Origin of the sequence: Clostridium sp. UBA7791, assembly GCF_002480755.1 — a bacterium.
Lineage (GTDB): Bacteria > Bacillota > Clostridia > Clostridiales > Clostridiaceae > Clostridium_J > Clostridium_J sulfidigenes.
Window position 1 is genome coordinate 140,117 of the sequence record NZ_DLCT01000013.1, and the last position, 57,671, is coordinate 197,787.

At 31.2% G+C, this 57,671-nt stretch carries 46 protein-coding genes (1 of these 46 cut by a window edge); 18 read left to right on the forward strand and 28 right to left on the reverse strand.

Annotated features, from left to right (window positions below; all coding sequences use genetic code 11):
* The first annotated feature begins 981 nt into the window (after positions 1 to 981).
* On the forward strand, positions 982 to 1,521 hold the full coding sequence (rbr, locus tag B3Z56_RS16130) for a rubrerythrin (RefSeq protein ID WP_346879191.1): 540 nt from the start codon (positions 982 to 984) through the stop codon (positions 1,519 to 1,521).
* Between the two features lie 84 nt (positions 1,522 to 1,605).
* Here the strand turns inward: rbr and B3Z56_RS16135 are convergent, their stop codons facing one another.
* The 19 genes from B3Z56_RS16135 to ygeW form a co-directional block, all read right to left on the reverse strand.
* Positions 1,606 to 3,924: an ATP-dependent DNA helicase gene (locus B3Z56_RS16135; RefSeq protein WP_346879192.1), complete on the reverse strand. Its 2,319-nt coding sequence runs from the start codon at positions 3,922 to 3,924 to the stop codon at positions 1,606 to 1,608.
* 41 nt (positions 3,925 to 3,965) lie between these two features.
* Positions 3,966 to 5,891 carry an ABC-F family ATP-binding cassette domain-containing protein gene (locus tag B3Z56_RS16140; protein ID WP_346879193.1) on the reverse strand — a complete coding sequence of 642 codons (1,926 nt, stop codon included), beginning with the start codon at positions 5,889 to 5,891 and terminating at the stop codon, positions 3,966 to 3,968.
* Between the two features lie 242 nt (positions 5,892 to 6,133).
* Positions 6,134 to 6,676, reverse strand: a complete 543-nt coding sequence (locus tag B3Z56_RS16145) for an ECF transporter S component (protein WP_346846577.1) — start codon at positions 6,674 to 6,676, stop codon at positions 6,134 to 6,136.
* 107 nt (positions 6,677 to 6,783) lie between these two features.
* A complete protein-coding gene (locus tag B3Z56_RS16150) occupies positions 6,784 to 7,734 on the reverse strand; it encodes a xanthine dehydrogenase family protein molybdopterin-binding subunit (RefSeq protein ID WP_346846576.1) in 951 nt (316 codons plus the stop codon).
* A gap of 19 nt (positions 7,735 to 7,753) precedes the next feature.
* Complete coding sequence (locus B3Z56_RS16155) at positions 7,754 to 9,001, reverse strand: xanthine dehydrogenase family protein molybdopterin-binding subunit (RefSeq protein WP_346846575.1); 1,248 nt, start codon at positions 8,999 to 9,001, stop codon at positions 7,754 to 7,756.
* Positions 9,002 to 9,014: 13 nt separating this feature from the next.
* The gene (locus B3Z56_RS16160; RefSeq protein WP_346846574.1) at positions 9,015 to 9,482 is read right to left on the reverse strand and encodes a (2Fe-2S)-binding protein; all 468 of its coding nucleotides are present in this window, start codon (positions 9,480 to 9,482) and stop codon (positions 9,015 to 9,017) included.
* A gap of 33 nt (positions 9,483 to 9,515) precedes the next feature.
* Entirely contained in the window at positions 9,516 to 10,355 is an 840-nt protein-coding gene (locus B3Z56_RS16165; RefSeq protein WP_346879194.1) for an FAD binding domain-containing protein, read from the reverse strand.
* Positions 10,356 to 10,487: 132 nt separating this feature from the next.
* Positions 10,488 to 11,072, reverse strand: coding sequence for a TetR/AcrR family transcriptional regulator (locus B3Z56_RS16170; protein ID WP_346846572.1), 585 nt, complete (start codon positions 11,070 to 11,072; stop codon positions 10,488 to 10,490).
* A gap of 57 nt (positions 11,073 to 11,129) precedes the next feature.
* The gene (gene guaD / locus B3Z56_RS16175; protein ID WP_346846571.1) at positions 11,130 to 12,410 is read right to left on the reverse strand and encodes a guanine deaminase; all 1,281 of its coding nucleotides are present in this window, start codon (positions 12,408 to 12,410) and stop codon (positions 11,130 to 11,132) included.
* Positions 12,411 to 12,484: 74 nt separating this feature from the next.
* The gene (gene xdh, locus B3Z56_RS16180) at positions 12,485 to 15,124 is read right to left on the reverse strand and encodes a selenium-dependent xanthine dehydrogenase (RefSeq protein ID WP_346879195.1); all 2,640 of its coding nucleotides are present in this window, start codon (positions 15,122 to 15,124) and stop codon (positions 12,485 to 12,487) included.
* A 153-nt stretch (positions 15,125 to 15,277) separates the two neighbouring features.
* Positions 15,278 to 16,756 carry a pyridoxal-phosphate dependent enzyme gene (locus B3Z56_RS16185; protein WP_346879196.1) on the reverse strand — a complete coding sequence of 493 codons (1,479 nt, stop codon included), beginning with the start codon at positions 16,754 to 16,756 and terminating at the stop codon, positions 15,278 to 15,280.
* A gap of 43 nt (positions 16,757 to 16,799) precedes the next feature.
* Positions 16,800 to 18,038 carry a threonine synthase gene (gene thrC, locus B3Z56_RS16190; RefSeq protein WP_346846568.1) on the reverse strand — a complete coding sequence of 413 codons (1,239 nt, stop codon included), beginning with the start codon at positions 18,036 to 18,038 and terminating at the stop codon, positions 16,800 to 16,802.
* Positions 18,039 to 18,115: 77 nt separating this feature from the next.
* Positions 18,116 to 19,378 carry a YgeY family selenium metabolism-linked hydrolase gene (locus B3Z56_RS16195; RefSeq protein WP_346876949.1) on the reverse strand — a complete coding sequence of 421 codons (1,263 nt, stop codon included), beginning with the start codon at positions 19,376 to 19,378 and terminating at the stop codon, positions 18,116 to 18,118.
* A gap of 195 nt (positions 19,379 to 19,573) precedes the next feature.
* Positions 19,574 to 20,395, reverse strand: coding sequence for a selenium-dependent molybdenum cofactor biosynthesis protein YqeB (yqeB, locus tag B3Z56_RS16200; RefSeq protein ID WP_346846566.1), 822 nt, complete (start codon positions 20,393 to 20,395; stop codon positions 19,574 to 19,576).
* Positions 20,396 to 20,411: 16 nt separating this feature from the next.
* Positions 20,412 to 20,993, reverse strand: a complete 582-nt coding sequence (gene mocA / locus B3Z56_RS16205; protein WP_346876950.1) for a molybdenum cofactor cytidylyltransferase — start codon at positions 20,991 to 20,993, stop codon at positions 20,412 to 20,414.
* Positions 20,994 to 21,005: 12 nt separating this feature from the next.
* Positions 21,006 to 21,830, reverse strand: coding sequence for a selenium cofactor biosynthesis protein YqeC (gene yqeC, locus B3Z56_RS16210; protein ID WP_346846564.1), 825 nt, complete (start codon positions 21,828 to 21,830; stop codon positions 21,006 to 21,008).
* A gap of 16 nt (positions 21,831 to 21,846) precedes the next feature.
* Positions 21,847 to 23,175, reverse strand: a complete 1,329-nt coding sequence (gene ssnA / locus B3Z56_RS16215; protein ID WP_346879197.1) for a putative aminohydrolase SsnA — start codon at positions 23,173 to 23,175, stop codon at positions 21,847 to 21,849.
* Positions 23,176 to 23,222: 47 nt separating this feature from the next.
* The gene (gene ygfK / locus B3Z56_RS16220; protein ID WP_346846562.1) at positions 23,223 to 26,255 is read right to left on the reverse strand and encodes a putative selenate reductase subunit YgfK; all 3,033 of its coding nucleotides are present in this window, start codon (positions 26,253 to 26,255) and stop codon (positions 23,223 to 23,225) included.
* An 86-nt stretch (positions 26,256 to 26,341) separates the two neighbouring features.
* Positions 26,342 to 27,538, reverse strand: coding sequence for a knotted carbamoyltransferase YgeW (gene ygeW / locus B3Z56_RS16225; RefSeq protein WP_346846561.1), 1,197 nt, complete (start codon positions 27,536 to 27,538; stop codon positions 26,342 to 26,344).
* Positions 27,539 to 27,953: 415 nt separating this feature from the next.
* Here ygeW and B3Z56_RS16230 point away from each other — a divergent pair, with 415 nt between their 5' ends.
* Complete coding sequence (locus tag B3Z56_RS16230) at positions 27,954 to 29,327, forward strand: nucleobase:cation symporter-2 family protein (protein WP_346846560.1); 1,374 nt, start codon at positions 27,954 to 27,956, stop codon at positions 29,325 to 29,327.
* 121 nt (positions 29,328 to 29,448) lie between these two features.
* On the opposite strand, the gene xdhC is transcribed toward B3Z56_RS16230, so the two are convergent.
* From xdhC to B3Z56_RS16250, 4 genes are all read right to left on the reverse strand, one after another.
* The gene (gene xdhC, locus B3Z56_RS16235; protein ID WP_346879198.1) at positions 29,449 to 29,922 is read right to left on the reverse strand and encodes a xanthine dehydrogenase subunit XdhC; all 474 of its coding nucleotides are present in this window, start codon (positions 29,920 to 29,922) and stop codon (positions 29,449 to 29,451) included.
* 14 nt (positions 29,923 to 29,936) lie between these two features.
* Positions 29,937 to 30,794 carry a xanthine dehydrogenase subunit XdhB gene (gene xdhB, locus B3Z56_RS16240; protein ID WP_346876955.1) on the reverse strand — a complete coding sequence of 286 codons (858 nt, stop codon included), beginning with the start codon at positions 30,792 to 30,794 and terminating at the stop codon, positions 29,937 to 29,939.
* 104 nt (positions 30,795 to 30,898) lie between these two features.
* Complete coding sequence (gene xdhA / locus B3Z56_RS16245) at positions 30,899 to 33,190, reverse strand: xanthine dehydrogenase molybdenum-binding subunit XdhA (RefSeq protein ID WP_346879199.1); 2,292 nt, start codon at positions 33,188 to 33,190, stop codon at positions 30,899 to 30,901.
* A gap of 103 nt (positions 33,191 to 33,293) precedes the next feature.
* Positions 33,294 to 34,610: an amidohydrolase family protein gene (locus tag B3Z56_RS16250; RefSeq protein WP_346879200.1), complete on the reverse strand. Its 1,317-nt coding sequence runs from the start codon at positions 34,608 to 34,610 to the stop codon at positions 33,294 to 33,296.
* A gap of 411 nt (positions 34,611 to 35,021) precedes the next feature.
* On the opposite strand from B3Z56_RS16250, the gene nuoE reads away from it, so the two are divergent.
* The 3 genes from nuoE to B3Z56_RS16265 are packed head-to-tail and all read left to right on the forward strand — an operon-like array spanning position 35,022 to position 39,168.
* Entirely contained in the window at positions 35,022 to 35,498 is a 477-nt protein-coding gene (gene nuoE / locus B3Z56_RS16255; RefSeq protein ID WP_035133630.1) for an NADH-quinone oxidoreductase subunit NuoE, read from the forward strand.
* An 18-nt stretch (positions 35,499 to 35,516) separates the two neighbouring features.
* A complete protein-coding gene (locus B3Z56_RS16260) occupies positions 35,517 to 37,412 on the forward strand; it encodes an NADH-quinone oxidoreductase subunit NuoF (RefSeq protein ID WP_346846555.1) in 1,896 nt (631 codons plus the stop codon).
* Between the two features lie 22 nt (positions 37,413 to 37,434).
* Positions 37,435 to 39,168, forward strand: a complete 1,734-nt coding sequence (locus tag B3Z56_RS16265) for an NADH-dependent [FeFe] hydrogenase, group A6 (RefSeq protein WP_346879201.1) — start codon at positions 37,435 to 37,437, stop codon at positions 39,166 to 39,168.
* A gap of 145 nt (positions 39,169 to 39,313) precedes the next feature.
* Here the strand turns inward: B3Z56_RS16265 and B3Z56_RS16270 are convergent, their stop codons facing one another.
* Positions 39,314 to 39,913, reverse strand: a complete 600-nt coding sequence (locus B3Z56_RS16270; RefSeq protein ID WP_346879202.1) for a lysine exporter LysO family protein — start codon at positions 39,911 to 39,913, stop codon at positions 39,314 to 39,316.
* Position 39,914: 1 nt separating this feature from the next.
* On the reverse strand, positions 39,915 to 40,352 hold the full coding sequence (locus B3Z56_RS16275; RefSeq protein WP_346846553.1) for a LysO family transporter: 438 nt from the start codon (positions 40,350 to 40,352) through the stop codon (positions 39,915 to 39,917).
* Between the two features lie 188 nt (positions 40,353 to 40,540).
* Between B3Z56_RS16275 and B3Z56_RS16280 the strand changes: the two genes are divergently transcribed.
* Both B3Z56_RS16280 and B3Z56_RS16285 read left to right on the forward strand, forming a co-directional pair.
* On the forward strand, positions 40,541 to 41,356 hold the full coding sequence (locus B3Z56_RS16280; protein ID WP_346846552.1) for a hypothetical protein: 816 nt from the start codon (positions 40,541 to 40,543) through the stop codon (positions 41,354 to 41,356).
* Positions 41,357 to 41,433: 77 nt separating this feature from the next.
* The gene (locus tag B3Z56_RS16285; protein ID WP_346846551.1) at positions 41,434 to 42,786 is read left to right on the forward strand and encodes an NCS2 family permease; all 1,353 of its coding nucleotides are present in this window, start codon (positions 41,434 to 41,436) and stop codon (positions 42,784 to 42,786) included.
* Positions 42,787 to 42,859: 73 nt separating this feature from the next.
* Here B3Z56_RS16285 and B3Z56_RS16290 read toward each other — a convergent pair whose 3' ends face one another.
* On the reverse strand, positions 42,860 to 44,752 hold the full coding sequence (locus B3Z56_RS16290; RefSeq protein WP_346846550.1) for a glutamine synthetase: 1,893 nt from the start codon (positions 44,750 to 44,752) through the stop codon (positions 42,860 to 42,862).
* 435 nt (positions 44,753 to 45,187) lie between these two features.
* Between B3Z56_RS16290 and B3Z56_RS16295 the strand changes: the two genes are divergently transcribed.
* The 3 genes from B3Z56_RS16295 (at position 45,188) to B3Z56_RS16305 (ending at position 49,095) form a co-directional block, all read left to right on the forward strand.
* Complete coding sequence (locus B3Z56_RS16295) at positions 45,188 to 45,802, forward strand: 3'-5' exonuclease (protein WP_346846549.1); 615 nt, start codon at positions 45,188 to 45,190, stop codon at positions 45,800 to 45,802.
* Positions 45,803 to 45,840: 38 nt separating this feature from the next.
* Positions 45,841 to 47,007, forward strand: a complete 1,167-nt coding sequence (locus B3Z56_RS16300) for an amidohydrolase (protein WP_346846548.1) — start codon at positions 45,841 to 45,843, stop codon at positions 47,005 to 47,007.
* 336 nt (positions 47,008 to 47,343) lie between these two features.
* On the forward strand, positions 47,344 to 49,095 hold the full coding sequence (locus B3Z56_RS16305) for an ATP-dependent metallopeptidase FtsH/Yme1/Tma family protein (RefSeq protein ID WP_346846901.1): 1,752 nt from the start codon (positions 47,344 to 47,346) through the stop codon (positions 49,093 to 49,095).
* Positions 49,096 to 49,347: 252 nt separating this feature from the next.
* On the opposite strand, the gene B3Z56_RS16310 is transcribed toward B3Z56_RS16305, so the two are convergent.
* Both B3Z56_RS16310 and B3Z56_RS16315 read right to left on the reverse strand, forming a co-directional pair.
* Positions 49,348 to 50,265 carry a pseudouridine-5'-phosphate glycosidase gene (locus tag B3Z56_RS16310; protein ID WP_346876959.1) on the reverse strand — a complete coding sequence of 306 codons (918 nt, stop codon included), beginning with the start codon at positions 50,263 to 50,265 and terminating at the stop codon, positions 49,348 to 49,350.
* The gene (locus B3Z56_RS16315; protein WP_346877188.1) at positions 50,265 to 51,353 is read right to left on the reverse strand and encodes a PfkB family carbohydrate kinase; all 1,089 of its coding nucleotides are present in this window, start codon (positions 51,351 to 51,353) and stop codon (positions 50,265 to 50,267) included. The genes B3Z56_RS16310 and B3Z56_RS16315 overlap by 1 nt, the downstream gene beginning before the upstream one ends.
* 399 nt (positions 51,354 to 51,752) lie before the next feature.
* Here B3Z56_RS16315 and rsxC point away from each other — a divergent pair, with 399 nt between their 5' ends.
* The 8 genes from rsxC to deoC all read left to right on the forward strand — a co-directional run.
* Positions 51,753 to 53,072 carry an electron transport complex subunit RsxC gene (rsxC, locus tag B3Z56_RS16320; RefSeq protein WP_346876960.1) on the forward strand — a complete coding sequence of 440 codons (1,320 nt, stop codon included), beginning with the start codon at positions 51,753 to 51,755 and terminating at the stop codon, positions 53,070 to 53,072.
* Between the two features lie 11 nt (positions 53,073 to 53,083).
* Entirely contained in the window at positions 53,084 to 54,019 is a 936-nt protein-coding gene (locus B3Z56_RS16325) for an RnfABCDGE type electron transport complex subunit D (RefSeq protein WP_346846545.1), read from the forward strand.
* The gene (locus B3Z56_RS16330; protein ID WP_346846544.1) at positions 54,019 to 54,564 is read left to right on the forward strand and encodes an RnfABCDGE type electron transport complex subunit G; all 546 of its coding nucleotides are present in this window, start codon (positions 54,019 to 54,021) and stop codon (positions 54,562 to 54,564) included. Before B3Z56_RS16325 ends, B3Z56_RS16330 begins: the two co-directional genes overlap by 1 nt.
* 1 nt (position 54,565) lies before the next feature.
* Entirely contained in the window at positions 54,566 to 55,183 is a 618-nt protein-coding gene (rsxE, locus tag B3Z56_RS16335; RefSeq protein WP_035133661.1) for an electron transport complex subunit RsxE, read from the forward strand.
* A 15-nt stretch (positions 55,184 to 55,198) separates the two neighbouring features.
* Entirely contained in the window at positions 55,199 to 55,777 is a 579-nt protein-coding gene (locus tag B3Z56_RS16340) for an electron transport complex protein RnfA (RefSeq protein ID WP_035133663.1), read from the forward strand.
* Positions 55,778 to 55,791: 14 nt separating this feature from the next.
* Positions 55,792 to 56,679, forward strand: coding sequence for an RnfABCDGE type electron transport complex subunit B (locus B3Z56_RS16345; RefSeq protein WP_346879203.1), 888 nt, complete (start codon positions 55,792 to 55,794; stop codon positions 56,677 to 56,679).
* Positions 56,680 to 56,747: 68 nt separating this feature from the next.
* Positions 56,748 to 57,164: a SoxR reducing system RseC family protein gene (locus B3Z56_RS16350; RefSeq protein WP_346876961.1), complete on the forward strand. Its 417-nt coding sequence runs from the start codon at positions 56,748 to 56,750 to the stop codon at positions 57,162 to 57,164.
* Between the two features lie 115 nt (positions 57,165 to 57,279).
* Positions 57,280 to 57,671 carry the 5' portion of a deoxyribose-phosphate aldolase gene (gene deoC / locus B3Z56_RS16355; RefSeq protein WP_346879204.1) on the forward strand. Its footprint extends 277 nt past the window's final position, so 392 of the gene's 669 nt are visible here — the first part of the coding sequence; it begins with the start codon at positions 57,280 to 57,282; its stop codon lies beyond the right edge, outside the window.

The following is a 57,671-nucleotide window of genomic DNA, read 5'->3' on the forward strand; positions in this document are numbered from 1 at the left end:
TAACCACGAATCAATATTAAGTTTTATTATTATAAAATCTGATTAAAATTTTTGTTTATATATTAAATCCACTATTTTTGTATAAATAATTAACATATAGTTCTACATTACAATATTACCACTTTTTTACATTTGTTTCATTTAGTTTTCTTCGTCTTTTTATCCTAGGAAATAACAATGCCTTTTTGCATGATACTTTATTTGTATGTATATGCACTTATTTATACATACTTCTACTTTATATAACTAATTATTTTAATAATAAAATTCTTCTTTCACCCTAAAGTTACAATAAAACTTTTATAATATTGAATAAAAGTTTTAGTATATAGTAAAAGAGTGTGCCTAGCATTGCTATGACACACTCTAATAAAATTTATTTGTTGCACTACTCTCTACTTTAGTTTTAGGCTCTATGTTTAATGAAAGTGATAGAATTTGGAGAGAATTTATATTTTCATATAACAAATAGATATATATTAAACTATTTATATATGTTAATAGGAAACTATATAAATAGTTAACTATTTGTTGTGGCCTCAAGGGTTTCAGAGATTTTCTTATTTTGAAAAAGTAAAATTAGCCAATGATATTCTATCACTCTGGAACTAATTCTAATCTTTTATCCACTTTATCAACTAGTATAATGTTAGTAACCTCTACATTTCCTCTATTAATAACTATAAATCATTTTAATCTATAATTTTATTAAGCTATACATATAGATTCTCTGTATAGTATGAGATTTTCATTAGAATTGTACCATTTAACTATTGTTAAAATTCATATATAATTTCATAATGATAATATATAAGTGTAAATATTATGGAAATTATAAATAAATGTTAATATTTGTTTATAATTATTTACATTCCATTTTTTATATGGTACACTATATTTAAATTGTTAGATAATAATAATTATTAAATAATAACTTACTTTTAATGGTAATGTTATAGAATAAGAAAGTGGGGAATAAAGATGGGAAATCTAAAAGGAACTAAAACAGAAGCTAATTTAGCAACAGCATTCGCAGGAGAATCTCAAGCTAGAAATAAATATACTTTTTATGCTTCAAAAGCTAAAAAGGAAGGATATGAGCAAATTGCTGCTCTTTTCACTGAAACTGCAAATAATGAAAAAGAACATGCAAAAATATGGTTCAAGCTTCTTCATGATGGCATAGGTGATACTATGGAAAACCTTAAAGATGCAGCTGCTGGTGAAAACTATGAGTGGACTGATATGTATGCTACTTTTGCAAAAGAAGCTAGAGAAGAAGGCTTTGATAAAATTGCAAACTTATTTGAAGGTGTAGGTAAAATTGAAAAAGAGCATGAAGAAAGATATTTAGCTTTATTAAAAAATATTGAAGACGGAAAAGTATTTGAAAAAGAAGAAAAAGTGATATGGCAATGTGCTAATTGCGGATTCATCTATGAAGGAGAAAAAGCACCAAATGCATGTCCTGTTTGTGCACATCCTCAAAGCTACTTCCAATTATTAGCTAAAAACTATTAATATTAAAATAACAAGGGTATTGAATCAAGAATTAATTCTAGATTCGATACCCTTATTTAATATGTTTTATTCTATATTAAAGTCTTATTCTATAGGCATTAACTTTTGATATATTTCACTTCTATACCTCTTATCTAAAAGCATTATGGTACCCTTATCTTCTTCAGTTCTAATAACCCTTCCCATAGCCTGTATAACTTTGTTCATTCCTGGAAATGTATACGCATAGTGAAATCCCGGTTCCCCTATTTCGTTAAAATATTCTTCTATTAATTTTCTTTCAAAGGATATTTTAGGTAATCCAACTCCCACTATAATCGCTCCCTTAAGTCTATCCCCAATTAAATCTATTCCTTCTGAAAATACTCCTCCTAGAACTACAAAACCTATAGTTCTCTCCTTACTATTTTTATCTACATCCATCAAAGAAAATCTTTCCAAGAATTCTTCTCTTTCTTCCTCTGTCATAACACTTTCTTGTAAGTATATATTATGTTCACTAAAATTCTTACAGTAAACTTCATATACTTTTGTCATATATTCATAGGAAGGAAAAAACACTAAAAAGTTTCCCTCATAATTATTTAGAGTTTCATTGATATATTTACAGATTGGGTAATAACTTTTCTCTCTGTACTTGTATCTAGTATCAATGTCATATTTTAGAATCAAATTTCTATTTTCTGGTGGAAAGGGAGACTGAAGTTTTATGCTATAACTTTTATCATCTCCACCTAGTAGATTTTTAAAATAATTCATTGGAGACAGAGTGGCTGAAAAAAATATATTACTTATATTACCTTTTATACACTGTTTTATCACATTACTTGGGTTTAAACAGAATATTTTTATCCGGATATCCATATCTTCATTATTACAGTATAGTACAAAATCCTCTGAAAATAACTCTCCAATTCTAATAAAATCTAAGAAAGAAAAATATACATTTAAAAATATTTCATCTATGGTTTCACCAATGTGTTCTTTTAAATAATTTTCACCTTCTGTTGCAAAAAGCCTGAAAAGAACTAGCATTTCTCCGGGTCCTTCATCTATTACTATATTACCCTTTTCACCTATTGTATATTCCTTTAGTTTCTTAATTATTTTATTTATTATACCTATTAGTTTTTTATTTTTATATTTAAATTCTTTTTTTAATTCTTTCAAATCACTTTCTTTTATCTCAGCAGAATACATTTCTCTTCCACGGTCTACTAAATTATGTGCCTCATCAATAAGAAATATATATGGTGTATCATCAAATGCCATTCTCTTTATCATAGCTTTAGGATCAAAGAAATAGTTATAATCACCTATTATAAAATCACACCAAGCAATTAAATCTAAGGAAAGTTCAAAAGGGCATACCTTAAATTGCCTGCTGTACTCCTCAATAATCTGTTGATTAAAAACTTCATTGTTTTCTATCATAGCTAATATGGCGTCATTAACTCGATCAAAATGTCCCTTTGCATATTCACAGGCATCGCCATTACATATTCTTTCCTCTAGAAAACAAATCTTATCTTTTGCAGTAATAGTTAATGTTCTAAGCCTCATACCAGAGTCTCTTAATATGCCTAAGGTATTTTCAGCCACTCCTTTAGTAATATTTTTTGCTGTAAGATATATAAGCTTAGCTGAATTATTTATAGTAAAAGACTTTATTGCAGGAAAAATTGTTGAAATAGTTTTTCCTGTCCCCGTAGGTGCTTCAATGTAAATATCTTTTTTCTCTTTAATAGTTCTATATATATTTATAGCTAGTTCCCTTTGACCCTTCCTATAATTTTTAAAAGGAAAATCTAACTTTTCAATAGAGTTATTTCTTAGTTCTATCCAACTACTCTGAAGATGAATCCACCTTGTATACCTGCCCATCACTTCATTGAAAAATTCCTTTAGTTTTTCCCTTAAAAAAGTTTTTGAAAAGGTCTTTGTATGCAAACTTTCTCTGTGACAATATATAAGATCTATATCTATTTCACTTAGGTTTTCTTCTTCACAATAGATATGCCCATATAGTTTTCCTTGGGCCCAGTGAAGAAAGTTTTCATTTTCTTCAAGTGTAAGTAAGTCCTTCATGGTAGTCTTTATCTCTATTATTTTAACTCTAGTGTTACTACCTTTCTGTGAACTAATAATAACACCGTCGGCTCTCCCTTCTAAAATAATATTTATTTCCTTATAGCATAACTCTCTTGATAGATACATCTCATTAATATAGATCTTCTCTTCTGATTCATCACATTGCTCTTTAAGTTCCTTTTGTATGACTTTATGAAGTCTAGTCCCCTCTTGAGCTGATCCAATACCCCCTATTCTATCATCAATATCCCCTTGTCTATAAATAAATTCTATTAAATTTCTAACAGATATTCTCATATTATTTTCTATCATATTCTTCTCCTAAAAGGTATATCCATGATTAAACCTAGTACTTACTTATTTTGTTTCTGGGTTTCCATCTCTTCAAAAATTTCATTTAGATATTCCCATCTTTCTAATAAAAAATTCAATTCATCTTTTAATCTATTTTGATCTTCCAGTAACTGTTGTAACTTTACAAAATCACTTCCACACTGGTTTATCTCTGTCTCTACTGTGGCAATATCTTCCTCTTTTTTTTCAATTTCATCATCTATGGTATCAAATTCTTTTTGCTCTTTAAATGTAAATTTTAATTTAGTTGGCTTTTCTTTACGATTTTTATTTTCATCATATTTCTTTTCTTTGTTAGTACTTGATGTAGCAACTTCTTCTTCAGCCTTTATATCCCTATACTCTTTATAATCACTATAATTTCCTACAAGCTCTAAAATCTTTCCTTGTCCTTCAAAGCTAAAAATCCTATTGGCAATTCTATCTAGGAAGTATCTATCGTGGGATATGGCTATTACCGTACCATTAAATCTATCCAAATAGTCTTCCAGAATTGTTAAAGTCTGAATATCTAAGTCATTGGTTGGCTCATCTAAAAATAATACATTAGGTGCTTCCATTAGTATTCTTAAAAGATATAATCTTCTCTTCTCTCCACCAGACAATTTAGATATAAAACTATGCTGCATGGTTCCATCAAATAAAAAGTTCTCTAACATTTGAGAAGCAGTAATTTTACTTCCATCATTTGTAGTTATATACTCAGCTATTTCTTTAATATACTCGATAACTCTCATAGTTCCATCTAATTCTATATTTTCTTGGGTAAAATATCCTATCTTAACAGTTTCACCTTGTGTAACTTCTCCCTTATCAGGGCTTAATCTTCCACTTATAATATTCAATAAAGTAGATTTACCCATACCATTATTCCCTATAACTCCTACTCTCTCTTCCTTAGTAAAGATATGACTAAAATCCTTTATAATTACCTTGTCTCCAAAGTCCTTGCTTATATTATCAAGCTCTAATATCTTCTTTCCTAACCTTGAACCAGCTGTATTTAATTCCATTCTATCTTCATCTATCTTATAGGATGTTTCTTTTAACTCTTCAAACCTATCAATCCTTGCCTTTTGCTTAGTAGATCTCGCCTTAGCTCCTCTTTTTATCCACGCTAACTCTTTTCTGTAAAGATTTTGTCTTTTACTCTCAAGCGCTTCAAAAAGCTGCATTCTCTCTGCTTTTTTCTCTAAAAATACAGAATAATTTCCTTGATAAGAATAAAGTTCTCCCCTATCTAGTTCAAAGATCCTATTAGTAATTCTATCTAAGAAGTATCTATCGTGGGTTATCATTATAACCCCACCTTTTCTTTTTTGTAATAGCTCCTCCATATAATCAATTATTTCATTATCCATGTGGTTAGTAGGTTCATCCAATATTAAAAGATCACAAGGAGTTATTAGCACATTACAAAGCCCTACTCTCTTTCTTTGCCCTCCAGAAAGCTTTCCCATTTTAGCATCAAAATCCGTTATACCTAACTTTGTTAGTAATGCTTTTGCCTCACTTTCTATTTGCCAACCTCCTAATGCGTCAATTTTACTAGTAAGCTTAAATAACTGTTGTTGCAGCTTTGAATTATCACTATTGGTTTTTAGTTCTTCTAATACATGTTCATACTCTCTTAGTACTTCCATTATTTCCCCGGCACCATTAAAAACATGATCCATAATCCTATCCTCTGGATTAAACTCAATATGTTGAGGTAAATAAGATATGTTCAGTCCATTCATCTTTGTAATTGTACCAGAATCCTCTTGTTCTATTCCTGCAATTATTTTTAATAATGTAGACTTTCCAGCTCCATTTACACCAATTATTCCAACTTTATCTTCTGATGTTATGGTTAGTTTAACATCTGTTAATAATGGTTTTTCACTATAACTCTTATATATATTTTCAAGTGTTATTAAATTCATATGTATCATCCTCTATTCTTAGCTATGTTTAATTATTTATTTTTTTTATAATATCTTCTATTTATAAAACCTTTCCTATGGACATTATACCTAATCGAGAAAGAAATAAAAACCTTTAGATACTATTATTATCTAAAGGTTTTTACTTAATATTTAATATTTATAGGAACTTTATACTATATTTCTAATCAAATTTATCCTAAAAAATATAACTTTCATAAAATAAAACTATAAGAAATGTGTTATACCGCTACATCTTCAGGCTCTTCTTTCTTTTTTTCACCTATAGTAGATAAATTAATTCCTAATCCTTTTTGTATTATTCTAATAATTGGAAGAGAAATTAAACCATCTATAACGTGATGAATTATAGTTCCTATTCCTGTTACAACAATTGATAAAACTATATTGCCTGTAAATATAAGTACTACTAATCCTTCAAAAATTCCATGTATTGGTGCTGTAAAAGCTACAACTTTACCATAAGACATTTTTTTCACAATCATTTTAGCTCCAATGTATCCTACTACTATATGAGATGATGCTCTCATTGCTACAATTGGATCTCCTATAGCAAATAAAAAACCTACCACTGAACCAATTCCAACTACTGCAGCCTCAAAAGGTCCTAAGAACATAGCAATAAACATAGGTACGTGTGATGCCAAAGTTGCAGAGAATGGTGGTATATATACCTTAAGAAAAGGCCCAAATATTACTGGTATTATAATAGACATAGCTATTAATAATGAACTAATTACCATCTTTTTTAGATTTGTTTTCATTTTTATCCTCCTACCTGTACTGTATATACATTAGTATATATCATAAAGTTACAGTTGTAAATAGAAAGTATCCATTATAAAAAAACAATGGATACTTTCTATTTAAATCAGTTATAAATTTGACCTTTTTTTTCTTTTAACGCTAATAATAACTTATCACATATTACAGGTATGCTATACATTCTAACTCCTACTGCATCATATATGGCATTTAATATAGCTGGAGCTGTAGGTATCATTACAGGCTCTCCAATTCCTTTAGCTCCATAAGGACCTGATTCCTCAAATTCCTCCACAAAATAAGTATCTATATGTGGTACATCTTTACTGGTTGGTATTATATAATTTGAAAAATTTCTATTTTTTATAGAACCGTTTTCTATTTCTATTTCTTCCATAAGTGCATAACCTATTCCCATGGCAACTCCGCCTTGTGCCTGACCTTCTGCGGAAGCTGGATTTATTATTTTTCCTGCGTCATTTACAGCTATAACTTCAATTATGTCAACCTTGCCAGTTTCATCATCTACTTCAATAGTAACTTTTTGTGCTCCAAAGGTATAAGGCCAATAAGGATTACCTTCACCAGTTTCCATATCAATTTGTGAAGTTTCTGCTTTAAAATAACCTTCTGTCTTTATCGGAATTCCCTTTTCTTTCATTTGCTTATAAAGGAGCTTTATTTCTTCTTTATGAATACAGTTATCGTTTGATCTACTTAAACCTTTATTTAAATTACTTCTAAGTTTTTTACAAGCATCATATACAGCATTTCCTGTATTGTAAGTTTGTCTACTTGCTGCTGCAGTACCACTATCTTTTACAAAGCTAGTGTTATCATACATTACTTTAATTAGATTTTTATCTGTATTTAGTGTTTCTGTAGCAATTTGCCACATCACACTTATACCACCAGAACCTACATCTGAAACTTCCACATATACTACAATTTCACCATCTTCCCTAAGTTCTGCCGTTGCTCTTGATTCATCAGGAAACCCATTTCCATACCCAGTACCATAAAATATAGTAGCATACCCTACACCACGGTTCTTCATATCAATTTCACACCTTCTTTTAAATTTCTACTCCATCAAGGTCTGCAAGCTTTTCTATACATTTTTTAAGACCTACACTTGATTTTAACACTTGACCTGTAGCAGTTTTATCTCCTACTTTAAAAGCATTTATATATCTAAATTTTAGTGGGTGAATCCCAATCTTTTCAGCTAACATATCCATCTGACTTTCTGTAGCAATAGGACATTGTGTTGCTCCAAATCCTCTCATTGCCCCACTATATGGATTATTGGTATATACAGCCATGGCTCTTATATCTACATTTTGTATATTATATGGACCGGTAGCATGTACTGCGGCCTTTCTTAATACATTTATCCCCCATGAAGCATATGCACCAGTATCTCCATAGATTCTAGCTTTTAACGCACAAAGTTTACCATCTTCTCTCACCCCTGTTTTTAAAAAAATTTTCATAGGGTGTCTTTTACTATGGGATATAGTAGATTCTTCTCTATCATAAACTACCTTAACTGGTTTTTCAGTCAAATAAGCTGCAATTGCCGCGTGACATTGTGGATTAATATCTTCTCTACCTCCAAAGGCTCCACCAATAGTCATATTTCTAATTCTAACCTTTTCTTCCTCAATATTCAAGCACCTAGCTACCTCTTCTCTATCATAATGTGGATATTGAGTTGCAACATATACTTCTACCACTCCCTCTTCATCAACTCTGCTTACAGATGCCTCAGGCTGTAGAAAAGCATGTTCTACCATAGGAGTATTATACCAGTTCTCTACTATATATTTAGCTTCCTCAAATCCATCATCAATATTCCCTTTTTTTATCTTTAAATCATAAAGTAAATTACTTACTTCACCTAAAATTGGAGCATCTTCTTTTAAAGCATCCTCAATATTAAAAATACCCTTAAACTCTTCATACTCTATTTTCACATTATTTAAAGCGTCTTTTAAAGCTTCCTTATTTTTAGCAACTATTATAATTATGGGATCCCCTACTCTTTTAATTATATCTTTTACAAGAGTAGGAATATCCTTAAATACAACACCATGACTTATAGCTCCTGGTATCATAGTATAATCTATGACCATTTCCACATCTTCCATGGATCTTATTTCTTCCATATTTATATTTTTAACTTTTCCATAGGGAATTGTACTTCTTTTTACTCCAGCATATAACATACCTTCAAATTCTAAATCGTCAGGATAAATCGATTTACCTAGTACTTTATTGTATACATCTGGCCTTATAAGTCCTCTTCCAACAGACTCCATTGCAACCTCTCCTCTAATTATTTTTCAACTTGCTTTGAGCTAAAATTATGCCTTGAACTATTTTGTCATAACCTGTACACCTGCAAAGGTTTCCTGAAATACTTTCCCTTATTTCCTCTTCAGTTGCATCTATGTTTTTATCTAGTATAGCTTTAGCACTTAGTATCATTCCTGGAGTACAATATCCGCATTGAACTGCTCCTACCTCCATAAAAGCTTCTTGAATGGGATGTATTCCGTTATTACTAATACCTTCTATAGTAATTATTTCGCAACCATCTAAAGTTGCAGCTAGTAAAAGGCAAGAATTCACGATTTTACCATCTAGAATAACAGTGCAAGCACCACACTCTCCTTCTCCACACCCTTCCTTTGTTCCTTTTAGCTTAATTTCGTCCCTTATAAAATCTATTAGTCTCATCATACTATTTATATTTCTTTTATATTCAATTCCATTTATTTTTATATTTACTTCTACCACAACATACCTCTTTTCTATAATTCAAAATTATATCTACTGCTGTAAAGCGTTATCTAAGGCTCTTTTAAATACACCTTTAATTGCCTCCCTTTTAAAAGGCATAGTTTTCCTACCCTCAATGCTTTTCTCTACAATACTTTCTAAATATTCTAAAGCTTCTTCAGAATATAGCCATTTAATATCTTTTCCCAAAGACCTTTCTTCTAACTCTTTAGCCCTAAAGGGATATCTTCCAACTGCTCCAAGACATATATTTATAGCACAAATCCTATCTTTTTTTATTTCTAAATTTACAGCAGCACTTACTCTTGAAATGGCTAAAGAATTTCTTTTACCTAACTTGTAATAGCCACTTATGTTTTGTGTTTTAGGTATAATAATATGAGTTAATATTTCATTTTCTTTTAATCTCTCTTCTTTATAATTTTCAAAATATTCTTCGCAACTTACTCTTCTTATTGCTTCTTCTGATTCTATAAGTAATATTCCTCCTAAACTAATTATACAAGGTATTATATCAGCTGCTGATCCTCCATTAGCAATGTTACCTCCAACAGTGGCTACATTTCTAATTTGTGGTGATCCCATAGACATACTACAATTTAAAAGTAAATTACAGTAATCCTTTATAATATTATTTTCAATTAAATCACTAAAAGTCACCATAGCACCAATATATATTTCATCCTTATCATCTACTATTTTTTTCAAATCTGAAATTTTTTCTAAGGAAACTATGGATTCGCACTTTACTTTATTTCTTTTAAAGTCTAGAACTAAGTCTGTTCCCCCAGCTAACAGTTTAAGATTAGAATGATCTTTCATATATTCTTTAACTTCTTCTATAGTTTTAGGACTGTAAATTTTCAACACTTTTACGCTATACCCCCATTCATATATATTTATTCAATTTATTCATTTTATTCAAATTTATTACATATAATTTTTAAAAAAATCTTCTATATTAAATATATAGAAGACTTATTTTACTGTAATGACATTATTTTATTTTGTTTTGTTGCATGCCGTTAATATCATCTCTTCTGCAACTTGAAAATAATCATCTAAATCAAATTTCCCTTCGTCGATTAAGTACTGTAATGAAGCCCCTAACATTAAGGATACCATTACAAAAGGAATATTTCTCATAGTTTTATCATCAATTCCTTCTTGTTCTTCTTTAGAAAAAGTCTCTTCTATACTCTTTCTCCAGATATTAAAGGTATTTTGAAATATAATCCTTATCTCTTCATTTACAGTTCCTTGAACCCAATAATCAATTTGGGCATATTCCATCTTTTTATTTATTAAAATATCATCTTTTTTCTGTTCAAAGAACCCTTGAATATTTTCAGTAACAGTTTTAGCTTCAGTATCTATATAGTTCTTACGACCCTTAGAAAACTCCTCTTGTATGCTATTAAGTAATGCTACCATAATATCATTCTTAGTAGAGAAGTGATAGTGTAGGTTAGCTTGGCTCATATTAGCCTCCTTAGCAATTATATGCATACGAGTTCCACTAATTTTTTCCTTAGATACTACTTCAAGTGCCGCTTTAAGTATCCTCTTATCCACATCTTTTTCCATGATTAACCTTCTTTCTCACTTAACCCTAATTTCATCTAAAAGTATATAGTTTTTAATTTACATATATGGCTCATCTATAACTTTTCCAGCCACATACCTTTTAATGATATTTTTAGGATTTCCTGTGTAAATAAATTTTTGTAATCTTTCTTGTATTGATAGTTTTTTGAAACTTTTTAATGAACTATCATCTATAATTAATGCATCAAATTCGTAATCTTTTTCAAAACTACCAACCTTTCCAAAGAAACTTCCACTTCCCTTAGTTGCTAAATAAAACAATTCAGCTGTATTTAGTGGTGCTTCTTTTTTTCCACTTTCAAGCCATTTAATGTTTGATGCTTGTGCACTGTCTACTATTACGTTGCACATAGACAAGCTATGTCCTCCTGATATGTCAGAAGCAAGTCCAATTGGTATTCCTTCAGTTATAAATTTTCTAATTGGAGCTATACCACTTGCTAAATTGGAGTTTGAATTTGGACTATGAGCTACAAACACTTTATTCTGCCTAAGCATTTCTATTTCTTCATCTTCAAGTAATACGCAGTGAGCCATAATTGTTGGTTGGTTACCAAGAAGCCCTGCATCTTTATAAATACTGGCATAATTTTTATACTCTGGATGCAAGGATTTTACAAATTCTATTTCATCTTTATTTTCACTTAAGTGTGACTGTACTGGTATTTTATATTTTTCAGCTAAGTCACCTAATCCTCTTAATAATTTCGTAGTACAAGTTGGGACAAATCTAGGAGTTATAATTGGTTTTACACGTTCATACTTATCCCCATATGCATTTATAAAGTTTTCCGTATCTTCAATAGATTTCACTGAATCTTCTCTTAAAAATTCCGGACAATTTCTATCCATATTTACCTTTCCTACATAAGCACCGAGACCTGAATGGTTTAAGATATCCATTAAGAGCTTTGTTGAATCTAGATGTACTGTGGCAAATATACAACTTCTAGTAGTTCCATTTTTCCAAAGTTCTCTTGCTAAACTAGTGTATACATCTTTTGCATAGGTTGTATCCCAATACTTTTCTTCCTCTGGAAAAGTATATGTCTCTAACCATGGCATTAATTCCTTGTCTAATCCTAACCCTAAATTAGGAAATTGAGGTCCATGAAGGTGCAAATCAACAAAACCAGGAATAATTAATTTATCTCCATAATCTGTTACTAATGCGTTTTTAAGTTCTTCTGGTAATACTTCATATACTCCCTTTATTATCTTATTCACTAGTACCACATACCCATTTTCGATTATTTCATATTCTCCAAAGTTTTTGGTAAAAATAATGTTTCCTTTTATTGCTTTAATCTGGCTCATCACATTCCTCCTTAATTAAATTATCATATTCAAACTATAATTTAATCTTTCTACCTAGTGAACTCTTTTTCTTCTTATTTCTTATAAAATGTATCTTCTAGAGGTAAATTAGTTCGGAATTTATGATCTAGCATATAGTAAGCTCCTTGAATTGCCGGCGCTGTTGGGATAGATGTTATTTCTCCTATCCCTTTTGCCCCATAGGCTAAATCACTAGTATTCTTTTCTATTATTATAGGTAATATCTTAGGAACTGCTGGAGCTCTAAATAAACCTAAAGTTCCAAATTTAGCTATAGGTATGCAATTATTAAGTGGATAATCCTCTGTTAAAGCATATCCTAAACTCATAACAACTCCCCCCTCAATTTGTCCTTCCACGTTTATAGGATTGATTGCTCTTCCTACATCATGAGCAGCAACTATCTCTTTAAGTTTACCATTTTTATCAAGTATTGCAAGCTGTGTTGCATACCCATAGGCTACATGACTAACAGGATTTTCCTTTGGAGAATTTATCGGGTCTGTTATTCCCCTGTATTCTCCATAAAATTCTCTATCATTTAAAAAATTCAGAACCTTATCTGTATTATTTAAGAGCCATTTTCTAATGATACTACGATCTATGCAACTTTCTTTTGCATAGTTTATTAATTTTTCTTCACTATATTGCTTCATCACTTCTTCCATAAACTTCATCGTGGCAATCCTAACAGCCTCTCCTGTAAACAATGTCTGTCTTGAAGCTGTAGTTGTTCCTGAATTAGGTGAATCAAAGGTATCAGGAAAACCTATTGCAACTTTATTGGGTGATAATCCAGTAATTTCACAAATTATCTGTGTCATTATAGTACCTATGCCTTGCCCTATACAAGCTGCACTAGTTCTCACATTAATAACTCCATCTTTTATGACTAGGTTACACCTACCTATATCAGGAAGTCCAACTCCTATTCCACTATTTTTCATACAGCAAGCAATTCCTACAATTTCATTGTCATAATATTTATCTTTTACAGCTAGTAACGTTTCTTTAATTGCTGTACCTGAATCAGCTATCTGACCATTAGGAAGTATATCTCCTGGTTCTACAGCATTTCTATATCTAATTTCCCAGCTTGATATACCAACCTTTTCAGCTAAAAGATTTAAATTACACTCCCCTGCAAATACAGATTGAGTTACCCCAAATCCTCTAAAAGCTCCTGCAGGTGGATTATTAGTATAAACTGCTGTGCCAGTGATATCAACATTATCACATCTGTATGGCCCTGCAGCATGGGTACATGCCCTTTGTAATACTGGTCCTCCTAAAGATGCATATGCTCCAGTATCGGCAACTATATTAGCTATAAAAGCTGTTAATTTTCCTTCTTCATCACATGCTGTAGTTACTTCAATTTCCATAGCATGTCTTTTGGGGTGAATTATTATGCTTTCTTTCCTACTTAAAGTAATCTTCACAGGCATTTTTATAATATATGCTAGTAAAGCTGCATGATGTTGAACACTCATATCCTCTTTTCCACCAAAGCCACCTCCAACATATTTACTAATACACCTTATTTTTTTCTTAGGCAGCCCTAATAGTTCTGATATTTCTCTTTGCTCATCATAAATTCCTTGGGAGCCAGTATAAACTAGCACTCCATCTCCATCCGGCATTGCCAAAGCACTTTCCGGCTCCAAAAAAGCATGCTCTGTGAATGGAGTTGAATAAGAATTAGTAACTATATATTTAGAGTTTTTTAATGCATCCTCAATATTACCTCTTATAACTCTTTCATTTCTATATATATTTCCTTCAGGATGAATTTTTGGAGCATCATATCTCATAGCCACTTCAGGTTTCGTTAGTGGTACAATCTCTTCATATTCTACTTCTATAAGCTGTAAAATTTCCGTTAAAGCCTTTTTTGATTTTGCAGCCACTAGTGCTATAGCATCTCCCACGTATCTAGTTTCTTCTCCCACTGCTATTAAAGCTGGCCAATCCTTTGAAATATGTCCAATATATCTATTCCCAGGTATATCCTTTGCTGTTAATATGGTTATAACATTAGGATGATTTAGAGCTTTATCTATATTAATTTTTTTAACCAGTGCTCTTGGATATTCTGTTCTTAATGCGGAACCATATACAAGCCCATCAACCTTCATATCATCAACATATATAGCAGTTCCCAAAATTTTATCCATAGCATCAATTCTTGTTAACGATTTTCCTATAGAACCGTTTCGTTCTAAATCAAAATTTAGTTTTCCCTGCCGAAAAATTTGTGCTGCTAATTCAATTGCTTCTATTATCTTTACATATCCTGTGCATCTGCATACATTTCCTTTAATAGCAGCTTTTATCTCCTCTTTAGATGGATTTAGATTTCTATTAAATAATCCCTTAGCACTAATCACCATGCCTGGAATACAAAATCCACACTGAACTGCACCAACCTTTGAAAAAGACCATGAAAATACTTGTTTTTCGAATTCTGATAAACCCTCAACAGTTTGTACTTCTTTACCATTAATTTTTCCAAGAGTATTTATGCACGCCCTTCCTTGAACTCCATTTATTAAAACCATACAAGCTCCACAAGCACCTTCTCCACACCCATTTTTAACTGATGTTAAATTTGCTTCTTCCCTTAAGTATTCAAGCAAGTTCATATTTTCTTTAAATGAAATATTTTTTCCGTTTAGCACAAACTCATACATAAATTTCCTCCCAATGATTTACTAATATATAAATTCACCAACATATTATATAGCTGAATAGGACCCATCAAATATAATATAAACTCAGGGTCCTAGCATATTTAAATTATAATGTATGCTTGATTACAAGGATATAAAATTTACTTTTATTTCTTATAAGTTTTTAACTTTTTCATTAAATTTCTCTATTAATTTATCTAATTCTGGTGCCATTTTATGAAGTCTTCCCCAATAATTATCATAGTCATACCATTGAGCATTTAATTCATTTAATTCATATTGCTGTTGTTCTATCCATGTATAATATTTCAAATTATGAATTCTCTTCTTAGCCGCATAAGTTAGTTCTTCCATAGAATCTGTTCTTATACCTATAATACTTCTGTTATAATCAACCATAGCATCCTTTTCTTCATATTCATGCCCTCTATCTTTTCTCATTTCTTCAAGTCTAGACTTATACATTTCTGCTGAGTCTGTAAGAACAGTTAATACCATATCATTTTCGTCAAGCTCATAGTACTTTGCAAATTTTATTGCAGATATTATATTGGCTGCTCCAGAAATACCTACCCAACTAAGTTTTTCTATGACTTCTTCTGATACTCCAATGGATCTTAAATATTGTCGACCAACTGGTTCATTAAATAGTCTAAACATAGTTACGCTATCATCGTCATCTATCGCGATAACCATATCTGTATTTTTTACATTGTGAATCCAAGGTACATGCTTATCTCCTATACCTTCAATTCTATGATCACCAAAACCATTATTTAAAAGTGTTGGACATTGAAGGGCTTCACCAACTGCAAGTTTAGCTCCTGGATATTTATCTTTAATGAAATCTCCGCTTCCTAAGGTACCTGCTGAACCTGAAGTCAAGCAAATACCAGCCACTTTTCCATTATCGCCTTTTTCATGTTCTATTATGGAAACCATGGCATTACCAGTTACTTCATAATGCCAAAGATGATTTCCAAGTTCGCCAAATTGATTAAATATAACAACATTATCTCTAGTTCTTCTGAGTTCCCAAGTCTTATCATAGATCTCTTTGACATTACTTTCACATCCTGGAGTTGCGATTACTTCTCCAGCTATGCTCTTAAGCCAATTAAAACGCTCTTTACTCATATTCTCAGGTAGAATAGCAATTGATTTACACCCTAGTAATGTTGAGTTATAAGCCCCTCCTCGGCAGTAATTTCCAGTTGATGGCCAAACAGCTTCATGAAACTTTGGATCAAATTGCCCTGTTACTAGTCTTGGTACAAGACAAGCATAACTTGCTCCAACTTTATGAGCTCCTATAGGAAAAAACTTTCCTGACATAGCAAAAATCCTAGCTTTAACTCCTGATATTTCTTGTGGTATTTCTATATAATTGGGTAATGTGTTATATAAACCGCCTTCTTTAATTGGCTGATTATACCAAGATATTCTAAATAAGTTGATTGGATCAATATCCCAAAGGCCAGTTTCGGCAAGTTTATTTTTAATCTCTTGTGGTATTTTATTTGGATCCTTCATTTGAGCAATAGTAGGAATAATTATATTTCTCTCTTTTGCACTCTCTGCTGTTTTTAGAATTTGATCCTCATTAACTTCTAAATCTATTAATTTATGCATTTTATATCCTCCTCAAAATCTTTATAAAGGAATTACTTATAATTCAAGACAAATATTTTAGATATTCAATTAATTTATTCATATCCGGCTTTATTAATTCTGGTTTATTAACTGCCTGTTGAGCTGATTTTATATCCTTAAGTCCACTACCAGAAACTACAATAATCACCGTTTCATCTTCTCTTATTTGGTCTAGTTCAACTAATTTTTTAAGTCCAGCAAAACTAGTTACTCCTGCTGGTTCCCCAAATACTCCAGTCTGCCTTGCTAAGGTTGTTATTGCACTTAAAATTTCTTCATCACTGACATCAATAGCAATCCCATTGCTTTCCTCAAGAGCATTTAAAGCTTTATATCCATTTCTCGGAATTCCTACAGATATACTATCTGCAATAGTTACTGGTGGTATATAACTAAATGCTCTTATTCCATTTCTATAAGCTCTATTAACTGGATTAGCTCCTTCTGCTTGTACTGATACCATTGTTGGAAGCCGATCTATTAAACCTAGTTCATAAAATTCCTTAAACCCTTTCCATACACTAGATATGGAACATCCATCCCCCACAGACATAATTACTTTGTCTGGCACCTTAAAGTTTAATTGCTCGCATATTTCAAAAGCAGCAGTTTTTTTCCCTTCTGCTAAGTAAGGATTTATGGCACAACTTCTGTTATACCAACCAAAATGATTCACAGCTTCTAAACAAAATCCAAATGCTACATCATAATCACCATCTACTAAAATTACATCACTTCCAAATACTAGAAGCTGCGTTAGTTTTGCCTCTGGAATGTTTTTAGGAACAAATATATAGTTTTTTATTCCCATACAAGCTGCAAATCCTGAAAGAGAAGAAGCTGCATTGCCTGTAGATGCTGCACACATAATACCTTTTTTTAGTTCTATTGCTTTGGCCACACCAATAGCTGTAGCTCTATCCTTAAAAGATGCTGTAGGATTCCTACCTTCATCCTTTACATATACATTCTTTATATTTAATAATTTTTCTAATCTATTGGCTTTATAAAGTGGTGTTCCTCCTATTTGTAAAGGTGCCATACCTTCTCTAGATTCCAGAGGAAGAATAGGAATATATCTCCAAACATTCTTATCTTCATTTTCCTTTAGATGTTCCTTAGTTAATTCCTTTTTAACTGAGTCCATATTATAAATTACATCTAGTGTTCCTTCTATGCCACAGTCTGGACAGTGATACATTACTTCTTCTCCAACTTTCTTACCACATTTAGAACATACTAATCCCTTAACTTTTTCCATAATTTCACCTCAGTTTTATTGATTTAACCTTTAAAAATCCTTCTCCTCCGTCGAATGAGTAAGTGCGACTAACCAAATCATAGATTTGAAGTTGTTTTAAATGAAACTCCTTCTACTTCGTCGAACTTACAGTATTCTTTTACGTAGGTAATTGGAATTAAAGCATACATAGCTGCACATTTTACAAGTTCATCTTTCCAGGTTAATTCATTTGGTGCATGAGCTTGATCTTCATGGCCTGGACCAAAGCCAACACAAGGTATACCATACCTTCCCATTATAGATACTGCATTAGTCGAAAATGTCCACTTATCTACTAATGGATCTTCCTTAAACAACCCTTTATAAGAATCTATTAAAGTTTTACAAGCTGGATGTGATTCTTCAAGAACCCAAGTTGGAAAATAGCACTCTGTTGGATAGATAAGTCCTGTATAGGCAGGTCTTTCATAGGTATACATTTCTACTTTAGCCTTAGCCTCTTTTACTGAAGGTAATTCTCTTATTTGATCTAAAGCGTATTCCCAAGTCTCCCCATTAGTAAGTCTTCTGTCTATGGAAACAGTACAACCATCAGCTACTGCACATCTAGAAGGTGAAGAAAAGAATATTTCTGAAACTGTTAAAGTTCCTTTTCCTAAGAATGGATCATCTATTAATCTTTTATTTAACTCTTTTAATTCATTAAGAATAGGACCCATTTTGAATATCGCATTATCTCCTCTTTCTGGTGCTGAACCATGACAACTAATTCCATGAGTTGTCACTTTTATTTCCATTCGCCCTCTGTGCCCTCTATAAATATTAGTTGAAGTTGGTTCAGTTATTACTACAAATTCTGGTTTTATCTTGTCTTCATTTATAATATATTGCCAGCATAATCCATCACAATCTTCTTCCTGTACAGTACCTGTAACTATTAGCGTGTAATCATCTTCTAAATTTAAATCTTTGATTATCTTACCTGCATAAACCATTGAAGCCATTCCACCTTCTTGATCAGAACCACCTCTACCATAAATAACTTCATCATCTTCATAACCCTCATATGGATCATTAGTCCAATTATTTATATCTCCAATTCCAACAGTATCAATATGAGCATCCATAGCAATTACATGTTTGCCATGTCCTATATAACCTAGTATATTTCCCATCTTGTCTATTTCTACTTTGTCAAAACCTACTTTTTCCATTTCCTCTTTGATTCTTAAAACTACTCTCTTTTCATCACAACTTTCACTAGGAATAGCTATCATGTCTCTTAAGAACCTTGTCATATCAGCCTTATAGTTTTTTGCTAACTTCAGTATTTCTTCCTGGCATGTAATTTCTGACATATTTAAATCCCCCTTTAAATATAAATATATTTTATTTTTCAACCATTATTTCAATAATTTAAATACTTACTAACTAATTAATTAGTTAATTCAAATAAAAACCTATATAATTCAATACAATTAACCTGCATTATAATCTAATTTATTGGTATTACTAAATAAGTTTAGTAATACCAATAAACTAGAAAATTTTATTTAGTTTGCTACAGATAAAAAGGGTTTAATAGATTGAAAGTATAATATTCCTTCTAGAACTGATCCACCTATAGTTCTTGACTTATCAGAAATAGTATTGCAATTACTGATCTCATCATGCCTTGGATCTACATCTGCAATTTTTAACCCCTTTGTAACATAAGTGTTATCTCTAATAATGCCTCTTAGCACTCCATCAATTTTAGCTTTTACTTCTAAATCATCTATTAGTGCTATAGTTTCATTAGATTTAACTATATCTCCTATTTGTCTTATATTCTTAATTTTTCCTTCATAAGAACTATAAATTACTCTTTCCTTTGCATAACCACATATAGATCCTGGTACTCCTGTATCCTCTAAAGCATATCCATCAAATATTAATCTTCCCAAACTATGTCCTCTCATTGTCTCTATTACTACATTTACATCTATACCTGCTTTAAATCCAGGACCTAATGCAATGGTTATAGGTGCCATATCTATAGTGGTACCTATATTTTTTTTCGCTAAAATTGCATCAACTACAGCAATAGGCCTAACCGTTTCAATGAGCTTTCCATATCTATCAACAGCTACCGGAATATATCCCATATCCCAAGCTTCTAGTATTTCATCATAGGTTCTAACAAGAACACCCTTCATACCTTCAATTGTTGTTTCACCATCAAATACTGCCTCACTAAAAGATACATTTCTTCTAATACTAGAAGGTATCTCTATCTCAAGTACTAGAACTTTAAATCCACTTCTATGAAGTTTTTGTATAGTACCTGAGGCAATATCGCCTCCACCTCTTACAATTATTCTATTATTTATCACCAAATCGTCCCCTTGCTTAATGATAATTTGATTGTAATAATTCTATATAATCCTTTTCTGTATCAATATCCCAAAGAAAATATTCTTCGTCTACTTCCACAAAAAATATATTATCCTCATGATTTTTTAAAATAGTTTTTCCGCCCAAATCTCCATTAAGTGCTAAAAGCTCATTTCGATACTTCCATGGAAATATTACAGGATTTCCTCTTCTACCTTTATAAATTGGTACAATAAACTTATCTTGATTTTTTTCAAATTTTTCGATAAGTTTATTTATAAGACTCTCATTTAAAAAAGGTTGATCCCCTGTAATAAAAGCATATCCAGATATTTTAGATGCAGCTTTCAACCCAAGTTTTATAGATTGACTTTGTCCCATATATGTCTGGGAGTTTTTAACTACTTTTAAATCTCTAGTCTGAGCTAACTCTGCTATTGTTTCATTGCCAGTTACTACAATTTTATCTTCTAAATTACTTCTACTTACTGCATCTAAAACATATTCTATTAGATATTTACCCTTATACTTTAATAGTAATTTATACCTTCCCATCCTAGTACTACGGCCTGATGCCATAACAATCCCAGTTACCACATTGAATCCCCCTTAAAGCTTTTCTGTAGATTCTTCATATATAACCCTATATGTTTTATTTAATAAACTTCCAATAAGTATTCCGTCTAATAACTTTAATTCTTTATTTTTTACTGTTATATATTCTATTAGATTTTCTAACTTCTTAAAGTCCTCTTCTTCTACCTTATTTATAAATAAAATTCTTCTACCTTTGGAGTTTTTAAATAATCCTTCTTTTTTAAATATTAAAGCTAGCAAATCTTCTTCATTTATACTATCTCCTACACTTTTATTTATAAGTTTTAAAAACTCATCAATCCTATGAATATTTCCATCATGGATTTTTAAATTTAAGGCTTCTCCGCTTAAAACTCCTATTGTTGTACTAGTAAAATTACTTACTACTGGCTCATCTTCCTTCCAAGCTTTTAAAGCTTTTTCTTTTGCTCCATCAGATTCTATTAAAATATAATCATAATTGTTAAGTATATTAGAAATACTTTTATCATCAATTCCAATGACTTTATTTTCTCCATTAACACTAGAACCATAAACATGAATTTCACTATCTGGTTCCTTTGTTTTACTTATATTTCCACAGTATACACATACTATATTTCCATTTAGAATATACTTACTTTCTTCATTAATATAAGCTCCAAAGCTGTCCTTTAGAATTAAACAATTGTATTGATTTCTTTTAGGTAGATATATTTTAGTTGTTGTTGTTATAAGAACTCTTCCTCTTTTTTTCAACTCTTCTGCTAGGATAAACATAAGAGTGGTCTTTCCTCCAGCTCCTACTATAGATATCTTTTCTCCTTTATTAACAGTAAGAACATTTAAAATGTCCACCCTTTTTCACTCCTTTTTAAAACCTCTTCCAAACCTCAGTTGCTAGTTCTCTACTTCTAGCCCTAATTCTTTCCTCATCTAAATTAACCAGTTTTCTATTCATCATTATAATCTTCCCATTTACAATAGTGGTTTCAACATGTCTCCCACTTATTCCAAATAGAATGTGACTATCTATATTATCTTTATATATAGGTGTTGGAGAATTATAGTCAACAATTATAACGTCAGCTAATGCACCTTCTTTTATAATTCCTATGGAATTATCTATAAATCTTTCAGTTATAACTCTATTTCCTTTGAAAAGCATTTGTGGTAATTCTACCCAAGCTACTGTTGAGTCTTTAGCTTCATGCCTTTGAATAGTACTTCCGGTTTTATAAGACTCTAAAATATCAGAGGTGTATCCATCTGTTCCTAACCCCAACAATATTTGTTTTTTAGCCATTTTTAAGATTTGCGATGTTCCCACTGCATTTCCCATATTAGATTGAGGATTATTAACTACTATGGAATTCTTTTCTTTCAGCATATCCATTTCCTCATCAGTTATGTGTACACAATGAATAGCCATAGTTTTATCAGAAAGAACACCTCTTTTATACCATCTTTCAATTACGCCTATACCATACTTTTCCATAGAATCTTGTACATCTTCAATTCCTTCAGCACAGTGTACATGGAATCCTGTATTTAAACCCTCTATGGCTGTTAGGCATCTCTCTACAGTATTTTCACTAATAGTCATGGATGCATGAAGTCCAAATAATCCTTTTATCATATCATTCTTTTCTCTATTACAATACTTTATAAATTCAATATTTTCTTCAATACTTTGTTTTATTACGTTCTCCCCATCTCTATCAGAAGTTTCATAACTCAGGTTACTTCTAATACCTACTTCCTTAGCTGCATCTGCAATAGTAAATAAACTCCCCCTTAAACCATCTGGACTGGAATGATGATCAAAGGAAGTTGTTACACCATTCTTAATTTGATCTATCATTGGAACTATTGCACTATAATATACATCCTCTAGAGTTAACTTTTTGTCTAATCTCCACCATAATCCCTTCAATATATCTAAAAAACATTTTGCTGGAGGACTATCATTAGCAATTCCTCTAGCAAAGGTACTGTAATAATGCATATGTGTATTTATAAAACCCGGCATTATTAATTTCCCTCTTGCATCAATGAATTTATAGTCTAGATATTTTTCTTTTAAATTTTTTGTAATTCCTACTTCTACAATTTTATCTTTTTCTATAACTATACATCCATCATCTATAATTGTGTTTAAATCATCTCTGGTTACCACTATCCCATTACCTACTAGTAGCATTCACACTCCCCCTATAGATTAAATATTATAACCGTATTTATATACCTCTAGATTATATATTCATACCTGTTTACACAAGTTTTAATAATAGATTTCATTTCCTTGGAGATTGATTCTGAGTTATTTTCTTCAATACACCAATTATAAATTTCACCTTTTTCATCCCTAACTTTAAAAATACCTTTAATAGAATCTATTACACAGAAACCTGAATTGCTACTGTTTTCAAAATCTTCCTCACTCCAAAATATAGTAATTTTATCTTTGTAAGGATTACCTTTATATGGACAAAATACTCTACAATTTCCGCATTCATTACACATACCATCTAAATGTATAATTTGATGACCTACTATAGGACCTTCTTTAATATGGATAAACGCATTTGCTCTATTAGGACAAACATCTACGCATATTTCACAAATATTATTGCATTTAAGACATCTTATAGCCTCTTCCTTAGAAGGTATTGATTCAAGTAGTACACCTTTTCTTTCATAAGATTTCTTAAGTTCATATCCACAAGTATTTTCCTCAGCCCTAATGAGATCACAAGGCATATTTTCTTTTTTTAAAATGTCCCTAGTTATAATTTTCCCATGAGACAATGCTTCTACTATAGTACCTGGACCACTTTTAGCATCTCCGGCTATATATACGTTAGATATATTAGTTTCACATTTACTGTTTACTTCAGGAAGTTCTTTAGAATTTATATCTATACCAAGACTTTTAAATAATTTTGAATCTATTTTTTCTCCAACAGCTGCTATAACTGTAGTTGCATTTATACTTTCATATTTTCCTAAGGAAATTGGACTTTTTCTACCTGATTTATCTTGTTCTCCTAAAATCATTCTTTCACAAACAAGAATATTATCTTCTAACGCTACAGGGGATAATAACTCTTTAAATTCAATACCTTCTTCAATAGCTAATTTAATTTCTTCTCTACTAGCAGGCATTAAATCTTTAGTTCTCCTATATATAATAGTTACCTTTTCAACTCCATTAACTCTTTTGGCAGCACGAGATACATCCATGGCTACGTCCCCTCCACCAATAACACATACATGGGTTCCTAGTTTTATATCCTCACTGTTTTCTTTAAAATCCTCTAAGAATTCAATAGCATTTAAGACTTTATCAGTACCTCTTTTAAGTGAAATACTTGCTGGCTTCCAAGCTCCAGTTGCTAGGACAACATAATGAAAATTTTTCCTTAGAACATTTAGATCAACCTGTTCAGCTACATTAAAATTTATCTTAACTCCATGGCTTTTTACCATTTTAAAATCCTGTTCTAAAGCTAAATTATTTATTCTAAAACTTGGAATTACATAATTTATAATCCCATATGGTTTATCTCTTTTTTCAAATACTTCTACACTAATACCATTTCTTCTAAGGTACATCGCTGTAGATAAACCTGCTACCCCAGCTCCTATGATAGCTACCTTTTTATGACTTTTAATTGCGCATGGCTTTATATTCTTTATATATAATTCTTCAGCATTATCCACAGCTATTTTTTTCATTCTTCTAATTTCTAAGGAACTATCATAATCTAGTCTAGTACATTTATTTTGACAGTTATGATTACATAAAGTTCCTGTTATAGCTGGGGCTGCATTATCTCTAACTATTACTTGAAAAGCTTCATCATATTTTCCTTCTCCCACAAGCTCTATATACTTTGGAATCTGTTGTTCAATTGGACAGCCTTCACTACAAGGTGCAATTGTACAATCATATATTGGTAAGTCCTTATATAGTTTTCTACTTTTAACTACCCTTGCTTTCTTAAGGTGATGCTTATCATCAATTGATTCCTTTGCTAATATTTTTAGCAATTGCATGTCAATTGTTGACTTTCTATTAGAAATAAGTGGTTCTACCTTTTCAGCTATCTGTTTAACTCTTTCATAACCACCTGGTTTTAATATTGTAGTAGCAAAAGTTATTGGACATATTCCTGTTTTAAATATCTTATCTACATTAAAGAATTCAGCTCCACCAGAATATGAAATATATAATTTCCCTTCAAATTCCTCTGAAAGATTACTTGCCAAATTAATAGCTAAAGGATATAAAGATCTACCTGACATGTACATCTCTTCTCCTGGTAGTTCTTCATTTAATATCCTTACTGGAAGAGTATTTGTAAGTTTTACTCCAATCTCCATACTTTCCATTTCAGCTACGGCTTTTAATTTTTTTATCATTTTTATTCCATCATTGTATTGCAGATCATTTTTAAAATGATGTGAATTTAGTTTTATATATTCATAACCCATTTTATTAAGAATTTTTCTTACAAATGCTTCACCAAGCAATGTAGGATTCATCTTTACAAAGGTATGAAGATGTTTTTCTTTTAATAAATAAATAGCAATTCTTTCTATTTCTTGTGGAGGACATCCATGTAGAGTTGATAGGGTAATTGAATTGCACACCCTTGAAGGAATTTTATATAAATCTTCAATTGAAAATCTATAAAATTTTTCTATATTATTCTCCAACACTTGAATAGATTCCTTCCATATTTTTGTATTTTGTGAATTTTTCAAATTTTCTATGTAGGAATCTATTTTATCTGATTTTATTCCATCAAAATCATATCCTACACTCATGTTAAAAACAAAGTCTCTGTCTACACTTAAGTTAAGTTCCTTCATTAAAACATGTAATATAATCCAAGCTTTCACATATTCCTCAAAAGCTTCTTCTACAGTTAGTTCTGTAGACCACTCTACGTTATAGCATTCATCCTCAGCATTAATACATGGCTTTAACACTGGAAGATCTTCTCCATCAATAATCTGGACTGTCTTTAACTCAATAAATCTACTACCAGTAAGATATGCTGCTATAATATTTTGAGCTAATTGTGAACTAGGACCTGCTGCTGGTCCAATTGGTAGGCCTAACTTCTCTCCTAAAAAAGAGATAGTGTTATTAGGGATTCCATAGTAAAACTTATCTTTATGAATTCCAAAAATACTATCTTTAGTTTTTAGTTCAGTAAAAATCCAGTTAATGAGTTTTTCAAAACTTATTGGGCGTATTTTGTCACTCATATTTACTCCCCCCTATAATTCATAAGTTACTTAAAAGCATTATATACCCTTAAGTAAATACATAATTTAATTAATCTATTTACTCTTTATTTTTCTATAAATCTCGGCTTATCTTCTTCCAGCAATTTCTCAAAAACAGATATAGGATCCTTAACTTTACTTAAGAACATCATGGCAGCAATAATATATGGTTTATATCCAGCTTCACGATATAGTAATTCACGGTAACGATTAAATACAGATTCTCCTACTTCTCCAATTTCACAACTTACACCTGTTATATCCGCTGGTAAACAATGAAGATATAATGCTTTACCATCCTTAGTAAGCTCCATCATTTTTTCATTGCATTCCCAATCCTTATATCTAGCATTTTCTTTCAACAATTCTTTTTCAAGTTCATCAATACCTGCTATATCCCTCTTTGAATATAGTTCTGTACGTTTTTCCATAGCTTCAAATGGTGCCCAGCTCTTTGGATAAACTATATCTGCGTTTTCGAAGGCTTCTTTCATAGAATTAGTCTTTGTAAAGCTTCCACCATTTTTCTCTACATTTGCCTTAGCAACTTCCTCTACTTCAGGAAGTACATCATATCCTTCTGGATGTGCTAATACAACTTCCATTCCCATTCTTGTCATAAGTCCAATAACTCCTTGCGGAACCGAGAGTGGTTTTCCATAAGAAGGTGAATAAGCCCAAGTCATAGCTAATTTTTTACCTTTTAAATTTTCCACTCCACCAAAATAGTGAATCAAGTGTAATAAATCCGCCATACATTGAGTTGGATGGTCTATATCACATTGTAAATTAATCAGAGTTGGACGTTGTTCTAATACTTCATCAGCATAACCTTCCTGAACAGCATTAGAAACTTCTTTCATATAAGCATTACCCTTTCCTATAAACATATCATCTCTAATTCCAATTATGTCTGCCATAAAAGAAATCATATTTGCAGTTTCACGGACAGTTTCTCCATGAGCTATTTGAGATTTTCCTTCATCGAGATCTTGTACCTCTAGCCCTAATAAGTTACACGCACTAGCAAAACTAAATCTAGTTCTAGTAGAATTGTCTCTAAATACCGAAATACCTAATCCACTATCAAATATTTTCGTCGATATATTATTTTCTCTCATTGTACGAAGAATATCAGCAACAACAAATACTGATTCTAATTCTTCGTTACTTTTTTCCCATGTTAAGAAAAAATCATTATTGTACATCTCCCTGAAATCTAGTTTTTTAAGTCTCTCCATAAGAGTTTTAATATTCTCCACAAAATCCACTCCTCAATTTATTAATCTCCTATTCCAAAATAAATTTATACTTATATTTTTGAAATTCGTCATAACTTCCATTTACTGACTAATTAATCAAATTATAACTCTCATTACATTTAATGTCAATATTCAAATCAGATAATTCAAACTATTCTATTCTATTTATTTTATGTAAATTTATTGCATTTCATCCTCTTGATTGGTAAAATTTAAATAATTTAAATTTATTCATTTCAAGCTTAAATTATTTTATTATCTTAATATTTATTCATATCCTTATTATACTTATTCATAAACTATAGTTAAGTATATATTTTTTCTTTATTTTTTATATTAACTGGTTAGTAAAATATTTATAGCACTTCACGCATTATGCATAAGATATAATTATAAATTTAGAGGGGGAATTAAATTGCAAACAACTAACGCTCCAAAGAAATCGCTTCTTAGAATTAAACTAGATGACAAACCACCTATGAAACAAACTTTAATTCTTGCATTTCAAGCAATTTTTGCATGTTTCAGTGGTATAGTAGCAGTTCCACTAGTAGTAGCTGGTGCACTAGGATTAAAAATATCTGATACATCATTTCTGGTTTCATGTGCCCTATTTGCTTCTGGTCTTACAACACTTATTCAAGCTAAAGGTATTGGACCCATAGGAAGCAAGCTTCCATTTATCATGGGTACCTCCTTTGCTTTTGTAAGTCCGGCTATTGCCATCGGTAGCACTTATAACGGCAATATGACTTTAGGTATTGCTACCATATGTACAGCTACAATGGTAGGTGCCTTACTAGAAGTAATTCTAAGCTTTTTTATTAACCATGTTAAAAAAATTTTTCCACCACTTGTTACTGGTACTGTTGTTACTATGATAGGCATCACTATCATTCCTGTTGGAATTGATTGGTTAGCTGGAGGCTCTGGAAACCCAAACTATGGAGATCCTAAATTTTTATTGCTTGGTGCTATTGTCCTAATTATTATTATAATTACCAATCAATCTAAAAATACTTTTATAAGTTCTTGCTCAATATTTATAGGTATATTATGTGGATATTTATTAGCTATACCTCTCAACTTATTAGACACTACTCCAATATCTGCTGCATCCTGGATTTCTATTCCTAGACCTCTTAAATTCGGAATTAAATTCTCTATACCAGCGATTATTAGTTTTTTAGCTGTTTATCTAGCAACTACTGTAGAAACTGTAGGTGATACTCTAGCTATTGGAGAGGCATGTGAAATTGAGGTTTCTGACAACCAACTTTCTGGAGGTGTACTTTGTGATGGTCTTGGATCAATTCTAGCTGGATTTTTTAACTCTACTGCAAATACATCCTTTAGCCAATGTACTGGCCTTATAAATGTTACAGGAGTTGCTAGTAGGTTTGTTATAATTATAGCTGGAATAATATTATCTATAATGGGTCTGATACCAAAATTTGCTTCTTTAATATCAATTATGCCTAGTCCAGTTCTTGGAGCTGCTGGTATAGTTATGTTCGGTTCTATTGCTTGTTCTGGTATTAAAATTCTAGGCAAAGTTGATATGACTAGAAGGAACATTTTTGTAATTGGGATATCTTTTGCTTTAGGTGTAGGTGTCATTGTTAGACCTGAAGCTCTTAGTATGTTCCCAGAATCCTTACAAATAATCTTTGGTTCTGGTGTAACAACTGCAACTATATTTGCTGTAATATTAAACTTAATCTTACCTAGCGATAAGTCTCAAAAACCTGTTATTAAAACTAAATCTGGTATATCTTTAAGCAAATAACTACTTTGTATTCCCCAAATCTATATAAGAGATATAGAAAGTTGATCACGACTCTTTATATCTCTTATTTTTCCACAAAAAATTCCAGCCTAAATATCAACTGGAATTTTTTCTATTCAATTTATTTCTTAAGGGATTTTTTTGTAGCATTAAATATTTTTTGATATCCTGTACATCTACATAAATGTCCAGATATTTCTCTTTTTATTTCTTCATCAGTATAATCCTTACCACTATTTACCAATGCTGTAGTTGTAAGTACTAATCCTGGAGTACAGAATCCACATTGAATTGCACCCTCTTCTATAAATGCCTTTTGCACCTTTGATAAGTTTCCATTTTCTGATACCCCCTCTATAGTTAAAATTTCTTTTTTATCAGCCCAAATAGCCATATAAATACATGAATCTATAGGTATTCCATCCACTAGTACTGTACAAGCTCCACATTCTCCAACTGAACATCCTTGCTTTACCCCTGTAAATTGAAGTCTATTTCTCAATACATCTAACAACGATTCTCGTACATCTACTTCTAAATTATAATTTTTTCCATTTACTTTTACTGATATCTTTTTATAATTCTTATCAATCATAATAAAATCCCACCTTATTTAGTTACTTCATAAATACCTCGTACTGTTAATTCTTTTATTAAATGCTCCCTATAAGCCTTTGATGCTCTCCATGAGTCTCTAGCACTTGCTGATTTTACTGCATATTGTGCAATATTATTAATATTTTTTTCTGAATATTCTAAACCAAGGGCATACTTCTCTGCATCCTTACATCTTATAGGAGTAGGCGCAGCTACCCCTAACGCTATTCTTAAATCTTTAAATTTATTTTCCTTCTTACTAGCTACAACGCATACACCTAGCATAGAAATATCCATTGCCTTTCGATTACTATACTTAATATATGTTCCTCTTACTCCCTCATAGTCTTTTTTTTCAATAAAAATGCTTATTAGAATTTCATCTTTTCTTATATTAACCTTTCCAGGACCTTCGTAGAATTCCTCTATTGGAACTATTCTCTCCCCCTTAAAACTTCTAAGTCTTAATTTAGCATTAAATGCAAATAAACTTGGTGCACTATCTGCTGAAACAGCTCCATTACATACATTCCCTCCAATAGTGGCCATATTTCTTATTTGTGGTCCTCCCATAGATACAGCACCTTGCCCTAAAGCAGGAATAAAATCTTTTATAATTTTATTTCTATATATATTAGTAAAGCAAGTAGTGGAGCCAATTTCTATGGTGTCATTTTCTAGAACCTTTATGAAGTCTAATTCTTTTAAATTTTTTAGACTTAAAAGTTCTACTTCTTCCATATCACCATGATGCAATTTAATTAAAACATCAGTTCCACCAGATATTATTTTTAGATTATTATTTTCATGAAGAATTTTTACTGCCTCTTCTACACTTCTAGGCTCTTGTATATTCTTAATATCAAACATTTTTATCTTTAATAGAGATTTAACACTCTACTAAAATTCACCTCCTTCTATATTTATATAGTCTACTAACTATACAATCTGCACTCTTAAATTTAAGGTAAATCCTATATTAAGCCCTCTTCCTTAAACTTTTCAAATACTCTTTTTGGATTCATTGGTATTCTATTAAAAGCAACACCAGTTGCATCTAAAACTGCATTTCTTATAGCTGGGGCTGGAGAAAGTGTTGTATTTTCGCCTAGAGATTTTTGTCCAAAACTTCCTGCATCATCTGGAATTTCTACAAATGCTGAACCAATATTAGGCGTGTCTAAAATAGTTTGTAATTTATAGTCTAAAAGATTGTTATTAAGAGCTCTTCCAGTCTTCTCATCAAATATCATTTGCTCTGATAAAGCATATCCTAGTGCCATACTTACACCACCGTGAACTTGCCCTTCTGCTAGCATTGGATTAATTATAGTTCCAGAATCATGAATATTATATATTTCTACTACGGTTATTTGACCAGTTTTTATGTCTACTTCAACCTCTGCAAAGGTTGCTCCATAAGCAACTACATTAGTCCTTATATTAACAGAAGTGTCACTAGTTATAGGAGAACTGTAAATCCTATCATAAAATGATTCTAACGCTATATGCTCAAGAGAACAGACAACTATACCCGTTGTTTTTTCAACTACATTACAATCAACTATATCCATTACCTCTGGATTGAGGCCATTTTTTCTGCTAGCAAACTGAAGAACTTTACTCTTTACCTCCATAGCAGCTTTTTTAACTGCAGCACCTGTAACAAAAGTTTGTCTTGATGCATAAGCACCTGTATCAAATGGAGTAATATCAGTATCTTGATTTGAAATTACATGAACCATATCAATTGGAATGCCTAAAACCTCTGAAGTCATTTGTGCAAATATAGTATCACTACCTTGACCAATTTCTGTAGCCCCGATTTGCAACTGTACTGAACCATCTTGATTCATCACAATCCTTGCACCTGCTGCTTCTAGAGCTACGGGATAGGTACCTGCAAAATAACTAAAACAAGCCATTCCCACTCCATGTCTTAAACTACCTATTTGATTTTTATATAGCTTTTTCTTTTCATTCCAATTTATTAATTCCATTCCCTTTTCAAGACACTGTGATAGTCCCATGGAGCGCACCACATTTTTGGAGGATGGATCTACATGATTTTGCTTCACCAAATTTTTCAATCTGAATTCCACAGGATCTATATTTAGTTCTCTAGCAATATCATCTAAATGACTTTCTAGAGCAAATGAAATTTGTGGAACTCCATATCCTCTCATAGCTCCTGCTACCGGCATATTAGTATATACAGTTTTAGGCTCATATTTTATAGCATTAAAATTATATAATGGTCTAAATTTACTCCCACAGCTCATGGTCACTGAATGTCCATGAGATGCATATGCTCCATTATTTACTAAGTTCTTTATATCTATTGCTAGTAACTTACCTTCCTTAGTAACTCCAGTTTTAAATGTAAATCGCATAGCATGACGAACCCTTGTGTCTATAAAACATTCTTCTCTAGTTAATGCATATCTAACTGGTCTTCCATTAACCGCAAGTGTCATTGCTGCAGTTAATGGCTCTATAACAACATCTTGCTTATTTCCAAATCCACCACCTATATATGGCTTTATAACCCTTATTCTTCCCCATGGCATCCCTAGTGCCTGTCCTACTATCCTTCTTACAATATGTGGTATTTGAGTAGAAGTTACTATTACAATTCTTCCATCTGACTCCATATAAGCATACGCACTATGATTTTCCAGATGACAATGTTGTACAGTACTAGTATTAAATTTACATGTAAATACTTTGTCAGCTTCTTTTAACTCTATTTCTACGTCTCCTACTTCATTGCCAAAAGAGCTAATAATATTATTTTGTCTTTCTTCATGTATTATTGGGGCACCTTCTTTTATAGCTTCTTCCTGATCCATTACAAATGGCAACACTTCATATTCTACATCTATAAGTTTTATAGCTTTTAGAGCTATTATTTCATCTATGGCCACAACTGCCGCCACTGGTTCTCCACAAAAGCGAACTTTATCAGTAATGATTAATCTATCTTCTACATCTCTATGTGCTTCATCAAAGGTCCAAGGATGTCCAGCCGTTGCAAATTTTATTTTTGGTAAATCTTGATAAGTAATTACTGCTTCAACACCATCTAAATTTTTTGCTTTAGAAACATCAATACTTCTTATTTTTGCATGGGCATAAGGACTTCTAAGCACCTTTCCTATTAGCATTTCCCTTTCAAAATAGTCATCAGCATACTTAGCCTTCCCTGTAACCTTTGCCACACCATCTAATCTAGATACACTACTACCTATTACCTTATAATTCATAATTCTCTTTAGCAAGATTATAATCCTACTAAAGCACCTCCCTTTATTCTTACTGATTAATTAGTCACAAAAATATATAACTATACAAGCTTTTTAGTGTTTTCTATAACTTTAACTCTCTACCTACGTAATTTCCTTTTTCATTACCTACCAATTTTCCATCCTTTATAATAAATCTTCCCCTTGAAATAGTCGTAATTACTTTACCTTTTACATCTAGTCCTTCATATAAATTGTAGTCACAATTGGAATGAGAGTATTTTATTTTATGTCTATCTAAAGGGTCAAATATTACAACATCAGCATCTGATCCTGGGAGTAACGTTCCTTTTTTAGGATATAAACCATGAATCTTTGCTGGATTCTTTGTAAATTTATCAATTATTTTATCACCAAACATTGTATACAATAAATTAAAAGAATATTCTATTCCACCTATTCCCATAGGAATTAAACCTAAAGTTGCTCTTGCTTTTTCATTAGATTTAAATGGACAATGATCAGTACCTATTACACTAACATGATCTATATTTTTTCTTAATTCATCAATTTCTTCTAAAGACCTAAGAGGTGGTGTTAAGGTATATAGAAAACCATCCTTTAATAAATAATTATCTTTAGATAAATAAAAATATTGAGGGCAGCTTTCTATAAATAAATTTTTATTTATTAAACTTTTATATAAGTCCGTAATTCGTCTTAAAGATTCTCCTGAACTAAGGTGCACAATATACATATACCCATCCATATTCTTAGTCATTTCAGCTAAAGTTAAAACTTCTGTAGTCTCACATAATGTGGGTCTATTTTCTTCATGGGATCTTACTGGAAACTTTCCCTCTCTGATTAGCTCTTCATTTTCACTATGAGACATAAGTATAACCTTCATTCTTTTCGAAATTTTCAGTAAATTACTGATAGTTCTTAATCCAGTTTTTCTATTACTGGAACTATAAGTAGTAAAGAATTTTATGCTACAAATTCCCCTCTTTTTAATCTCCTCAATAAATAGTTCTTCATTATCCTGAAAATTTGCAATAGTACTATGAAATCCATAATCTACAACAGAAACCTTTGCTTTTCTTTTTCTGTCTACAAAAGCTTTTTCTAACTCTTCAATATTTTTTACTGGATCTAAAAAATCTATAAATGTAGTAATTCCACCATATGCAGCTACTATAGAACCATTGTAAAAATCATCAGCAGAAACCTCATTACCCACCCTAAGCTGAAAATGTACATGAGGATCTATAAATCCTGGTAATACATAATTTCCTTTTGCATCATAAATATCTTTTGATAAGAAAATATCCTTTGATAGGTTTTTAATAATTCCATTATCAATGTACAAATTTCCTCTAATAAATTCCCCTTCCACATATATATTCCCATTGACTATGGCTAAATCATAACAATTCACAATATCAACCCCACATATTTGCTTTATAATAATATTTTACCATTATTTTCTTTTATTTACCATAAAATATTATTGTACTAATAGAAATTATTGATATGAAATATTAAATTAAATTCTCTAATATGGCTCTTGATAAACAGAGTTCTAAGCTTCAGAGGAAGTATTCCTCCCACGGAAGCTTAGAACTCGTTATCCAAGGACGTAGCAGCTCTTTGCTACCGCCTCGAAGAAGATGGAGTATTAGAGCTGGTAGTCATCGGATAAATATTTATTGTAATAGATTACATTTTTTTAAAATCCCACTATACAAATCTTTAAAAAAGTATTATACTGTTAGTGATTTGATGAATTATTGAAAATATTTTGTATATTTTCAATGTTAAACTTATTTAGTAAGGGGGTATTTTTTAAGTGTGTTGTAACTTAGAAAAAAATCAAATGTTTAAGGAATTAGAAGACTTTATTAATTCCTTACCTGTCAAAGATGGAGCTTTAATAGAGGTTTTGCATAAAGCTCAGCATATCTTTGGATATCTACCTAAGGAAGTTCAAACTTTCGTCGCTGATAAACTAAATTTACCTATATCTAAAGTTTATGGTGTTGTAACATTTTACTCATTTTTCACTACTGAACCTCGTGGTAAGAATGTAATAAATGTGTGCATGGGTACTGCATGTTTTGTTCGTGGTGCTGGAGATGTTCTTAAAGAATTTGAAAAAGAACTAGGTATTAAATCTGGACAAACTACAGAAGACATGAAATTTACACTAGGTTCTTTAAGATGTGTTGGTGCTTGTGGTCTAGCTCCTGTTTTAACTGTAAATGATAAGGTTTACGGTCACTGTACTCCAGACCAAGTAAAAAGTATATTAGCTGAATATGAGTAGAATTAGGAGGTAACAAAGTTGAATAAAATAAATTCCTTTGAAGAATTAAACAAAATTTATCAGGAATACAAATCATCCCTTGATATTAGAAAAGCAACTGGTATCGATGGCTTTGTTTGTGAAAAAAATAACTATAAAAAAGAAATACTTATTTGCGGAGGAACTGGGTGTAAGTCTGCACAAAGTGATTTAATTAAAGATAACCTTGAAAAAGAAATTAGTAAGTTAGATTTGGAAGATGAAGTATACGTTTCCATAACTGGTTGTTTTGGTTTCTGTGAAAAAGGTCCTATAGTAAAAGTTACTCCAGATGATGTGTTTTATGTTCACGTAACTCCTGAGGATGCTGAAGAAATCATAAATGAACATATTGTTAATGGAAATGTTGTACAAAGATTACTTTACGAAGAGCCAACTATAAAAGAAAAAGTTAAGACTCAAGATGAAATGACTTTCTATAAGAAGCAAGTTAGAATAGCTCTAAGAAATTGTGGATTAATAAACCCTGAAAATATTGATGAATATATTGCCGAAAAGGGATATCTAGCTCTTGGAAAATGTCTAACAGAATGCACTCCTGATGACGTAATAAATGTTATATTGAAATCTGGACTAAGAGGAAGAGGCGGCGGCGGCTTTCCTACCGGAAAGAAGTGGCAATTTGCAAAAGGCTATGATGCTGATCAAAAATATATTATTTGTAATGCCGATGAAGGTGATCCAGGTGCATTCATGGATCGTTCGATTTTAGAAGGAGATCCAAATAGTGTTCTTGAAGCTATGGCTATAGCTGGTTATGCTATAGGTGCTACTAAAGGTAATATATATATTAGAGCTGAGTATCCACTAGCAATTCAAAGACTTAGAATTGCTATAAATCAAGCTAGAGAATATGGACTCCTTGGTGAAAATATACTAAATTCAGGCTTTGATTTTGATATTGAAATTAAATACGGAGCTGGTGCCTTTGTATGTGGTGAAGAAACTGCTCTTATTCATTCAATAGAAGGTAACCGTGGAGAACCAACAAATAAACCACCATTCCCTGCTGAATCTGGACTTTGGAACAAGCCAACTTGCGTTAATAACGTTGAAACTTTAGCGAATATTCCAGCTATTATTAATAATGGTGCAGATTGGTTTAGTTCAATCGGCACTAAATCTTCCGCTGGTACTAAGGTTTTTGCTCTTGCTGGTAAAATTAATAACGTTGGTCTTGTAGAAGTGCCTATGGGAACAACTTTAAGAGAAATTCTTTTTGAAGTAGGTGGAGGAATTAAATTTGATAAAGAATTCAAAGCTGTTCAAACAGGAGGACCTTCTGGTGGATGTATTCCTAAAGAATTTTTAGATACTCCTATTGACTTTGATTCTTTAAGTGCTATCGGTTCTATGATGGGATCTGGTGGAATGATAGTAATGGATGAAGATAACTGTATGGTTGATATAGCTAAATTCTATTTAGAATTTACAAAAGAGGAGTCTTGTGGTAAATGTACACCTTGTAGGATTGGTAACACTCGATTACTTGAAATTCTTGAAAGAATATCAAAGGGCGAAGGTGATTTAAGTGATCTGGATAAGCTTCAAGAGCTTAGTAACACTATAAAAGATACTTCACTTTGTGCTTTAGGACAAACTTCTCCTAACCCTATTCTTAGTACAATGAAATATTTCTATGATGAATATAGAAGTCACGTTGTAGATAAGATTTGTCCAGCAGGAGTTTGTAAGGACCTTATGAAATTTGTTATTACTGATAGATGTATTGGCTGTACTAAATGTGCAAGACAATGTCCAGTTGGCTGTATCGAAGGGAAAGTTAAAACTAAGCATGTAATTGACCATAGCAAATGTATTAAATGTGGTGCATGTAAATCTAGCTGTCCAGTTGATGCAATAGATCTAGTTTAATAATTTAAAAGAGGTGAAAGTATTGAGTTTAGTTACACTTAAAATAAATAATAAAGAAATATCAGTGGAGCAAGGAACCACAATTCTTGATGCTGCACGTAAGCTTAATATAAAAATTCCTACCCTTTGCTACCTAAATCTTCATGATAAAAAGACAACTAATAAACCTGGTTCTTGTAGAGTTTGTGTAGTTGAAGTGGAAGGAAGAAAAAATTTAGCACCATCTTGTTGTACAGCTGTTGCTCCAGGTATGGTTGTTAATACTAGTACTCCAAGAGTAATAGCAGCAAGAAAAACTATAATTGAACTTTTATTATCAGACCATTCTATGGATTGCTTAACCTGTCAAAAAAATTTAAATTGTGAACTCCAAGAGCTTGCTAGTACTTATGGAGTAACTAATTTAAAATATACTGGTTCAAAATCTGTAGCTGTAAAAGAACTTAAAAATCCATCTATAGTAAGAGATACTTCTAAATGTATTTTATGTAGAAGATGCGAAGCTGTTTGTAGCCAAGTTCAAAAGGTTGGTGCAATTGGACCAATAAATAGAGGTTTTAATACCACTATAAGCACTGCATTCTTTGAAGAGCTAAATAATAGCGCTTGTACTTTATGTGGTCAATGTATAAATGTTTGTCCTACTGGGGCATTAATGGAAAAAGATAATACTATAGATGTATTAAACGCTATAGGAAATAAAGATAAATTGGTAGTAGTTCAAACTGCTCCGGCTGTTCGTGCAGCACTTGGAGAAGAATTTGGTATTAAAGAAGGTGCTGTTACTGGCAAGATGGTTGAAGCACTAAGAGAACTTGGTTTTGATAAGGTTTATGATACTGATTTTGCTGCAGATTTAACTATTATGGAAGAAGCTACAGAATTTCTAGGAAGGTATAAGAGTGGTGAAAATCTTCCTATGATTACTAGTTGTTGTCCTGGATGGATTAATTTCATAGAAAAACATTATGGAAACCTATTAAATCTTCCATCAACATGCAAATCTCCTCAACAAATGTGGGGCGCTATTGCAAAAACATACCTTGCTGAAAAACTGGGTATACCATCGGAAAAACTTTATGTTGTATCTGTAATGCCATGTGTTGCCAAAAAATCCGAAGCTAATAGAGAAGAATTTGTCAATGAAAATAATAATCCAGATATCGATGTAGTTATAACTACAAGAGAATTAGCTAAAATGATTAAACGCTCTGGATTAGAATTTGCTTCTCTACCTTCCTCTGATTTTGATACTATTATGGGTGAATCTACTGGTGCTGGAGTTATTTTCGGAACTAGTGGTGGCGTTATGGAGGCTGCTTTACGTACTGCTTATGAATGGATTACAAATAGCACTTTAGAAGAACTTGATTTTAAATCTGTTAGAGGCCTTGAAGGAATCAAAGAAGCTTCATTAATTATTGATGGTAACAAAATTAATATAGCTATTGTAAATGGACTTGCAAATGCAAAGAATTTGTTAGATAATATAGAAGATACATCTAAAAAATATCACTTCATTGAAGTTATGGCATGTCCAGGAGGATGTATAAACGGTGGTGGTCAACCATATTCTAATGAGCAATATTCATTAATAGAAAAAAGAATGAATGCTCTTTATAGTGAGGATGCTAATAAGGTTATAAGAAAATCTCATGAAAACCCTGAGATAATAAAGCTTTATGATGAATTCCTTGGAAAACCTAATGGAGAAAAATCTCACCATTTACTTCATACTCACTATATAAATAGATAAACACCTTAATTTAGTTATTAGTTATTAGTCCCTAACTAATATAAATATAAACATAAAAATGATGGTATAAATAACTTATTTATACCATCATTTTTATATAGTTCCTTATTTACAATTATAAAAATTAAAAACATATAAAGTAATATTATCTTAAGTTATAAAAGAATGTTACAAATACTGGAACTAAAGAACTTAATATAACTCCATTTATAAATGCTATTACAGCTATCTCTGGATTTGTTGCTTTAGCTATAAGTGGTAATGTTGTATCCATAGAAGTAGCTCCTGCAGGTGCTATGGCTGTGTAGCCATTCAGCTTTTTAGCTAATATTGGAATTAAAATAACTGTTATCATCTCACGGAATACATTTGTTAAAAATGCTATAGCTCCTAAAGTATCTCCACCCATTTCTTTAAGCATTACTCCTGATAAGCTATACCATCCAAATCCTGAACCTATAGCTAAGCTCTCATTAAGAGCCATATTAAATAGGAATCCTACTAAAAGTCCTCCTAGTAAACTACCTACAATTCCTCCAAATGGTACTAACAAAACCTTAAATCCTGCCTTTTTTAGATCTTTAAATATGGTCTTGTTGCCACCTACATCTATACCAACTAAAAAGATTAAAACAAATAATGAAATGGATGCAAGATTATCAATACTACTCATTATTTCTGGTGGAAACACAAAATAACCACAACCCATTCCAACTAATATAGATACTATTATTATGTACGTCATATTACTTGTCCTCCCCACATGCCTCATTTAAAAGCTCACTACACTCTTCAATTACAACATTTTCATCTTCTACAATCTCTGCATTTAAAATTTCACTATGAAATTCAGTAACCACTTTTTCATTTTCTATTATTTCCGCATTTAAGATTGATTCTTCCTTGGGTAATTGATTTTCTTTAGGCATAAACTTTTCTGATAAAATGTACACAAGTACTATACTTACACCTATTGTAGCTACTGCAAATAAAAAAGACTTTAACCCTATGGTCGGAAGATTTTTTATTATGCCCTTATCAGCTCCTATAGAAGCTCCCATAGAAAATAATAAGAATATTACACCAAGTTGTTGTAATTTACCATTTATAATTTTCCCCTTCTCACCTAATTTTAGAAAGTACCCTACAATGGCACCGAGTATTAATGCAATTAAAATTTCCATATGTCCCCCTCCTCTACCACGTTATTATATCATAGATTTGGAAACAGTTACATTATATTTAGATTATTTTTATTATATTTAACTTTATACCTTTATACATGAAATTATTTGTAATAATAATGATAAATATATTTAATCTTGAATATATATAGGAATATATTAAAAATTGATAAATAAGGAGTTATAATATGAAGAACATCTTTATGCCCTACTATATTAACGGTGATACTATTAGAGATATGTATAAAATTGCTATAAATCGATATGAAAACATTGAAATAAGTGGAAAAAGAGAAGAAACTACAATTCAAGCTACTCTACCATTGTCCGAACTAACTTGTGGAAAAATTATTCAAGGTTCAGCTACAGTAACTTTATCTAAAAGTACTCAAAGAAAATCAATAGATGAAATAGAGAATTCATCTATTAATATATTTATAAATCTAGAAACTTTATTAAATCGAAACAATGCAATCAAATCTTTAAAAATATATAGTGACCTGAATACAATTTCTCCTGGAGATATTGTAGAATTACAGTGTACTATAGAAAAATCAGATAGTACTTTAGAACTTTTAAGAAATACATTAGAATTACTTGAGTTTCAACAAATAACTTCTGATATAGATAATACCTCTATGATTAATTGGATAAAAAGAAATATAAAATCTTTAACAGAAGATAAAGTATTAAAATATCCTGTCTCCCTTCCTTTTGATTCTGATTCTTTAGTCATTACTTCTGTTTGTAGTAAACATGCATCTATGGACATAGAGTGTTATATTGGTAGACCTTGTACAATTGTTGGTGAAATAGCAAGTTATGACTATCCCCAGTCAAATCATAATATTATTGATAGTAACCCTTTAGTATCTAAATTATTATGGGATTTTATTACATCTCATAGCAACTATAAAGACTTTGTTTCTCATTTAGACTATAATAATGAATTTCCTTCTGATAAGAAAGTGTTGGAAATTGTACCTTTTATAATTTATATGTAATAAATATCTTGTTTTAGTAATATTTATAGATTATGCTAATATTAATAATTATATCTATTAATATTAGGGGGATTTATATGGACAAGTATTTTAAACTTACTGAAAACGGAACTAACGTAAAGCGTGAAATTGTTGCTGGAATTACCACTTTTCTAACAATGGCTTACATTATTGCTGTAAATCCTAATTTCCTTAGTACAGCTATGGGTGATGGTACTGCTGGAGCACTTGTAACTGCTACATGTCTAGCTGCGGGACTTACTACTATACTCATGGGACTATATGCTAATGCACCTTTTGCACTGGCATCTGGTATGGGACTTAACGCCTTCTTCGCATTTACAGTATGCGGTGCCATGGGTGTTCCATGGCAAGTGGCACTTACTGCTGTTTTTGTAGAAGGTATAATTTTCATTATTCTTTCTGTAACTAGAGTGCGTGAAGCTGTAGTTAATTGTATCCCACTTACAATGAAGTACGCTGTTACTGCTGGTATTGGACTTTTTATTGCTTTTATAGGTTTAACAGGTGCAGGTATTGTAGTGTCTAATGAAGCTACCCTTGTATCTCTAGGTTCTATGGTAGCTCCTGGTGCTATAATCGCAGTTATTGGCATTCTTATTATAGCTATTTTGAACTCTAAAAATATCAAAGGAGCTATGCTTTGGTCCATTCTGATTTGTTCTATAATTGGTTGGATATATGCAGTTATAAATCCTGAAGGAGCTACCGCCGCTGGCATATATCTTCCAAATGGATTATTCAAATATGAATCTATTAAATCAATTGCCTTCAAGCTTGACTTCTCTGTATTCACTAATAGCTCAGCTATTCTTAATTTTATAACAATTTGTCTTACTTTCTTATTCGTAGACTTCTTTGATACTGTTGGTACATTAGTTGGAGTATGTTCTAAGGCCAATATGCTAGATAAAGATGGTAATGTGCCGATGGCAAAGAAAGCTCTACTTGTAGATGCTATAGGAACCACCTTTGGTTCTTTAGTTGGAGTTTCAACCGTTACTACTTATGTAGAAAGCGCAGCTGGAGTTAGTGAAGGTGGAAGAACTGGGTTAACAGCTGTTACTACAGGTATTTTATTCTTATTGGCAATGTTTCTATCTCCAATATTTATAGCTATACCAGGTTGTGCTACAGCTCCTTGCTTAATTTGGATTGGTTTTATGATGCTAGAAAGTGTTATGAAAATAGACTTTACCGATTTTACTCAAGGCTTCCCTGCATTCATTACTATAGCCGCAATGCCATTATGTTATAGTATCGGTGATGGTCTTACCCTTGGAATTCTTTCATATACATTAATAAACTTATTAAATAACATATTTGGTAAGAAAGAAACTAAAAAACCAATCTCAATAGTAATGTATATTCTATCCATCATATTTATACTAAAACTTATATTTATGTAATTTATGTTTTAGTTATCATTAATTTAAAAAGGTAATCACCGAAAATTTTTCAGTGATTACCTTTTGTTTATATCTATATATCCATAAGATTTCTTCTATAATTCATATATAATCTTCTTAGGATTCTCATATCTTCATCTACAATTAATTGTAACTCAGATAATTCCTTATAATTTTTATCATTAATTGCTTCTCTCATTTGAGTAAATAAGCTTCTACTTACATAATTATCTTTCATAAGTTTTTCTCTTAGCTTATTTATTTCACTCCATTTTTCAAGATCATACTCCATAAAATCATCGCCATTAGATCTTCTAATGTTTCTAATTTCATTAGAATAGTTTGGAAGAATTCTATGCTCTAACTCAGTAGTCCATCTTTCAAGTACAGCTTCCTTATATCCTTTAATTACTTTATTAGTTATTACTCCATCTTTAGTTAAAACATGTACTCTCGATTCATCATCAAAAGCTAATAAATTTTCATATACAGTACTTGGAGCCTTACCAAAATACTCTTCTCTTTCTTCCTCTGTATAGAATTCAAATACATCTTCTTCACTTCTATAACATCTGCCTTCCTCTAGGTAAGAAGTTTTTTCACCTGGTTTTTTAGAAAGTTCTGCTAAAAGTTCTTCTCTACTTTTATTATTTGTAACTACATAGCTTATTCCATCTACCATAGATATTATAACTGAAGATAATACTAAATAAATATTTGTATTAGGATTTGGTGATCTCAACTCAAACCTAGTAGCCATTGGATTAATTGCATCTCTCACTAGTCCAACAAGAATAGTTCTATTTCTTGAAGGCACATCTTTAGTAAATCCTAAGGAAGTTACTATACATACTGGTGCTTCAAAGCCTGGTTTTAATCTTTGTAATGCATCATAATTTGAAGAAACAAAGGGGTTTATTACTTCATAATTCTTTAATACTCCCATTATTGCTCCATATCCTACTTCACTTAAAAAGTCTTTTTCAGCATAACTGTGGAATAAATTCATCTTCTTACCATTTTTAAGCTTTAAAGTAACGCCTACATGTAAATGTTCTCCATTTCCTGCTACCTCTTCAATTGGTTTAGCTTGGAATGTAACTTCAAGACCATTTTTTCTAAAAGTTTCTTTTATTAGACCTCTTACCAAAAGTTCATTATCACAAGTTTGAAGGGCTGTAGAAAACTTCCAATCCACTTCTAATTGTTCCATTATGTGAGTTAGAACTCCAGACTCAGATAGTTTAGCTTTAACTCCCCCTACTTCTTTATGACCCATTTCTGGTTCTAGTCCATATTTAGCTAATAAATCTAAAGATTTTTCCAGTGCTGTTCTTACAGGACCCTTAGTTCTCTTCCAGTACTGCTCCTTTAATACTTGGGAAGTGGATAATTCTTCTATTTCAGCTAATTCATTTGGAGTATTTACCCAAAACTCTAATTCTGTAGCTGCTGTAATACTTACGTCCTCTATTTCATCATAGTTTATGTCAAAGTTAGTTAAAAATTGTGGATTTTCTTCAAATAACTTCATCATAGAAGCTCTAAAGTGATCTACAGAATTTTTTAGTATGTACCTAGAATCTACGGCAACATCTTCATGGTATAAGTGACATGGCATTCTAATAGTTCCTACTGGTTTATTTGTTTCTTCATCTATATAATCATAATTATAATCTACATACCAATTACAAGTTAAATCAACCTTCATATCTACCTTTGCATTATTAAGGGTAGCTATTCCCGGTAATATTACAGATGATCCATCAGTCTGGACAGCTGTACCATGTAAAAATGTCTCAATATCTTCTATGAAATTTTTAACAGGAATTTTTTCGTCTGTATCATTACCTAAAAAGTCAATACCAACTAGAGAAACAAATCTTATTTCCTTATGCTGCTGAAGTATTTTTAGTAACTCCTCTTTATTTTGTTTATTAGTAGGTATTACAAATAATAAACTCATATAATATAAGCCCCCTTTTATAATTGTGTTCAATATTTGCATTATAGCATAATATAAAAACATTGAATATAATTAATTTTGTTAACAATAAGTTAATATATATAGTTTTTTTTCGACCTTTTATTAAAAATATATTAATTTTTTACTTTTTGTTAATATATAATCCTTTACATTGTAAGTTAAACCTTTTCACTTTACGTAAAATATATAATTAACCCAATATAAAATTTACCTAAATATTTTAATGTTTATAATATTTCTTTTCATTCAAATTATTCTTTCTATTAATTATACAATTTATACAAATTATAGAACTCTAAAATTATTCAGTATATTGACATAACTTTAATAGAATTATACTATTAATTTATTGGCTAAAGTTGACTAAATTTAGTAAATATATAGTTTATATTAGAAATTAAGGAGAATACATTTATGAAATTATTATTTTTCGATACTGAAACTACTAGTATAAAACCCGGTAATATATGTCAATTATCATATATTACTGTTGATACTAGCACAAAACCTCAAACAACAGTAGGTAAAAATTATTTCTTCACTGTAGAAGAAATGAATGAAAGTGCTGAAGCTATACATGGCTTTTCTTTAGAAAAGCTCTACGAACTGAGTAATGGAAAATATTTCGAAGATACTTATGAGGAATTTATAGATGATTTTATCAATAGTGATATAATTATTGGACACAATGTTCAATTTGATATTAAATTTTTAAAAAGCGAACTAGAATTTTTAGATATTCCTTTTAATCCTAAAGGTTCATTTTGTACTATGTCATATTATAAAGAAATATGTAAAGCTACTAATTCTAGAGGCTTATTAAAAAATCCTTCTCTTGGAGAAGTGATAAACTTTTTAAACCTTAAGGAAGATTTTCTTCAAAATAAATGTACTTCTCTATTTGGTAAGACATCTGGCTATCATGATGCAAGATTTGATACAACTTGTACTTATATGTTAGTAATTCAAGGAATAAAAACTGGATTAATTCCTCCAAAATTTTTTACTAATATGTTACAATTTAAGTAATACTGTGAAGTAAAACTTTTATTTTAGGAGTGATTTAAATGATAGCTATTAAAAATGTTACTATCCACACTATGGCAGAAGATGAAATTATCAAAAATGGTGTTATACTAATTGATAATGGCAAAATATGCAACCTTGGTTCAAACATAGCAATTCCCGAAAACATAGAAATTATCGATGGAAAAAATGGCTTTTTAATGCCAGGTATTATTGATGCTCATTGTCATATTGGAATGTGGGAAGATGGATTAGGATTTGAAGGTAGTGATGGAAATGAAACTACTGATCCAGTTACGCCTCATCTTAGAGCTATAGATGCAATAAATCCTGTGGACAAATGTTTTCAAGAAGCATTAGAGGCTGGTATTACAACTGTAGCAACTGGTCCTGGAAGTGCTAATGTAATAGGTGGAACCTTCGCAACTATGAAAACTTATGGGAAAACTATAGATGATATGGTTATTAATGAATGTACCGCTATGAAATCTGCCTTTGGAGAAAATCCTAAGCGAGTTTATAGTGGTAAAAAAGTTACTCCAAGTACTAGAATGGCTACTGCAGCTATCCTTCGTGAAAATTTAATAAAAGCTAAAAATTATGTAGAAAAACAAGAAGCCTTCAAAAATGGTAATGCTAAAGCTCCAGACTTTGACATGAAGTTAGAAGCCTTAGCAAAGGTCATTAGAAAGGAAATTCCATTGAAATCTCATGCTCATAGAGCTGATGATATTCTTACTGCTATTAGAATAGCTAAAGAATTTGATTTAGACCTTTCTTTGGAACATTGTACTGAAGGACATTTAATAACCGAAAGCCTTAAAGATGAACATATAAAATCTATAATTATAGGTCCAAGCTTATCTGATAGAAGTAAAGTGGAACTGAAAAATTTAACATTTAAAACTCCTATGATTTTAAACAAAGCTGGAATAAAAGTTTCCATTATGACAGATCACCCTGTAATTCCACTTCAATATATATCTCTATGTGCTGCCCTTGCTGCTAGAGAAGGAATGGATGAAGAAGAGGCTTTAAGATCTATTACCATAAATCCAGCTCGTGCAATAAATGCTGATCATAGAGTTGGTAGTATTGAAGTAGGCAAAGATGCAGATATTATAATATATAATGGACATCCTTTTGATCTTAGAAATACTGTTAAACTTGTAATGATTGATGGTAAAGTAGTTAAAAATCAACTTTAATTTAATTAATCATTAATTTAAGTATATAAATAAAATATAACAGAATATTATTAGGGGGATTCCTTATTTAGAATATACCTAGTTACATTGATATGTAACTAGGTATATCTTATTATTACATATTATTCCACTTATCTTTACAATTCTACCATAACTTACATTTACAAATCTTAGGTTAATTTGTGGACTTTAGTTTTAAATTTTGTATAATACTAATTACAGCATTAAACAATCTTTTTATAGATAAAACCTTATTCTTTAATCATTTTATATTGTATATATTAAATTCTATTTTATAAAAAGATATATACAAATTTTAAGGAGGTAAGATTATTGATAGATAACATTAAAAAGAATTTAATTATTATTCCTTTAAGTATTTTAGTATTATCAATTGTAGCTTTAATTTTATTAAATATAGGTGCAGCTACAATCCCCTATAAAACATATTCAGATTTTTTACTGGACTTAGAAAGTAATAATATATCTAAGGTATCCATGTCTCAAACACCTAAAATTACTGTTATAGATAAGTTTGGAAAAAAATATTCTACAGATAATCCTAATAGTAATACTCTTAAAGAAACTCTTTTAAAAGAAGGTATTACAGTTGAAAGTTCTTCCACTTTACCAACAAATCAACGTATAGCAGTTATATTCCTCAGTCTTTCTGCTGTAACTACTATATTTATGACTATAAAAAGGAATAGTTCTGGTGGAACAATGACTTCTATTACTGCAATTGATGGACAAAGTGTTTCTAAGGATAAATTTAACTTTAATTCTGTAGCCGGTAATGATGAGGCTAAAGAAAGTTTAAAGGATATAGTAGATTTTCTTAAAAATCCAGAAAAATATGCTTCTTACGGCGCAAGAATGCCTAAAGGTGTAATTCTTTATGGAGATCCTGGAACTGGTAAGACTCTATTAGCAAAAGCTATAGCTGGTGAAGCTAAGGTTCCTTTCTATGCTGTATCTGGTTCAGACTTTGTTCAGATGTATGTTGGAGTAGGTGCAAGTAGAATTAGAAATTTATTCAAGAAAGCTAAGACTCATGGTAAAGCTGTTATTTTTATTGATGAAATCGATGCTATAGGTAAGCAACGTAGTTCTAATAAATCTGGTAATTCTGATGAAAAGGATCAAACCTTAAATGCTCTTCTAACTGAGATGTCGGGATTTAAAGAAAGTGAAGGTATTGTAGTTATAGCAGCTACTAATAGACTTGATATATTAGATGAAGCTCTTTTAAGACCTGGTAGATTTGATAGGCATATAGAGGTATCTCTTCCAGATATTAATGCAAGAGAAAAAATATTAAATCTTCACTTTAAAAATAAACCAGTAAGTGATATGAACATAAGAGATATCGCACATAATACAGCCTATTTTTCTGGTGCTAAATTAGAAAATTTAGTGAATGAAGCTGCTATAATTGCATGCAAAGAAGATGCTCCATATATCACTGGTGAACATATGGATAAAGCCTTTTCAATAGTAGTAGCTGGTCATGAAAAATTAGATAAAGAAGCCCTTAAAGAAGAAGATATGAAAATTACTGCTTATCATGAAGTTGGACATGCATTGATTTCCCACTTAAAAGTTCCAGAAGAAAAAATCTCTAAAATAACTATAATCCCTACCTCTAAGGGTGCAGGTGGATACACTTTAACTATAGGTGAAGATAACACCTACCATAATCTAGATTATTTAAAAAGAAAAATTATGGTTTTATTGGGTGGAAGAGCTGCCGAAGAAATTATCTTTGGCGAAGAAAAAATAACTACTGGAGCCTTCAATGATTTAAAGAAAACTACCAATATAGTTAATAATATGGTATGTGAATATGGTATGGGAAAATCTCTAGGTCTTTTAAGACTTTCAGAAATGCAAGGAATACCTACTGATTATTATACTACAGTAGTATTGGAAGAGTGTAAATCTGTACTAGATGAATTGTATGAAGAAGTTAAAAACACCTTAAATAATAATTTAGATTTATTAGTTAAGCTATCTGAAGAATTACTTTTAAAAGAAACTCTATATACTGATGACATTCTTAATCTAATATATGGTAAAACAAGCTAATCTATGTACAATATTATTTGAAACCTAGGGGTAATTCCTTAGGTTTTTATTTTAATGCTAATTATTGGTGTAGCATTAGAATACTTGTACTTATATATATAAAAAGGCATGAAACCATTTTAAATTTTTAGGTTTCATACCTTTTTATATTTTATATAGGTAATATTACATGTTATATACTAGATAAGTTTTACCTGAAATTAAAGCTTATCTAGTTATATATTGTTTAAAATTTATATATTGTTTAAAATGCTATTGTAGCTTAGATAGTTCTACTGCAAGTTTTGCTCCAACCTTAGCATTATTAAATACTAATTGAATGTTAGATTCTAAACTTGATCCACCTGTAATCTCCTTAACCTTAGAAAGTAAGAATGGTGTACTCTCTTTTCCTACTATTCCTTTCTCTTCCGCTTCCTTAACAGCTGTTTCTATAGCATTATTAATTGTATCATAATCCATTTCAAATTCTTCTGGTATTGGGTTTGCAACAACCATACCACCCTCTAAACCTAAATCCCATTTAGCCTTTAATGCTTTTGCAAGGATTTCTTCACTATCCACTTTATAGTCTACTTTAAAGCCAGATTTTCTTGTGTAGAATGCCGGTAATTCTTCTGTTTGGAATCCTACTACAGGTACTCCCTTAGTTTCTAGGTATTCACGAGTTAACCCTATATCAAGAATAGATTTACATCCAGCACATACTACAGCTACGTCAGTCATAGCTAATTCTTCAAGGTCAGCTGATATATCCATAGTCTGTGCAGCACCTCTATGAACTCCTCCAATTCCACCTGTAGCAAATACCTTAATTCCAGCAAGTGCTGCAATAATCATTGTAGATGCAACTGTAGTAGCTCCATTTAGTTTATTAGCAACTATAAAAGGTATATCCCTTCTGCTAGTTTTTATTACTCCAGAAGTTTTTCCTAAAAATTCAACTTCTTCAGTTGTTAATCCAACTTTTAATTTCCCTTCAAGAATAGCTATAGTTGCTGGGATTGCTCCATTTTCTCTAATTACGCTTTCCACTTTTAATGCAGTTTCTACATTTTTAGGGTAAGGCATTCCATGAGAAATTATAGTTGATTCTAAAGCAACTACTGGCTTTCCTTCCATTAATGCTGCTTTTACCTCTGGGTTTATATCTAAATATTTTTCTAACATTATTTAATCTCCTCCAATTTTTTATTTATATTTTCCAAAGACATATTTGGATTAATAGTATCTTTATGAGTAATTGCCAGTGAAGAACAAGCTGAAGCAACCTTCAAAGTATGTATTAAATCAAAATTATTCATACTTGAATATACTAATCCAGCAACAAAAGCATCTCCTGCACCATTAGCATTGACAACTTTAACTTTGGGTGGAGTAAATAATCCTTTACTTATCCCATCATTATAATATACTCCTTCTTCACCTAGACTTATAAATACATTTTTTACACCTAAGTTTAAAAAGTAATCACTAACTTTTTCTACCTCATCCATAGTACTAATTTTCATTCCTGATAAAATCTCAGCTTCAATTTTATTAGGTTTTATTGTATGAAACTTATGAATGATGTCCTTTACCTTAACTGCCTTAGATGATGATACTGTATCTAAGAAAAATTTTGTATTTTTAAAGTTATTAACTACATACTCTATTACTTCCTTAGGAATATTAGTGTCTATAATACATATTCTAGAACTTTCAATTACTGATTTTTTAGTTTTAATAAATTCTATGGTCATCTTATCATAGATATCCATGGATGAAATTGCTACCTTCATATCTCCAGAATAATCAAGAACAGACATATATACTGATGTAAATTCTCCATCTAATTTAAGGCTATGTTCTAAATCTAAACCAATTTCTCTGCCTTCATCTATAATCTTACGACCATAAATATCATTACCAATAACAGAAATTAGTTTTGTAGAAACTTCTAATCTACACAAATTTTCACCTATATTCCTACCAACCCCACCTAAAGAAAATTTTATATTTCCAGGGTTAGAATCATTAAGTCTTAACTCATCATTAGAAAATCCTACTATATCTATATTAGTTCCCCCTATTATAGACACAAAATTTTCTTTACTCATTACATATCCTCTACCTGAGATGTATCCTTTTTTTATAAGGTTTCCTATATGTACTCCTACAGATGACCTAGTAATCTTAAGAATATCTGCTATTTCATTTTGAGATATTAAGGGGTTATCCTTTATAAGATTTAATATTTCTTCTTCTCTATTTGTCATCATTTTCTCCTCTTAATATTTGCTTATTTTATAAAGATTTGCTTACTTGATTTTAGCATACTATAAAAATTAATGCAATAATATTTTATCCAAAAATTTTAATGTAATAAATTTATATTTATTTTTTCTCACTATAATATTCCTTAAAATTTGTAATTTATTACGAGTATGGAATTATATTATCTAAATTTATGTAAGTAATACCTTAATATTAGACAATGTATGCATTATTTTCTATTTAATTTTTAATTTATCCCCTATAGTTTTAATTATTCTTAAATCATATAAACAATTCAATATATTGCACCATAAAGATTTTCGAGTTATAATAAAGTTTGTACTATAGGAGTCATTAATACAATGTCTTTATAATTTATACTATAGGAATGGAGGAATATTATGGGACTATTAACTTTTAAACGAGGCATTCATCCGCCTCACGGAAAACATTTTTCAGAAAAAAAAGAAATTGAAACCTATCTTCCAAAGGGTGATTTAGTGTTCCCTATGAGCCAACATATAGGGGCTCCATGTGAACCTATTGTAAAAAAGGGAGATAAAGTTGTAGTTGGACAAAAAATTGGTGCAAGCACATCTTTTGTTTCATCTAATATCTATTCTAGTGTATCTGGAATAGTTAAAAATGTAACACCTATGCTTACATCAAATGGTTCAAAGGCTATGAGCGTTATTATTGAAAACGATAATACCTATGAAGAAATAGCCTATACACCACACGAAAATTATAAGAATTTATCTAAAAATGAGCTATTAGATATAATTCAAGAAGCTGGTATTGTAGGTCTTGGAGGTGCATGCTTTCCAACTCATGTAAAGCTAAATCCACCAAAAGAATGCAATATTGATACTATTGTTATCAATGCAGCTGAATGCGAACCTTACTTAACTTGTGACCATCAGTTAATGCTACAATATTCTAATGAGATAGCTGAAGGTTTAGAAATCCTTTCTCAAATGTTTCCTGAAGTAAAAATCTTCTTAGGTATTGAGAACAACAAAAGTGATGCTATAACAATAATGAAAGCAGTTGTAGAACCTATTAAAAATGTTGAAATAGCAGAACTTAAAACTAAGTATCCACAAGGTGCAGAAAAACAGTTAATCTATTCTGTTACTAAAAGAGAAGTTCCAACAGGAAAACTACCTGCAGATGCTGGTTGCATAGTTCAAAACGTAGCTACTATTTTTGCTATAAGAGAAGCAGTTATTCTTGGCAAACCACTTACTGAAAGAATAGTTACTGTTACTGGAGGTGCAATAAAAACTCCAAAAAACCTAAGAGTTAAATTTGGTACAAGCTTGAGAGAACTTGTTGATTATTGTGATGGATTTAACGAAGAGCCTGTTAAAGTTCTTAGCGGTGGTCCAATGATGGGAACTGCACTATTTACTTTAGACATTCCTGCAATAAAAGGTACTTCTGGTATACTTTGCTTAACAAAATCAGAGGCTGTGCCTACTGTTGAATCAAACTGTATCAGATGCGGAAAATGTGTTAACGCATGTCCAATGTTCTTGCTTCCAAATAAACTTAATGCTCAAGTTGTAAGAGGCGATTATGAAAACTTTGAAAAGTTTGGTGGACTTAACTGCATTGAATGTGGTGCTTGTAGCTATTCTTGCCCTGCTAAGAGAAATTTAACTCAAACTTGCAAAGAGGGTAAAAAAAGAGTTATAGCTAATAAAAAGAAGAAGTAGAGGTGAACATAATGTCTGGAAATTTATATAACGTATCAGTATCGCCACATATCAAATCTAAGGAAACAGTATCAACTGTAATGAGAGATGTACTAATCGCTTTAGTGCCAGCTACTGTAGCAGGTATTTATTTCTTTGGGAAAGAAGCAGCCTTAGTTATGATAACAGCTATTGTTTCTGCAATGCTAAGCGAATACTTATTTAATAAAATAACTAAAAGACCAAATTCATTAAAAGATTTAAGCGCAGTTATTACTGGATTACTACTTGCTTTTAACTTGCCTCCTACACTTCCTCTTTGGATGGTTGCTGTTGGTAGTGCATTTGCTATCATTGTTGTTAAATGTTTTTTTGGCGGTCTTGGTCAAAATATTATGAACCCAGCCCTTGCTGGAAGAGCATTCTTACTTGCTGCATACCCAAGTCAAATGACTGAATGGACTATAGATGGTGTAACTAAAGCTACTCCACTTGCTATACTTCGTAATGGTGGTGGATTACTTCCTGATACTCTAGATGCATTCCTTGGAACTAACTTAGCTGGATGTATCGGAGAAGTTTCTGCTTTTGCCCTACTTATTGGTGGAGCTTATCTATTATATAGAAAAGTTATAACATGGCACATTCCTGCTACGTATATTGGTACAGTTTTTGTAATCACTACAGTATTAGGTAGAGATGGATTTATGCAGGGAAATGGAATATATGAAATATTTATAGGTGGATTAATGCTTGGTGCTATATTCATGGCTACTGATTATACTACATCTCCTATGACTAGAAAAGGTCAAATCATATTTGGTGTTGGTTGTGGTTTATTAACATCATTAATTCGTTTATACGGTGGTTATGCAGAAGGTGTTTCTTACTCAATCTTAATAATGAACTTATTAGTTCCAATGATTGATAAATGGACGAATCCACGTGTGTTCGGAGGTGCAAAATAATGAAAGAAAATTTAAAATTAGGAGGAATTCTTCTTGCAATTACTGCAATTGCTGGTCTAATCCTTGCCTTTGCTTATGATATTACTAGAGCACCAATTGAAGCTAAAGCTAAAGAGGACCAAGCTGCTGCTATGAAAGTTGTCTTAGAAGCAGAAGAATTTTCAGAATTAACAGATGGTATTGCCGATGAAAACGTAACAGGTATATTTCAAGCTAAGACTAGTGGAACTGATGCTGGTTATGTATTTCAAGTTAACTCATCAGGCTATGGTGGAAAAATTGAATTAATGGTTGGTATCGATGCTGAAGGAGCTGTTTCTGGTATTACAATTTTAAGTCATACTGAAACTCCTGGACTTGGTTCTAAAGCAAAGGATGATCCTTCTTTCGCAGCACAATATAAAGGTCTTTCTTCTGAAAAGGAACTTACTGTCGGTTCCGATATTCAAGCAATTACTGGTGCAACAATTACTTCTAAAGCAGTAACTACTGGTGTAAACACTGCTATAAATTACTACAATACTAACTTGAAAGGAGCAAAGTAGAATGAAAGAATTAGTTAATAGATTAAAAACAGGTATTATTACCGAAAATCCAGTTTTCATACAAGTACTAGCTATGTGTCCTACTCTTGCTGTTACAAGTAGTGTAAAGAATGCGGCAGGTATGGCTCTTGCTGCAACAGTAGTATTAATAGGCTCAAATGCTGTTATCTCTTTGATTAGAAAACTCGTTCCTGATAAAATCAGAATACCAGCTTATATCGTAGTTATCGCTACCTTCGTTACTTTAATACAGTTCTTATTACAAGCTTATATTCCTGACTTATATAAATCTCTTGGAATATTCTTACCTCTTATAGTAGTTAACTGTGTTATCTTAGGTAGAGCTGAAGCATATGCATCAAAAAATAAAGTAATCCCTTCAATTTTTGATGCTATTGGAATGGGACTTGGGTTTGGACTTGCTATAGTTGTATTAGCAACCTTTAGAGAAGTTCTTGGTAATGGAACATTCTATGGAATGCAATTCCTACCAAAATCTTATGTTCCAGCTATGGTTATGACATCTGCTCCTGGAGCTTTCATAACTCTTGGTATACTTTTAGCATGCTTGAATCAATATAAGATTTCAAAAGCTAAAAAATCTGAAACTACAAAATAAGGAAGGTGAAATTTAATGAAAGAATTATTTACTATATTTATAGGAGCCCTATTAGTTAACAACGTAATATTAGGGCAGTTTCTAGGTATATGTTCCTTCCTTGGAGTTTCTCAAAAGACAGAAACTGCTAAAGGTATGGGTGCAGCTGTTACCTTTGTAATGTTACTAGCTACTCTTATTACCTTCGTGGTAAATAAGTTAATTTTAGTTCCATTTAAAATGGAATATCTATCAACATTAGCTTTTATCCTTGTTATTGCAGCATTAGTACAATTCGTTGAGATTGTTATTAAGAAAATCCAACCTGGTCTTTATAGATCTCTAGGTATCTTCTTACCTCTTATCACAACTAACTGTGCAGTACTTGGTGTTGCTGTTACAAACATAGATAAACAGTATGGATTAGCTCAATCATTATCTAATACTATTGGGGCAGCTCTTGGATATGTACTTGCTATAGTAATACTTGCAGGTTTAAGAGAGAGAATGGAAGATAATACTGATATGCCTGCTGCTTTTAGAGGGTTACCAATTTCTCTAATAACTGCTGGATTAATGGCTATTGCTTTCTATGGATTCAGTGGTTTAGTTTAAAGGAGGGAATTTAAATGGATTTATCAAATTTAGTATATCCAGTAGTCAGCCTAGGTGGCCTTGGCTTAATATTTGGAGCGCTATTAGGATATGCAAACAGTAAATTTAAAGTAGAAGTTGATGAAAGAATCCCTCTAGTAAGAGAATGTTTACCTGGTGCAAACTGTGGTGGATGTGGATTTGCTGGATGTGATGCTTATGCAGAAGCTGTAGTTATGGGTACAGCTACAACTAACAAATGTAGCCCTGGAGGTGCTGAGGCAGTTGAAAAGATATCTTCAATTCTTGGAGTTGAAGCATCAACAGCTGAACCAATGGTAGCTTTTGTAAGATGCAAAGGAACTTCTGATGTTGCAAGAGAAAAATATAATTATGTAGGAATTCTAGACTGTAACCAAGCTTCCGTAGCCCCTGGTGGTGGTTCTAAAGCTTGTGAATTTGGATGCTTAGGTCTTGGTTCTTGTGTAAAGGCTTGTGAATTCGGTGCACTATCCATAGTTAATGGTGTAGCTTCTATAGATGAAGAAAAATGTGTAGCTTGTGGTGCTTGTATATCAGCTTGTCCAAAAACATTAATTCATCTTGTACCTAAAAAATCTAAGGTTAGAATAGACTGTAATAACAAAAATAAAGGTAAAGAAGTTATGGATGTTTGTGATGTAGGATGTATCGGTTGTGGTATCTGTATGAAAAACTGCCCTAAAGATGCAATCGAGATAGTAAATAATATTCCAGTATTTGATTACACAAAATGTGTTAGTTGTGGAATATGTGCAAATAAATGTCCAAAGAACTCCATATTAAACCTTAGAAAACCTGTATTAAAAAAAGAAGCAGTACCATCTCCTGCTAAGCCAGCTAGTGAAGCTACTTCTTCTGAAAATAACAATGCTACAGTATAAATAAATTTAATTTTATGTTATAATATAGAAGGCTTTTTAGCCTTCTATATTTATTTGGAGGTGATTTCGTGCAAGAAGAAGGTATTATAAAGAAAATTAATGGAGATATAGCTACTGTTGCTTTTGTAAAAAAAGGTGGTTGTGGTGGTGGATGTTCCTCTTGTAAATCTGGATGTCCTAAAGATACTATATTGGTAGAATTAAAAAATACAGAACACGCTACTGTTGGTGAAAGAGTTTTAGTATCAATGGATAATAAGGTTTTTAGCAACATGACATTTTGGGCCTATGCCTTCCCTACCATTATTACAGTAATTACTCTTATAATATGTCTATACGTATTTAATAAGCTTAATTTAGCTAACTCTGAAGTATATTCAGTGCTACTGGCTTTAGTAGCCATGGTAATTTCTTATGTACTTAGTTCTAAACTAAATAAAAAACAAGATAAGTATTCTTTTAAGATGATTAAAAAGTTAAATTAAACTTTTTAAAATGTGATGAAAGTTATATTAATAAAGATATATTTTACTATATAAAGTTAATAATATTCACATATAGATCATACAAAATCAATTATAACCATTAGGAGGTATAAAGATGAACATAGCATCAATGATTGATCATACTATTTTAAAAGCTGAAACAACCAAGGATCAGGTTATAAAAATTTGCAAAGAAGCAAAGGAATATAAATTCAAGTCAGTATGTGTAAACTCTTGTTATACTGAGTTAGTAGCAAAGGAACTAAAGGACTCTGGAGTACTCGTGTGCACAGTGGTAGGTTTCCCTCTAGGAGCTATGGATACTAAATCTAAGGCTTTCGAAACAGCTAGAGCTATCGAACTTGGAGCAAATGAAATAGACATGGTTATCAACGTAGGAGCTTTAAAGGATAAGGATTACGATTTTGTGAGAAATGATATAAAAGAAATTGTTGATACCGCTAAAGGAAAGGCTATAGTTAAAGTTATTTTAGAAACTTGTCTATT

What these genes read in the sequence shown, in the direction of transcription:
- B3Z56_RS16145 (WP_346846577.1), bottom strand. Translation starts at nt 6,676, where the DNA reads ATGAAAACAAATCTAAAAAAGATGGTAATTAGTTCATTATTAATAGCT.
- xdhC (WP_346879198.1), bottom strand. Translation starts at nt 29,922, where the DNA reads ATGATTGATAAGAATTATAAAAAGATATCAGTAAAAGTAAATGGAAAA.
- xdhB (WP_346876955.1), bottom strand. Translation starts at nt 30,794, where the DNA reads ATGTTTGATATTAAGAATATACAAGAGCCTAGAAGTGTAGAAGAGGCA.
- B3Z56_RS16140 (WP_346879193.1), bottom strand. Translation starts at nt 5,891, where the DNA reads ATGAATTTAATAACACTTGAAAATATATATAAGAGTTATAGTGAAAAA.
- B3Z56_RS16195 (WP_346876949.1), bottom strand. Translation starts at nt 19,378, where the DNA reads ATGTCAGAAATTACATGCCAGGAAGAAATACTGAAGTTAGCAAAAAAC.
- B3Z56_RS16285 (WP_346846551.1), top strand. Translation starts at nt 41,434, where the DNA reads ATGGACAAGTATTTTAAACTTACTGAAAACGGAACTAACGTAAAGCGT.
- rsxC (WP_346876960.1), top strand. Translation starts at nt 51,753, where the DNA reads ATGGGACTATTAACTTTTAAACGAGGCATTCATCCGCCTCACGGAAAA.
- B3Z56_RS16310 (WP_346876959.1), bottom strand. Translation starts at nt 50,265, where the DNA reads ATGTTAGAAAAATATTTAGATATAAACCCAGAGGTAAAAGCAGCATTA.
- rsxE (WP_035133661.1), top strand. Translation starts at nt 54,566, where the DNA reads ATGAAAGAATTAGTTAATAGATTAAAAACAGGTATTATTACCGAAAAT.
- B3Z56_RS16155 (WP_346846575.1), bottom strand. Translation starts at nt 9,001, where the DNA reads ATGGAGTCTGTTGGAAGAGGACTTATAAGGCCAGATGTATACAATAAA.
- B3Z56_RS16275 (WP_346846553.1), bottom strand. Translation starts at nt 40,352, where the DNA reads ATGGAAATTTTAATTGCATTAATACTCGGTGCCATTGTAGGGTACTTT.
- xdhA (WP_346879199.1), bottom strand. Translation starts at nt 33,190, where the DNA reads ATGAATTATAAGGTAATAGGTAGTAGTGTATCTAGATTAGATGGTGTG.
- B3Z56_RS16300 (WP_346846548.1), top strand. Translation starts at nt 45,841, where the DNA reads ATGATAGCTATTAAAAATGTTACTATCCACACTATGGCAGAAGATGAA.
- B3Z56_RS16345 (WP_346879203.1), top strand. Translation starts at nt 55,792, where the DNA reads ATGGATTTATCAAATTTAGTATATCCAGTAGTCAGCCTAGGTGGCCTT.
- guaD (WP_346846571.1), bottom strand. Translation starts at nt 12,410, where the DNA reads ATGAGCCAGATTAAAGCAATAAAAGGAAACATTATTTTTACCAAAAAC.
- ygfK (WP_346846562.1), bottom strand. Translation starts at nt 26,255, where the DNA reads ATGAGTGACAAAATACGCCCAATAAGTTTTGAAAAACTCATTAACTGG.
- B3Z56_RS16295 (WP_346846549.1), top strand. Translation starts at nt 45,188, where the DNA reads ATGAAATTATTATTTTTCGATACTGAAACTACTAGTATAAAACCCGGT.
- ssnA (WP_346879197.1), bottom strand. Translation starts at nt 23,175, where the DNA reads ATGCTACTAGTAGGTAATGGGATAGTGGTAACCAGAGATGATTTAAAC.
- B3Z56_RS16290 (WP_346846550.1), bottom strand. Translation starts at nt 44,752, where the DNA reads ATGAGTTTATTATTTGTAATACCTACTAATAAACAAAATAAAGAGGAG.
- xdh (WP_346879195.1), bottom strand. Translation starts at nt 15,124, where the DNA reads ATGTATGAGTTTGTGCTAAACGGAAAAAATATTTCATTTAAAGAAAAT.
- rbr (WP_346879191.1), top strand. Translation starts at nt 982, where the DNA reads ATGGGAAATCTAAAAGGAACTAAAACAGAAGCTAATTTAGCAACAGCA.
- B3Z56_RS16315 (WP_346877188.1), bottom strand. Translation starts at nt 51,353, where the DNA reads ATGACAAATAGAGAAGAAGAAATATTAAATCTTATAAAGGATAACCCC.
- B3Z56_RS16170 (WP_346846572.1), bottom strand. Translation starts at nt 11,072, where the DNA reads ATGGAAAAAGATGTGGATAAGAGGATACTTAAAGCGGCACTTGAAGTA.
- B3Z56_RS16280 (WP_346846552.1), top strand. Translation starts at nt 40,541, where the DNA reads ATGAAGAACATCTTTATGCCCTACTATATTAACGGTGATACTATTAGA.
- B3Z56_RS16135 (WP_346879192.1), bottom strand. Translation starts at nt 3,924, where the DNA reads ATGATAGAAAATAATATGAGAATATCTGTTAGAAATTTAATAGAATTT.
- B3Z56_RS16330 (WP_346846544.1), top strand. Translation starts at nt 54,019, where the DNA reads ATGAAAGAAAATTTAAAATTAGGAGGAATTCTTCTTGCAATTACTGCA.
- B3Z56_RS16270 (WP_346879202.1), bottom strand. Translation starts at nt 39,913, where the DNA reads ATGACGTACATAATAATAGTATCTATATTAGTTGGAATGGGTTGTGGT.
- B3Z56_RS16325 (WP_346846545.1), top strand. Translation starts at nt 53,084, where the DNA reads ATGTCTGGAAATTTATATAACGTATCAGTATCGCCACATATCAAATCT.
- B3Z56_RS16340 (WP_035133663.1), top strand. Translation starts at nt 55,199, where the DNA reads ATGAAAGAATTATTTACTATATTTATAGGAGCCCTATTAGTTAACAAC.
- thrC (WP_346846568.1), bottom strand. Translation starts at nt 18,038, where the DNA reads ATGGAAAAAGTTAAGGGATTAGTATGTTCTAAATGTGGTAAGAAAGTT.
- B3Z56_RS16150 (WP_346846576.1), bottom strand. Translation starts at nt 7,734, where the DNA reads ATGAAGAACCGTGGTGTAGGGTATGCTACTATATTTTATGGTACTGGG.
- B3Z56_RS16185 (WP_346879196.1), bottom strand. Translation starts at nt 16,756, where the DNA reads ATGCATAAATTAATAGATTTAGAAGTTAATGAGGATCAAATTCTAAAA.